Annotated in this window: 47 protein-coding genes (1 of these 47 running past the window's edge); 43 read left to right on the top strand and 4 right to left on the bottom strand. The window is 68.3% G+C overall.

Translation table 11 applies throughout. The features are described from left to right. Positions 1–129: 129 nt before the first annotated feature. The 14 genes from FB562_RS07815 to FB562_RS07750 all read left to right on the top strand — a co-directional run bounded on the left by FB562_RS07815 (position 130) and on the right by FB562_RS07750 (position 23293). Positions 130–1119, top strand: coding sequence for an aldo/keto reductase (locus FB562_RS07815; RefSeq protein WP_141880589.1), 990 nt, complete (start codon positions 130–132; stop codon positions 1117–1119). Between the two features lie 41 nt (positions 1120–1160). Next, on the top strand, positions 1161–1787 hold the full coding sequence (locus tag FB562_RS07810) for an FHA domain-containing protein (protein WP_185740481.1): 627 nt from the start codon (positions 1161–1163) through the stop codon (positions 1785–1787). Beyond that, positions 1784–2707: a PP2C family protein-serine/threonine phosphatase gene (locus FB562_RS07805; RefSeq protein ID WP_141880588.1), complete on the top strand. Its 924-nt coding sequence runs from the start codon at positions 1784–1786 to the stop codon at positions 2705–2707. The genes FB562_RS07810 and FB562_RS07805 overlap by 4 nt, the downstream gene beginning before the upstream one ends. Before the next feature lie 169 nt (positions 2708–2876). Further along, positions 2877–4283: a serine/threonine-protein kinase gene (locus tag FB562_RS07800; RefSeq protein WP_141880587.1), complete on the top strand. Its 1407-nt coding sequence runs from the start codon at positions 2877–2879 to the stop codon at positions 4281–4283. Further along, positions 4262–10237 (top strand): Ig-like domain-containing protein, encoded by a 5976-nt coding sequence (locus FB562_RS07795; RefSeq protein ID WP_141880586.1) that lies wholly within the window; start codon positions 4262–4264, stop codon positions 10235–10237. Before FB562_RS07800 ends, FB562_RS07795 begins: the two co-directional genes overlap by 22 nt. A gap of 34 nt (positions 10238–10271) precedes the next feature. Then, a complete protein-coding gene (locus FB562_RS07790; RefSeq protein WP_141880585.1) occupies positions 10272–11243 on the top strand; it encodes an AAA family ATPase in 972 nt (323 codons plus the stop codon). A 48-nt stretch (positions 11244–11291) separates the two neighbouring features. Further along, the gene (locus FB562_RS07785; protein ID WP_246081388.1) at positions 11292–12734 is read left to right on the top strand and encodes a DUF58 domain-containing protein; all 1443 of its coding nucleotides are present in this window, start codon (positions 11292–11294) and stop codon (positions 12732–12734) included. After that, positions 12731–15061 (top strand): transglutaminase TgpA family protein, encoded by a 2331-nt coding sequence (locus FB562_RS13890; protein WP_141880584.1) that lies wholly within the window; start codon positions 12731–12733, stop codon positions 15059–15061. The genes FB562_RS07785 and FB562_RS13890 overlap by 4 nt, the downstream gene beginning before the upstream one ends. Further along, positions 15058–16218: a zinc-ribbon domain-containing protein gene (locus FB562_RS07775; protein ID WP_141880583.1), complete on the top strand. Its 1161-nt coding sequence runs from the start codon at positions 15058–15060 to the stop codon at positions 16216–16218. Before FB562_RS13890 ends, FB562_RS07775 begins: the two co-directional genes overlap by 4 nt. A 94-nt stretch (positions 16219–16312) precedes the next feature. After that, positions 16313–19318 (top strand): FtsK/SpoIIIE domain-containing protein, encoded by a 3006-nt coding sequence (locus FB562_RS07770; RefSeq protein WP_185740480.1) that lies wholly within the window; start codon positions 16313–16315, stop codon positions 19316–19318. Positions 19319–19341: 23 nt separating this feature from the next. Beyond that, the gene (locus tag FB562_RS07765; protein ID WP_141880581.1) at positions 19342–19818 is read left to right on the top strand and encodes an OsmC family protein; all 477 of its coding nucleotides are present in this window, start codon (positions 19342–19344) and stop codon (positions 19816–19818) included. Beyond that, positions 19815–20795, top strand: a complete 981-nt coding sequence (locus FB562_RS07760; RefSeq protein WP_141880580.1) for an FKBP-type peptidyl-prolyl cis-trans isomerase — start codon at positions 19815–19817, stop codon at positions 20793–20795. The genes FB562_RS07765 and FB562_RS07760 overlap by 4 nt, the downstream gene beginning before the upstream one ends. Positions 20796–20841: 46 nt before the next feature. Further along, the gene (locus FB562_RS07755; RefSeq protein WP_141880579.1) at positions 20842–21924 is read left to right on the top strand and encodes a 1-deoxy-D-xylulose-5-phosphate reductoisomerase; all 1083 of its coding nucleotides are present in this window, start codon (positions 20842–20844) and stop codon (positions 21922–21924) included. 40 nt (positions 21925–21964) lie between these two features. Then, positions 21965–23293 (top strand): M50 family metallopeptidase, encoded by a 1329-nt coding sequence (locus FB562_RS07750; RefSeq protein ID WP_141880578.1) that lies wholly within the window; start codon positions 21965–21967, stop codon positions 23291–23293. A gap of 152 nt (positions 23294–23445) precedes the next feature. Here FB562_RS07750 and FB562_RS07745 read toward each other — a convergent pair whose 3' ends face one another. Next, positions 23446–24636 carry an acetyl-CoA C-acetyltransferase gene (locus FB562_RS07745; RefSeq protein ID WP_141880577.1) on the bottom strand — a complete coding sequence of 397 codons (1191 nt, stop codon included), beginning with the start codon at positions 24634–24636 and terminating at the stop codon, positions 23446–23448. A 137-nt stretch (positions 24637–24773) separates the two neighbouring features. On the opposite strand from FB562_RS07745, the gene FB562_RS07740 reads away from it, so the two are divergent. The 18 genes from FB562_RS07740 to rbfA all read left to right on the top strand — a co-directional run bounded on the left by FB562_RS07740 (position 24774) and on the right by rbfA (position 43962). Next, positions 24774–25979: a substrate-binding domain-containing protein gene (locus tag FB562_RS07740; RefSeq protein ID WP_141880576.1), complete on the top strand. Its 1206-nt coding sequence runs from the start codon at positions 24774–24776 to the stop codon at positions 25977–25979. A gap of 60 nt (positions 25980–26039) precedes the next feature. Continuing rightward, complete coding sequence (locus FB562_RS07735) at positions 26040–26795, top strand: ABC transporter ATP-binding protein (RefSeq protein WP_141880575.1); 756 nt, start codon at positions 26040–26042, stop codon at positions 26793–26795. Further along, positions 26792–27535: an ABC transporter ATP-binding protein gene (locus tag FB562_RS07730; RefSeq protein ID WP_141880574.1), complete on the top strand. Its 744-nt coding sequence runs from the start codon at positions 26792–26794 to the stop codon at positions 27533–27535. Before FB562_RS07735 ends, FB562_RS07730 begins: the two co-directional genes overlap by 4 nt. Continuing rightward, positions 27532–28407: a branched-chain amino acid ABC transporter permease gene (locus tag FB562_RS07725; RefSeq protein WP_141880573.1), complete on the top strand. Its 876-nt coding sequence runs from the start codon at positions 27532–27534 to the stop codon at positions 28405–28407. Before FB562_RS07730 ends, FB562_RS07725 begins: the two co-directional genes overlap by 4 nt. Then, positions 28404–29513 (top strand): branched-chain amino acid ABC transporter permease, encoded by a 1110-nt coding sequence (locus tag FB562_RS07720; RefSeq protein WP_425459819.1) that lies wholly within the window; start codon positions 28404–28406, stop codon positions 29511–29513. Before FB562_RS07725 ends, FB562_RS07720 begins: the two co-directional genes overlap by 4 nt. Then, positions 29510–31084 carry a class I adenylate-forming enzyme family protein gene (locus FB562_RS07715; RefSeq protein WP_141880572.1) on the top strand — a complete coding sequence of 525 codons (1575 nt, stop codon included), beginning with the start codon at positions 29510–29512 and terminating at the stop codon, positions 31082–31084. The genes FB562_RS07720 and FB562_RS07715 overlap by 4 nt, the downstream gene beginning before the upstream one ends. Further along, positions 31081–31773 carry a TetR/AcrR family transcriptional regulator gene (locus tag FB562_RS07710; RefSeq protein WP_141880571.1) on the top strand — a complete coding sequence of 231 codons (693 nt, stop codon included), beginning with the start codon at positions 31081–31083 and terminating at the stop codon, positions 31771–31773. The genes FB562_RS07715 and FB562_RS07710 overlap by 4 nt, the downstream gene beginning before the upstream one ends. After that, on the top strand, positions 31770–32519 hold the full coding sequence (locus tag FB562_RS07705) for a 3-hydroxybutyrate dehydrogenase (protein ID WP_141880570.1): 750 nt from the start codon (positions 31770–31772) through the stop codon (positions 32517–32519). Before FB562_RS07710 ends, FB562_RS07705 begins: the two co-directional genes overlap by 4 nt. Beyond that, positions 32516–33451: an alpha/beta fold hydrolase gene (locus tag FB562_RS07700; protein ID WP_141880569.1), complete on the top strand. Its 936-nt coding sequence runs from the start codon at positions 32516–32518 to the stop codon at positions 33449–33451. The genes FB562_RS07705 and FB562_RS07700 overlap by 4 nt, the downstream gene beginning before the upstream one ends. Next, positions 33448–34233, top strand: coding sequence for a CoA transferase subunit A (locus FB562_RS07695; RefSeq protein WP_141880568.1), 786 nt, complete (start codon positions 33448–33450; stop codon positions 34231–34233). Before FB562_RS07700 ends, FB562_RS07695 begins: the two co-directional genes overlap by 4 nt. A 2-nt stretch (positions 34234–34235) precedes the next feature. Continuing rightward, entirely contained in the window at positions 34236–34877 is a 642-nt protein-coding gene (locus tag FB562_RS07690; protein WP_141880567.1) for a CoA transferase subunit B, read from the top strand. A 42-nt stretch (positions 34878–34919) separates the two neighbouring features. After that, on the top strand, positions 34920–35972 hold the full coding sequence (locus FB562_RS07685) for an alpha/beta fold hydrolase (RefSeq protein WP_141880566.1): 1053 nt from the start codon (positions 34920–34922) through the stop codon (positions 35970–35972). A 66-nt stretch (positions 35973–36038) separates the two neighbouring features. Next, positions 36039–37187, top strand: coding sequence for a flavodoxin-dependent (E)-4-hydroxy-3-methylbut-2-enyl-diphosphate synthase (ispG, locus tag FB562_RS07680; protein WP_141880565.1), 1149 nt, complete (start codon positions 36039–36041; stop codon positions 37185–37187). A gap of 36 nt (positions 37188–37223) precedes the next feature. Beyond that, positions 37224–38993 carry a proline--tRNA ligase gene (locus FB562_RS07675; RefSeq protein WP_141880564.1) on the top strand — a complete coding sequence of 590 codons (1770 nt, stop codon included), beginning with the start codon at positions 37224–37226 and terminating at the stop codon, positions 38991–38993. A gap of 108 nt (positions 38994–39101) precedes the next feature. Beyond that, positions 39102–40103, top strand: a complete 1002-nt coding sequence (nusA, locus tag FB562_RS07670) for a transcription termination factor NusA (protein ID WP_141880563.1) — start codon at positions 39102–39104, stop codon at positions 40101–40103. Between the two features lie 147 nt (positions 40104–40250). Next, on the top strand, positions 40251–40532 hold the full coding sequence (locus FB562_RS07665; RefSeq protein WP_141880562.1) for a YlxR family protein: 282 nt from the start codon (positions 40251–40253) through the stop codon (positions 40530–40532). A 116-nt stretch (positions 40533–40648) separates the two neighbouring features. Continuing rightward, entirely contained in the window at positions 40649–43333 is a 2685-nt protein-coding gene (infB, locus tag FB562_RS07660; protein WP_141880561.1) for a translation initiation factor IF-2, read from the top strand. A 194-nt stretch (positions 43334–43527) separates the two neighbouring features. After that, complete coding sequence (gene rbfA / locus FB562_RS07655) at positions 43528–43962, top strand: 30S ribosome-binding factor RbfA (RefSeq protein WP_141880560.1); 435 nt, start codon at positions 43528–43530, stop codon at positions 43960–43962. A gap of 40 nt (positions 43963–44002) precedes the next feature. Here rbfA and FB562_RS07650 read toward each other — a convergent pair whose 3' ends face one another. After that, entirely contained in the window at positions 44003–44866 is an 864-nt protein-coding gene (locus tag FB562_RS07650; RefSeq protein WP_246081387.1) for an HhH-GPD family protein, read from the bottom strand. Positions 44867–44988: 122 nt separating this feature from the next. Here FB562_RS07650 and FB562_RS07645 point away from each other — a divergent pair, with 122 nt between their 5' ends. After that, positions 44989–45579: a nucleoside/nucleotide kinase family protein gene (locus FB562_RS07645; protein ID WP_141880559.1), complete on the top strand. Its 591-nt coding sequence runs from the start codon at positions 44989–44991 to the stop codon at positions 45577–45579. 72 nt (positions 45580–45651) lie between these two features. Here the strand turns inward: FB562_RS07645 and FB562_RS07640 are convergent, their stop codons facing one another. Beyond that, positions 45652–46662 (bottom strand): ketopantoate reductase family protein, encoded by a 1011-nt coding sequence (locus tag FB562_RS07640; RefSeq protein ID WP_141880558.1) that lies wholly within the window; start codon positions 46660–46662, stop codon positions 45652–45654. 221 nt (positions 46663–46883) lie between these two features. On the opposite strand from FB562_RS07640, the gene truB reads away from it, so the two are divergent. From truB to FB562_RS07615, 5 genes are read left to right on the top strand one after another with little or no spacing between them, the layout of a single operon-like run. Next, positions 46884–47807 (top strand): tRNA pseudouridine(55) synthase TruB, encoded by a 924-nt coding sequence (gene truB, locus FB562_RS07635; RefSeq protein ID WP_246081385.1) that lies wholly within the window; start codon positions 46884–46886, stop codon positions 47805–47807. Between the two features lie 40 nt (positions 47808–47847). Beyond that, positions 47848–48216, top strand: a complete 369-nt coding sequence (locus FB562_RS07630) for a hypothetical protein (RefSeq protein WP_141880556.1) — start codon at positions 47848–47850, stop codon at positions 48214–48216. A 52-nt stretch (positions 48217–48268) separates the two neighbouring features. Beyond that, positions 48269–48709 carry a hypothetical protein gene (locus FB562_RS07625; RefSeq protein WP_141880555.1) on the top strand — a complete coding sequence of 147 codons (441 nt, stop codon included), beginning with the start codon at positions 48269–48271 and terminating at the stop codon, positions 48707–48709. 1 nt (position 48710) lies between these two features. After that, the gene (locus FB562_RS07620) at positions 48711–49655 is read left to right on the top strand and encodes a bifunctional riboflavin kinase/FAD synthetase (RefSeq protein WP_141880554.1); all 945 of its coding nucleotides are present in this window, start codon (positions 48711–48713) and stop codon (positions 49653–49655) included. Next, the gene (locus FB562_RS07615; RefSeq protein ID WP_221625368.1) at positions 49652–50908 is read left to right on the top strand and encodes an MFS transporter; all 1257 of its coding nucleotides are present in this window, start codon (positions 49652–49654) and stop codon (positions 50906–50908) included. The genes FB562_RS07620 and FB562_RS07615 overlap by 4 nt, the downstream gene beginning before the upstream one ends. A 71-nt stretch (positions 50909–50979) precedes the next feature. Here FB562_RS07615 and FB562_RS07610 read toward each other — a convergent pair whose 3' ends face one another. Further along, on the bottom strand, positions 50980–51894 hold the full coding sequence (locus FB562_RS07610; RefSeq protein ID WP_141880553.1) for an ROK family protein: 915 nt from the start codon (positions 51892–51894) through the stop codon (positions 50980–50982). Between the two features lie 140 nt (positions 51895–52034). On the opposite strand from FB562_RS07610, the gene FB562_RS07605 reads away from it, so the two are divergent. From FB562_RS07605 to FB562_RS07585, 5 genes are all read left to right on the top strand, one after another. Next, positions 52035–53114: a sugar-binding transcriptional regulator gene (locus FB562_RS07605; protein WP_246081384.1), complete on the top strand. Its 1080-nt coding sequence runs from the start codon at positions 52035–52037 to the stop codon at positions 53112–53114. Then, on the top strand, positions 53111–54124 hold the full coding sequence (gene deoC, locus FB562_RS07600; RefSeq protein WP_141880552.1) for a deoxyribose-phosphate aldolase: 1014 nt from the start codon (positions 53111–53113) through the stop codon (positions 54122–54124). The genes FB562_RS07605 and deoC overlap by 4 nt, the downstream gene beginning before the upstream one ends. 11 nt (positions 54125–54135) lie before the next feature. Next, positions 54136–55662, top strand: coding sequence for an aldehyde dehydrogenase family protein (locus FB562_RS07595; protein ID WP_141880551.1), 1527 nt, complete (start codon positions 54136–54138; stop codon positions 55660–55662). Further along, entirely contained in the window at positions 55663–56517 is an 855-nt protein-coding gene (locus FB562_RS07590; protein ID WP_141880550.1) for an aldehyde dehydrogenase family protein, read from the top strand. Between the two features lie 171 nt (positions 56518–56688). Continuing rightward, on the top strand, positions 56689–57671 hold the 5' portion of the coding sequence (locus tag FB562_RS07585) for a CAP domain-containing protein (protein ID WP_185740479.1). Its footprint extends 67 nt past the window's final position; only the first 983 of its 1050 coding nucleotides appear in the window; its start codon is at positions 56689–56691; the stop codon falls past the right edge of the window.

Below are 57671 nucleotides of genomic sequence, written 5' to 3'. Positions count from 1 at the left end.
AATAACAGGCGGATCTGGGCGGGCAGCCGCAGAGGGTAACAATCGAGACAGGCAGGAGACGGATGCCGGAGTCGCGCCCCGAGGCTCCGATGTGGCCGTCGCCCAGCGGCACACAGCACAATGGGAGGCATGACATCAGAATTCGCCCCATCCGACGCGCCCGCCATCGAATATCGCAACCTGGGCCCGTCGGGCCTCCGCGTCAGCACCATCGGGCTCGGCTGCAACAACTTCGGCAGGCCGGGCAGCGCGACGGAGGGTCAGGTGGGCACGACCGCTGTCATCCACGCCGCGATCGACGCGGGGGTGACGCTGTTCGACACGGCCGACATGTACGGCTACTCGTACGGGCGCAGCGAGGAGATGATGGGTCACGCCCTGAAGGGCCACAGGGATGAGATCGTGCTCGCGACGAAGTTCGGCAACGCCGACTACGACTCGCCGATCACGCACTGGGGTGCGAAAGGCTCGCGCCGCTACATCAGGCAGGCGGTCGAGGGCTCACTGCGCCGTCTGCAGACCGACCGCATCGATCTCTACCAGCTGCACACGCCCGACCCGCTGACGCCCGTCGAGGAGACCCTCGACGCTCTCGACGAGCTCATCCGCGAGGGCAAGGTGCTGTACATCGGGCATTCGAATCTCGCCGGATGGCAGATCGCCGAGGCCGAGTTCACGGCCCGCCTGCACGGGCATCCGCGGTTCGTCTCCGCGCAGAACGAGTACAACCTGTTGACGCGCGACGTCGAGCGGGAGGTGCTGCCGGCGGTCAACGCCTACGGGCTCGGATTCCTTCCGTTCTTCCCGCTCTACAACGGCCTGTTCACGGGCAAGTTCAGCAGGAGCGGCGGCCCGGCGGACAGCCGCATCATGAGGCAGCGTCCGCATCTGCTGGAGGGCGCCCCCTGGGATGCGATCGAGGAGTATGAGGCGCTGCTCGACGGTTACGGCGTCGGCATGCTGGAGGGCACCTTCGGATGGCTCCTCGCGCAGCCGGGGCTGAGCAGCGTCATCGCGGGCGCGACGACGCCGGAGCAGGTCTGGAGGAACGCGCACGCGGCCTCCGCCTGGCGCCCCTCCGCCGAGCAGGTCGCGGAGATCTCTCGGATCTTCGCGTGAGCCGTCGATCGTACGTGGCGCCCGGCGCTTAGGCTTGACGGGTGGAGCACGACACAGAGGACACCATCATCCGCCCCGCGAGGGGTGAAGAGGGCGTGCGTGCGCTGCTCGACGACGACACCGTCATCCGACCGCGCCAGGCGCCCGGATCGACGCTGCCGCGCACGATCGCGGCGGAGCAGCCGCCTGTGCTGGCGCCGCCCGCGCTGGAACCGCCCCCGGTGGAGCCGCCCGCGCTGGTCGAGGCTCCGCCCGAGCCGCCGCCCATCGTGCCGAACTGGTATCGCTTCACCGTGAACAGCCATGAGCCGATCGGGCTCGACCGCCCGGCGTTGATCGGTCGTCGCCCGAGCCTGCCGCGCGTCCCCCTTGTGGCGCGTCCGCGCCTCGTGCGGGTGCCGTCGCCGTTGCAGGAGGTCTCGGGCACCCACCTGGAGCTGCGCCAGAAGGGCTCCTCGGTCGTGGTCACCGATTACCGTTCCACCAATGGCACCGTCGTGGTGCTGCCGGGGTCGCTCCCGCGTAAGCTGCGGCCGGGCGAGTCGATCGTGGCGACACCCGGATCGGTCATCGACATCGGTGACGGGAACCGGATCGAGATCCTGCCAGTACAGATCACCGGATGGCCGTCGAGCGCGGTCACCATGAATGAGAGGCCGACACTGTGACGGCGATCGGCGAGAACACCACAGGCCACAGCGTGGCCCTGCCCGGCAGGGACGGCGAGGTCATCGAGCTTGCCTGGGCTGCAGAGACGGACACGGGCCACCGACGTCAGCACAACGAGGACAGCTATGTCGTGAGCCCTCCCCTCTTCGCCGTCGCCGACGGCATGGGCGGGCATTCGGCCGGAGACCTGGCGAGCGATGCCGTTGTGACGCGCATCGCCGAGGCGGCGACGGGCGACTTCGCCGAGGAGGATGTCATCGAGCGGGCGCTCAGGAAGGCGACCAAGGACATCACGCGTGTCGCGGATGAGGCCCACCTCGGCGTCGGCACGACCGCGACGGGGGCGAGCCTCAGGGTCATCGACGGCCAGCCGTTCTGGTCGGTGTTCAATGTGGGCGACTCGCGCGTGTACCTCGCGGAGGGCGGAGAGCTGAGTCAGGTCACGGTCGATCATTCGGTCGTGCAGGAGCTGGTCGACGCGGGGATGATCACGGCTGAGGCCGCCGAGCACCACCCGGACAGCAACATCATCACGCGGGCCGTCGGCTTCAACGCGGATGCGGTTCCCGACTACTGGTTGCTGCCCCTGCGCACCGGAATGCGTCTGCTGCTGTGCTCCGACGGTCTCAGCAAGGAGCTCGACTCTGCACGCATCCGTGAGATCCTCTGCGGCGACGGCACCGTCGCGCAGGTCGCAGAGGAGCTCGTGCTGCGAGCACTGGATGCGGGGGGCCGCGACAATGTGACGGTCGTCGTCATCGAGGTTGTCGCGGCGCCGCAGCCTGAGCCGGGGGCGGAGTCGGCGAACGTCGCGGACGACGCTCAGGCTGACAGTGATGAGGAGGCCGACGAGGAGGGGGACACCATTCCCCGTCGCCCGGCGTCTGGCGCCGAGCACCAGGAGGAGCCGAACACCTGACCCCCGAACGGGGGGTGAATGCGTGCGCTGATCGGGAGTTCTGCCCGGAAAGCCCGATAGCTGCTGGCCTACAATGATTATTCGCACCACGAGAGCGAAGCGATCGCCGACAATGACGGAGCGGTCGCTCGCGGGTGAGATGACGATCGAATCGGCTTAGGGGGCAGAAATGGCGCGACGCTTGCCGTCTCAGCCGCCCGTGCTGCCCGGCTTCAGTCACATGCACATCCTCGGTTCCGGCGGCTTCGCCGATGTCTTCCTCTTCGAGCAGAACATGCCGCGCCGCCAGGTGGCGGTGAAGGTTCTGCTCAGCGAGGTCGTCAACGATCATGTGCGTCAGATGTTCCAGGCCGAGGCCAATCTCATGGCGCAGCTCAGCTCGCATCCGTCGATCCTCACGGTCTACCAGGCGAGCGTCTCCTCGGATGGCCGGCCGTATCTGGTCATGGAGATGTGTTCCTCAGCGCTCAGTGAGCGTTACCGGCGCGAGCGCATCCCCGTCGCCGAGGTTCTGCGCATCGCCGTGCGTATCGGCAGCGCCATCGAGACGGCGCACCGTGCCGGCGTTCTGCACCGCGACATCAAGCCGTCGAACATCCTGCTGACCGCCTACGGGCATCCGGTTCTCTCCGATTTCGGTATCGCCTCGACCCTCGGCGGAACGCAATCGCAGGATGCTGTGGGGATGTCGATCCCGTGGTCGGCTCCCGAGGTGCTGCTCGATGAGAGCTCCGGCTCCATCGCCGCCGAGGTGTGGTCGTTCTCCGCAACCGTGTATTCGCTGCTGGCGGGGCGCTCGCCGTTCGAGCTGGCGGGGCAGTCGAACAAGTCGGCCGACCTGATCGGGCGCATCAGCAAGGGCAAGGTGCAGCCGATCGGGCGCTCCGATGTGCCGCGCGGGCTTGAGGAGGCGCTCAGGCGTGGCATGTCGCGCAATCCTGAGCACCGGCCGGGCTCGGTGCTGGAACTCGTGCACGAGTTCCAGGCGATCGAGTCAGAACTCGGCCTGCCGCAGACGCCCATCGAGGTCGCCATGGATGACTGGGCGCTCGCCACTGTCTCCGATCTGGAGGATCGCACGCGGGTGCGAGGGCTTGCCGCCGTTCCTGATTCGCCCGGACGGCGGCGCAGGCGGGGAACAGCCTCAACCGTGACCCCGCGCCTCGACGACGGAGGGCCGCGCAGCAGCACCGGCACCGCGGCGCCCACGCCCCCGAGCGGGCGGATGCAGACGCTCGCCTGGATCCTCGTGGCATCCGCCGTTCTGGTGATCGCGCTCGCCGCGACGGCAACCTATGTGCTCATCAAGACGAACACCTCCTCGATCCCCACCGTCACCGACATCCAGGCCGATGAGCGGCAGGGCCGGATGGAGTTCAACTGGCCCGATCCGGGCCTGCAGGATGGCGACTCCTACCAGATCGAGACGGCAGACGGTGAGCGCAGCATCCAGCGGGCGCCGCGTTTCGCCGTTGACGGCAACCCCGGTGATCTCGTGTGCATTACGGTCTCGGTCAACCGTGCAGGAGTGAACGGCCCGCTCAGCAACCAGAAGTGCGCATCGTTCCTGCCATGACGTTCTCGAAGACCTGGCGCTGGATACTCGGCCACAGATCGCTGGCCATGACGACGGGCAGCATTGTCGTCATCGTGGCGCTCATCGCCGCCGTCGCCGTCGCGTCGGGCGGCTACCGGGCGCAACGGCTCGACCTGGGTGACGCATCCGTCTGGGTGGCGAACGGCGAAAGCCAGGTCATCGGGCGCGCAAACACCGAGATCATGCAGCTCAACACGGTCGTGCAGAGCGCCGGCAGTGATCTCGATGTCGTGCAGCGCGGCGAGACAGTGCTTCTGCTTGACCTGGCGAACACGCGCGTCGACATCGTCGACCCGGCGACGTCTGAGGTGCTCGACAGCGCCGCACTGCCCACCGAGTCTCCGAAGGTGTATCTCGCGGGCGACAGCGCTGTCATCCATGCCGAGGGCACCGGCGAGGTGTGGATGATGCCCGCTCAGGATCTCTCCTCCTTCGACGTCTCAGGGGAGGCGACACTCAGCCTCGGCCGCAATTCGACGCTCGCGGTGGGGGTCGACGGAGTCATCCACGCCTACTCGCCCGATACGGGCCAGCTCTACGCTCTTGGGGTCGGCTCGGGAACCCAGACGCAGCAACTCGCCTTCGGCGACACCGGCGCCGGTGTGCAGCTGACCGCGGTGGGCGATCATGTCATCCTCTTCGACAGCTCCTCCCGGCACGCCTGGATCGACGGCGAGCTCGTGCCGCTCGACGGGCTGATCGATGCAGGCCAGAGCCCCGTGCTGCAGCAGCCCGGACCCGACGCGAGCGCCGTCGTGATCGCCTACACGAGCGGTCTGCTCTCCGTGCCGCTCGACGGCTCCGACCCGGTGAGGCTTCTCGAGGGCCGCAGCAGCGCCGTCGCCCAGCCGGTGGTGCTTGACGGATGCACGTACGCGGCCTGGGGAGACGGGACCGCCTGGCGTGACTGCCCCGGGCAGGCTCCCGTGACTCTCGAACTCGGCGGAACATCCGGAGCTCGTCTCGCCTTCGCCATGAACGGCGACAGGGTTCTGCTCAACGAGCCCGCCACCGGTGCCACCTGGGCGGTGCAGCAGGGTGGCGAGTCGATCGACAACTGGGACGAGCTGATCACGGTCGAGGAGGACCAGCAGCAGGTTCAGCAGAACGACGTCGACAGCGTGCCCGAATACGAGAAGGTGCAGATGCCGCCGGTCGCGGTGGCCGATGACTTCGGCGCCCGGCCCGGCCGCGCGACAGTTCTGCCTGTCCTCCTGAATGACTACGACCCGAACGGCGACGTGCTCGTCATTTCTGAGGTCACCGAGATCGACGAGGAGCTCGGCCGTCTCGAGCTGGTGCGCGACCGGCAGGAGATTCAGCTCACACTCGCTGACACGGCATCCGGCTCGTTCGGTTTCGGCTACACGGTGACCGACGGTCGTGGTGGTTCCGCTTCGACGACGGTGACGGTGACGGTGCGCAGCCCTGCCGAGAACTCCGCGCCCGTACAGCTGCGTCGTAGCCGCACGCTCGTCGCCGAGAGCGGGCGCGTCACCAGCAATGTGCTCGGCGACTGGATCGACCCGGATGGCGACGCCTTCTACCTGACATCGGCGACGACGGCGAGCCCGGATCTGGTCAGCCACAAGCCGGAGGGGGCCGTGGTCTTCCAGGAGGGCGGCGCGGCCGGTTCGCTTCGCTCCGTCGCGCTGCAGGTCTCCGACGGAATGGCGGAGGCATCCGGCAGTCTGTCGATCACGGTCAGCCCTCAGGGCGAGGTGCCGCTCATCGCCGACCCCTTCGTGGTGCGAGCGTACGCGGGCAGTGAGGTTCGTGTGTCGCCGCTCGATCATGTGCGCGGTGGCTCTGGCACGCTCAGGCTCACGGGGGTGCCCGCCAAGACGGGGGCGACGATCGTGCCCAACTACGACAGGGGCACCTTCCGCTTCTCGAGCACCCAGGTTCGCAGCTTCTACGCCGAATATGTCGTCACCGATGGCTCGCAGACGGTGACGGGTCTCGTGCGCATCGACGTCGAGACGCCACCGGATGCGAGCAGCAAGCCGGTCACGATCCCCAAGACGGTCTTCGTCAAGACGCTGAGCAGCGAGACGATCGACGTCACCCTCACCGACAGTGACCCCGCCGGCGGCGTGCTGATGGTCACGGGTCTGACGGGGCTCGACCCTGCGGCGGGAGTGCGCGCCGATGTTCTCGACCAGAAGTCGATCCGAATTACCCTTGTCGCGCCGCTCGACTCCGGGCCGGTGTCGTTCGGCTATCGCGTGACCAACGGCCTGGCCGAGGCGGAGGGTCTCGTCACCGTCATCGAGATCGCGCAGCCGGAGCAACTGCAGGCGCCCGTCGCGACCGACGACAGCATCACGGTTCGCGTCGGCGACACCATCGACATCCCGGTGCTGGCGAACGACCTGCACCCCGACGGCGAGGAACTGAAACTCAACCCGGTGCTCTCGGCGAAGGTGAAGAGCGGGGCCGGCCTGCTGTTCGCATCCGGAAACAAGCTGCGCTATCTCGCGTCGAACCAGACCGGAAACTTCACGGCCGTCTACGAGATATTCGGGCCCGACGGGCAGGCGGCGCAGGCGCAGGTGCGGATCGCCGTGCGTGAGGCCGTCGAGGCCACCAACAATCCGCCCGCGCCGGTGACCACGGTTGCACGGGTCGTTGCGGGTGAACGGGTGAGCATCCGCATCCCACTCAGCGGCATCGACCCCGACGGCGACTCGGTGCAACTGCTCGGGCAGGAGAGCAACCCGGAGAAGGGCGCCGTCACCGAGGTCGGCAGCGACTTCATCGAATACGAGGCGGGCGGCTACTCGGCAGGAACCGACAGCTTCAGCTATACCGTCATCGACGCGCTCGGCGCCCGAGCGACCGGCCGGGTGCGCGTGGGCATCAGCCCGCCCATCGAGGGCGCCCGCAACCCTGTGGCGACCGCCGACGAGGTCGTCACGAGGCCCGGCGGCGCGGTGCGGGTCCAGGTTCTGCTGAACGACTCCGACCCGGACGGCAGCGCACTCAGCGTCGTCTCCGTCGAGCCCAACGACGCCGAGACGAGCGCGGAGATCGTGGGCGAGGTCGTCGAGGTGACCCCGCCGGCTCTCGCGGGCCGCTACGGGCTCGTGTACACGATCGAGAACGAGTTCGGAGGGAGCAGCTCCAACTTCGTGACCGTCGTCGTCGACCCGGATGCGCCGCTCGCGTATCCGATCGCATCCGACACCGTACTCACGCTGTCGGACATCCTCGACCGCGACTCCATCACGATCGACGTGCTCGAGCGGGTGTTCTTCGCCGACGGACCGGTCTCGAGTCTCGGCATCCGCCTGCTCGACGGCTATCGGGCATCCGCCACCGTCGAGCGCGACAAGCGGGTGACGGTGCAGATCGGCGACAGGAGCCAGATCATCCCCTTCGCGATCGTGCACCCCGACGACGCGCAGGTGGTCTCGTACGCCTTCATCCGGGTGCCCGGTCACGACGACGCGCTCCCGCAGCTCGACCGCCGCGCGCCACGGCTGACGGTCGCCAGCGAGTCGCAGCTGAGGATCGACATCAACGACCATGTCGTCGCCGTCGGCGGGCGGAAGGTGCGGCTCACCGACACCACGACCGTGCGGGCCACGCACTCGAACGGTGACAGCCTGGTTCTTGACTCCGACACCCTCGTCTTCACCTCTGCCGACAGGTACTTCGGGCCTGCCTCGATCTCGTTCGAGGTCACGGATGGTGCGAATGCGGATGAGCCGGGGGCGCACACGGCGACGCTCGTGCTGCCCATAACGGTGACGCCCCGCGAGAACCAGCCGCCGGCCTTCACCGGTGGCAGCATCGAGTTCGAGCCGGGCGAGGAGAAGGAGCTCGACCTGCTCAGGCTCACGAGCTACCCGTACCCCGACGACCTCGACGAGCTCGCCTACCGGGTCCTCGAACCATTGCCGACGGGCTTCAGCTACACGCTGCGGGGGAGCACGCTGACCCTGAAGGCCGATGTCGGCACGGTCAAGGGCTCCGAGACGACGATCGCGCTCGGTGTGAGGGATGACCTCAGCGAAGGCCGAGCGGGCACGATCGCGCTGCGCGTCGTCGCCTCCACGAGACCTCTCGCGAGGCCGGCGCCCGACGCTTCGGTCACTCCCAGGGGCTCGTCGACCGTCATCGACGTGCTCAGCAACGACAGCGCGACCAACCCCTTCCCGAATAAGCCGCTCACGGTCGTCGCGATCCGCGGTATCGACGGAGGCGCACTGCCCGACGGCGTCACCATCGTGCCGAGCACCGACAGGAGCAGGCTCTCCGTCGCGGTGGCATCCAATGCCGTTCCTGCAGACACGCAGCTCCAGTACCAGGTCGCGGACGCGACGGGCGACCCGGATCGTTACGTCTGGGGCAGGGTCACGATCTCGGTGCAGGATGTTCCGGATGCGCCCATCGCGCCCGTCAAGACCGAGGGCCACACGAATGGCGCCATCACCCTCAGGATCACGCCGCCGGCCTTCAACAACTCGCCGATCACACGCTACGAGATTGTCAGCAGCGCGGGGGACTACCGCAAGGACTGCGGCACGCAGCAGCTGTGCAGGCTCGACGACCTGACAATCGGGGCCGTGTACGAGTTCAGCGTCATCGCGAGCAACTCGATCGGCTCATCGGCGCCGGGAATGGCGAGCCAGCCGCTTCGAGCGGACTATCTCCCGGCCGCTCCGACCGGCGTCAACGCGGTGCCGTCCACAGGAAGGCCCGGCGAGATCGTCATCTCCTGGACCCCTGTCGCCGATCCGAATCCCGGAACGGAGGTCGCCGGGTACACCGTGCGCATCGTCGGACCGGGTGTCGGCCAGCGGGACATCCCGGTGGGCAGGGGGGCGAGTCGCCTGCAGACGACGGCGGACGGGCTGATCCAGCCTGGCGAGGAATACCAGGTGACTGTCGTTGCCATGAACTCGGCGCAGGTCGACGCCGAGGGGTGGAACAGGTCAGGGGTGGCGATCGTCCGTGCTGTCGGACATCCGACCCCCGTCACGGGCCTCGGCGGCGTGCTTCTCGGATCGGATGGCCGAATCCAGGTCTCCTGGACGGGCGCCTCGACCTGGAACGGCGCAGCAACCGGAAGCTACAGCATCGCGCGCTTCGCCGCGGGCGGCGAAATTCCCGCATCCTGTGAGACGGGGAGCAAGCCCGGTGCGATCGCGGGAGCCACGGCAAGCGGCTGGATCGACACCGACGCCGCCGACGGCGGAAAATACGTCTACGCCGTCTATTCCGACAATGGCTACTTCTGCTCGGTGGCGGTCTCCGGCCAGGTCGAGAGCCGGAAGGCGCCCGGAAAGGCGACCGTCGATCCCGAGTTTCCCACGGTCCAACACCAGTCGTCCGGCAACTGGGACGTGCGCATCGGCGGCCTCGGCGTCGTATCCGGCGTCGCCACACGCTACGAATACCGTCTGGGCTCCGCAGCATGGCAGGCCGTTCCCACCTCCGGATTCGTCACTTCTGCGGCCAACAGCGCGGTCTACGGCACGCCCGTGTCACTGCAGGTGCGCGGCTGCCGGGACACCAGCACCGACTTCTGCGGGCCCTCCGTGACCCTGACGGCGACGCCCGTGGCGACGCGGGCATCCGTTCCCAGCTGCCTGGCCGGGCAGCCCTTCATTGCTGCTCCGCCGAACAACAACGGATCTCCGAAGATCACCGTCGGTTACGCGGTCGACTACGGCCTGCTGGGCGTCTACTCCGGCGTCTTCCATACGTGGCATGAGGGCGAGACAGTCCCGCTCACCGCCTCGGGAGTCCGCATCAAGGCGACAGTCACTGCCGGCACTTCGGTGTATCAGGACCCACAATGGGGTCAGACCCAGTGCCAGCCGGCACCGGAACCGACACCTGAGCCGACCCCGGAACCGACACCGGAACCGACACCGACACCGCCGCCCGGGGCCACCCCGGGGGCGACGCCGGGCGGCTGAGACGAATGAACTACCGATCAGGAGAGACGAACGAATGACGATGACACCCGAGCAGGCTGCCTGGTTCTCCGACATCTTCAACAGGCTTGTCGCCAACGTCGAACAGGTGCTGCTCGGAAAGTCCTTCGTCATCAAGCTCTCCTTCACCGCGCTCCTCAGTGAGGGACACCTGCTGCTGGAGGACTTCCCCGGAACAGGCAAGACCTCGCTCGCCCGCGCCATCGCGGAGAGTGTCGACGGCGTGAGCAACCGAGTGCAGTTCACCCCGGACCTGCTCCCTGGTGACATCACCGGCGTCAGCATCTACGACCAGCGTTCGGCCGAGTTTGAGTTCCACCGCGGGCCCATCTTCGCCAACATCGTGCTAGCCGACGAGATCAACCGTGCCAGCCCCAAGACCCAGGCCGCCCTCCTCGAGGTCATGGAGGAGGGGCGGGTCACCGTCGACGGTGTCACTCATCCGGTCGGCGCTCCCTTCATGGTCATCGCCACCCAGAACCCCATCGAGCAGGCGGGGACCTACCGGCTGCCCGAGGCCCAGCTCGACCGCTTCCTGATGAAGACGTCGATCGGGTACCCCGACCATGCCTCGACGCTGCGCATCCTCGAAGGGGCAGGCATCAAGGCGCACGAGAGCCCCGTTGCCGCGATCGTCTCGGCCGCGACGATCATCGAGATGGGTGCGCTGGCCCGCACCGTGCATGTCGACCCCGCCATCAACGACTACGTCTCCCGACTCGTCGAGGCGACGCGCACCGCCACGGAGGTGCGTCTCGGCGCCAGCGTGCGCGGCGCGCTCGCCCTCATCCGCAGCGCGAAGACCCTCGCCGCCGCAGCCGCGCGTCACTACGTCATCCCCGACGACATCAAGGCGCTTGCGGAGCCCGTGCTCGCCCACCGGCTCGTGCTCGACCCCGAGGCGGAATTCGACGGCGTCACCACGTCGAGCGTCATGGCACAGATCCTGATGGAGACCGCGCCCCCCGGCGACAGGCAGGCCTCGTGACCGGACGGAACGCATGACCGAACGGCCCTTCATGACCGAGAAGGCGCTGTGACGCCCAGGTCGACGCCGCCGACGAGGACGCACGGCGCCGGCACGACGAACTCGCGGCAGCACTCCCGAGTGCACGGTTCGACGACGTCGCTGCGCTCCGACACCCTCTTCGACACCTCGACGGTCGGCCTCAGCAACGCCCGTACCCGCATCGTCGGCAACCGCGACGGGATGCTCGCCGACGTCATCGTGGCCGTCGTGCGCTCCGCCCGCGGCATCAGCGCCGTCATCCGGACCGTCGCGGGCAGGGTGGGCTCCGTCGTCACGACGCTCGGCTGGGTCATGGCCGCGGTCGTCACCCTCAGCCTCGTCTGGGGATACACGGCGGGCTGGTCGGAGCTCGTCGCCGTGGGCTACACGGGCCTCGTGCTGCTGCTCGTCGCCATCGTCTACCTCGTCGGACGCAACGCATTCACGATCACGCTCGAGCTCCCCCACAGCCGCGTCGCGGTGGGGGAGGAGGCATCCGGGGTCGTCTCGATCGCGAACCCGAGCCGCCACCGTATCTTTGGGGCCAAGGCCGAGGTGCCCATCGGGCCGGGCATCGCCGAGTTGGCACTCCCCGGTCTCGCCGCCGGCGCATCCGTCGAACACCAGTTCGCCATTCCCACAGGCCGGCGCGGGATGCTCGTCGTCGGCCCCGTCAGGACGGTGCGGGCCGACCCGATCGGGCTCGTCCGCCGCGAGCTTGCCTGGACCGATCAGCACGAGATGTTCGTGCATCCGCGCACAATCGCCATCCCCAGCACCAGCACAGGGTTCATCCGCGACCTCGAAGGGAACCCGACCCGAGACATCACCAGCAGCGACGTCGCCTTCCACGCCCTGCGCGAGTATGCGCGTGGCGACGAGCGCCGCAACATCCATTGGAAGAGCACGGCCAAGACGGGCACCTACATGGTGCGGCAGTTCGAGGAGACGAGGCGCAGCCACCTCGTCATCGCGCTCAGCCGGGCCAGTTCCGACTACGCCGACGACGCCGAGTTCGAGATGGCCGTCAGCGTCGCGGGATCGCTCGGCATCCGGGCCATCAGGGATGTGCGCAACCTCTCGGTCGTCACGAGCGCGACGACGCCAGAGTTCGCCAAGCGCAAAGTCTTCGCGGTGCGCTCGCTCAGCACCCTCAGCCCCTCACGGCTCCTCGACGACCTCTCCATCGTTGACCACGAGGAGTCTGCGCTCGGGCTCACCGATGTCGCCAGGGTCGCCGCAGAGCAGGTGAGCGGCATCTCCGTGGCGTTCCTCGTCTGCGGCTCGATGCCTACCCCGGGAGAGCTGCGCGCGGCATCGACCAGATTCCCGGCCGGGGTCGAGGTTGTTGCGGTCGTATGCGATCCGGACACCGTCCCCGGGCTTCGCCGGGTGACCGGCCTCAGTGTGCTCACCATCGGGTTCCTCGAGGACCTCCAGAAGAGCCTCGCGAAAGCGGCGACCTCATGAGGCGGCCGAGACGGCAGAGGGCTGCGTTCGTCGTCGTGGCGACGGCGACGTTCTGGGTGGGCCTGGCCATCGCGGTCACCGCATTCTGGCCGATCTATGAGCATCCGCAGTTCATCATCATGGCGGTCGGAACGATCGTGCTGGGCAGCGCGATTGCTCTGCTCGGTGCCGTCTTCCGGTGGCCGAGCCCTGTGGTTCTCCTTCTGACGCTCATCGTCTTCGCCGTGTTCGGCGTTCCCTTCGCCGTTCCAGAGCTCGCGCTCTACGGCGTGCTTCCCACGCTCGACGGCCTGCTCGAGCTGGTCACGGGAGCGGCGCTCGGCTGGAAGCAGCTGCTCACGATAACGCTGCCCGTGGGCACGTACCAGGGACTGCTGGTCCCGGCGTTCCTGCTCATCCTCGTCGCCACAGTCGGCGGACTCTCCACAGCATTGCGAGCGCGATTCGGCGAACTCTCGGCCCTGTTTCCGAGCGCCGTGCTTCTGGTCGGCCTGCTCTTCGGCCCGAAGGAGCTCCCCTTCGCCATGCCGCTCGTGCTGGGCTTTCTCGTCGCCGTGCTCGGCACGCTCGCCTGGTGGCGGTGGCAGCGCAGACGGGATGCCATCAGGGCGCTCGCTGCGACGACGCCCGGAACCGGCGCCGCCCCCCTCGAGACCGCGGAGCGCTCCGGCGGGATTCGTGCCGTCGCATCCGCCGTCGTCATTCTCGCCATCGCCGTCGGCACCGGCTCGGCCGCCGTCAGCCTGGCCCCGCCGAGCAGGGAGCGCGTCGTGCTGCGCGACACCGTCGAGCGGCCGTTCGACCCGCAGGAATATGCGAGCCCCCTCAGTGCGTTCAGACGGTACCTGCAGCCCGGCACGGCCGATGCCGCCATGCTCACCGCAAGCGGCCTTCCTGAGGGAGGGCGGCTGCGCATCGCGACGCTCGACACCTACAACGGTGTCGTGTTCTCGGTCGGGAGCGAGCAGACGAGCAGCGAGTCTGGCTCGTTCACTCGGGTTCCGACGAGCATCGACCAGTCTGCGATCGACGGGGAGCACGTCACACTCGACATCGTCATCACCGGCTACAAGGGCATCTGGGTGCCCACGGCAGGAAAGCTGCAGACGATCGACTTCGTCGGGGCGGATGCCTCGGGGCTGAAGAACTCGTTCTTCTACAACGACGTGAGCGGCACCGCCGTTGCGCTCGACGGGCTCGGCGAAGGCAGCGGCTATGAGCTCGACGCTGTCGTCACTCCGATGGTCGCCGACTCGCAGCTCGCCTCTCTCGCGCCGGGAACCGCGACAGTGCCCGTGGCGAGCGCCGTGCCCGACGATCTCGCGGTGACCCTCGACGGCTGGGTGCGGGATGCGACGACACCGGGCGAGCGGCTGCGCGCGATGCTCGCAGGCATCGCCACGGAGGGCTACATCAGTCACGGTGGAGCGGACGAGCCGCCGAGTCGATCCGGCCACGGGGCGGATCGGATCGCGCAACTGCTGACCGATCCGATCATGATCGGCGACCAGGAGCAGTACGCCGTGACGGCGGCGCTCATGGCCAGGGCCATCGGATTTCCCTCGCGGGTCGTCGTCGGCTTCGTTCCCGACTCTGTCTCGTCGGCAGGCGATGCGACCGTCGTGCGAGGCTCGGATGCTTCCGCCTGGATCGAGGTCAACACGCTGCGGCAGGGCTGGGTTGCGGTCGACCCGACGCCGCCAGTCCGCGAGATCCCGTTGGCCGAACCGGAGGAGCCCGCCCAGGTGGCCCGCCCGCAGACCCCCGTGCCGCCCCGGGCGACGGAGCCCGACGGCAACACCGACCAGATCCCGCTCGACAGCTCGCAGGAGGAGGACCCCGTCGAAGACCCCTTCCTCGCCATCCTGCTGGCGGCCCTCGTCGGGCTGGGGGTGACGCTGCTTGTGATCGCGGTGCTGCTCTCGCCGTTCATCGCGATCGTCGCCGCGAAGCTGAGGCGACGTCACCTGCGGCAGAGGGCGTCGAGTCCGGCCCAGCGGATCAGCGGGGGCTGGCGGGAATTCGAGGATGCCATCATCGACTACGGCTACACGCCGCCGGCGTCGCCGACCCGCAGTGAGGTGGCGGAGACGGTGGGCGGCATCCAGCCACTCGTGCTCGCATCCGTCGCCGATCGTGCCACCTTCGCTCCCGAGCAGGTCAGGGAGGAAGAGGCCATCCAGGTGTGGACGGCGGTGCGGGAACTGGGCGCCGGCCTCGGGGAGGGGCGCACCCGCTGGCAGCGGCTCAAGGCACTCGTCTCGCTCCGATCTCTCGGTGGATATAGTGTCAAGGAGTTGTTCGCACGAGAGAGACGGCTCCCATGAATTGCAGTCATTGCGGTACGAGACTGCCGCGCGGGGCGCTCTTCTGTGGGGAATGCGGCCGTCGCATCGAGGCTGGCCCTGCTGGCGGGCATCCGGCCGATGAGGAGACGGGCCCCGCCTCCCGCAGCATCCGCCCTGATGACTCGCAGCCGTTCATCGCCCCTCCTCCTGCTGAGCGTGCGCATCCGGCCCCTGTCGTGCCGGGCTCACCCGCCGGCTCGAGCTCCTGGGTACTGAGCGACTTCGACGACGAACTGGATCTCACGGGCGAGCCGGAGCCGGCAGTGTCGGATGCCTCGCCCGAAAGCTCCGACGACGCCCCCGCCGGCACGGCCGTCTGGCCGCTGCGCTGCGAGCAGTGCGGCAACCTGCTGGGCCCCGGCGACATCTTCTGCGGCGAATGCGGCTTCGTGTCGCGCGCTGTGACGCAGGCGTTCACGATGCCCATCGAGCGGATCCCTTCGGCTCCCTCGATCTCGGAGCCCCCGGTGCGCGGCGCGGCCGATGAGATGGACGATGAGATGGCGGATGCGCCTGCCGAGGTCGATCCTGGGGCTGATGATTCCGATGGTGAGTCGATAGCGCCCCTGCCGCCGTCGCCCTCCGTTCCGTTCCTCCCGCCTGTCGGGCTGATCGCGCCGGAGCCCCCGGCGGCCGCCGCTGTTCCGCTCCTGCCGGCGCCCGGCCTGCCCGTTCCGATGCTGCCGGAGGCGCTCATCCCGCCGCCGCAGACGAAGCCTGCCCGAGCATCCGTGCCTCTCAGTACGCCAGAGGTTACTGACGATCTCGCCGCTGACCTCGAGGAGACGCGCATCGTGCGCCGGAGGGGTGCCGAACGTTTCGTGTTGCAGTTCAGTACGGGCGAGAGTGTGACGGTGTACGGCACGGGCCTCATTGGTCGCAACCCGCGGCCCGAGCCGGGTGAGGTTTTCGACCAGCTCGTGCGCGTGCTCGACACGGGCCGCTCCGTGTCGAAGACGCACCTCGAGTTCGGCCAGCAGGGCGGTGTTTTCTGGGTGAAGGATCGTTTCTCGGGCAACGGCACGATCGTCCGCGCGCCCGAGTCGGAGCCGCAGCGCTGCGAGGCCGAGCGACGCTACAGCGTGGTGCGGGGCAGCAGGGTCGAGATCGGCGAGCAGTTCTTCATCGTCAGCTGATCGTCCCCTCCGCGCGGGGCAGTCACTGAGCAAAGTGTCCACAGTTCGCCTGCCGCTGCTGTGTCGTGAGCTCCCGATGCTGTGGGCTTGTCTCGTGACGATCTCCTCTCAGTTGGCCAGACCCCTTTCCGAACGATCGCCTGCGATGGTGGGCGCCGGTGCCGTGGGCCTCGACTCGGGCGGTGGCATCTCGATCCCGCTCCCGCGCGGCATCGAGACGACACCGCCGTTCCGTTTTCCGATCGTTGCGACGCTCGCCCCCGTTGTCGTCTCGCTCGCGATGTGGGCGATCACCCACTCGCCGTTCGCCCTCATGTTCGCTGTGCTGGGGCCCGTGATCGCCATCGGCAGTCTCGTCGATTCGCGCCTCCAGGCCCGACGTACGAGCCGACGCGAGCTCGCGCGTTTCCTTCTCGACGCGGAGGGCACCCGCGAGCAGATCGCCGGGGCAAAGGAAGCGGTCGTCGTCGGGCTCTCGGCTGCGGTGCGGTCGCCGCGGGGGCTTCTCGCGGCGCATGTGCACGACCCTGAGCGATGGCGCCACGATTCGGGCCCGCTGCCGGTGCTCGTGGGCCGCGGCACGCTGCCCAGCGGAATCACCCTGAGCGGCGGACAGGATGGCAGTGGGCAGCTTCCGGCTGCGGCGACTGAGGTTGTTGAGGCGCTTCGGAGGGATGCGTCGACGATCGATGACGCCCCTGTGCTGCTCGATGCCCGGCTCGGGCTCGGCGTGTGCGGGCGGGGCGTCGCGGCATCGTCGTATGCGCGCGGCCTGATCATGCAGCTGGCGGCGGCGCTGTCTCCGGATGTCGTGGAGTTGCGGGTCGGGGAGGGTTTCGGCGAGTGGGCGCACGCGCTGCCGCACAATCGCGGTTCCGTGGCTGAGCCTGGGCGTATGGAGTTCCTGTCCTCGCAGCGGGAGAGAGCGGATCGCCTGGATCGGGCGGGGCTGCGCATCGTCGTGGCGCTGGCTGAGAGTGTCGAGCTGCTTCCCCGCGACTGCCGTGTGGGCTTGGCCGTTGCGGGCGGCGAGATCGCGCTGCTCAGGCATCCGTCGATGGAATCTGCTGAGCGGGGCTCGGCTGGCTTCCCTCGCGTCCTCCGCGGCGAGTTGGTCTCGGCGGGCGATGCGGCCCGTTTCGCGAGCGTGCTCCGCGAAGCGGCGCAGATTGAGGGGCTCGGGGCGGCGGCACCGCAGCCTCCCGCCTCGGTGGCGTTCGCCTCCCTTGAGCATCCGTCTCCGCCCGGTGGCGTGCCCGTGACGGGCCTGCCTGCGGTGTTCGCGGCGTCCGCGGATGGCGCGGTGCAGCTCGACCTGGTGACAGAGGGGCCGCATGCGATCGTCGGGGGCACGACGGGCAGCGGAAAGAGTGAGCTGCTCATCAGCTGGGTGCTGGGCATGGCTGCGGCGCATCCGCCTGAGCGCGTGACCTTCCTGCTCGTCGACTTCAAGGGCGGCTCCTCCTTCGGTGCGGTCGAGGCCCTGCCGCACAGTGTCGGCCTCATCACAGACCTCGACCCGTTCTCGGCGCGGCGAGCCCTCGAGAGCCTGCGCGCCGAGCTGCGCCATCGCGAGCAGGTGTTCGCGCGTCGCGGGGCCCGGTCGATCGACGAGCTCATGGCGGCCGCGGAGGCGTCCGGCAGCAGGCCTGCGTTGCCGAGGCTCGTGGTCGTCGTCGATGAGTTCGCGGCCATGGTCGCGGACTTCCCCGAACTGCACGCGCTCTTCGCTGACGTGGCCGCCCGGGGGCGTTCGCTCGGCGTCCATCTCATCCTCTGCACGCAGAGGCCGGCGGGGGCGCTGCGCGACAACGTCATGGCCAACTGCACCCTGCGGCTCTCCCTGCGCGTCAACAACGGTGCCGACAGCACCGCCGTCATCGGTGTTCCGGATGCGGCGGCGCTTCCTCCGCACCCGATCGGGCGCGCCTATCTGAGCTCCGCGGGCGGCCCGCCTCGTCTCGCTCAACTGGCCATTGCGACAGCAGCCGACGCCGCGGCAGTCTCCGCGCGCTGGGCAGACTCCGCGCCGGCTCGCAGGCCGTGGCTGGCCCCCCTTCCCGCCGTGCTGCCTGCTTCTCATCCGGCATTCCGCGCTGCCGGTGCCGAGGTTCCCGAGGGCGCCCTCGCGTTCGGTCTGCGCGACCTTCCGCAGGAGCAGTCCCAGCCGGTGGCCGCCTGGCATCCTGCGACGGAGGGCAACCTCCTCGCAGTCGGCGGGCAGTCCTCGGGCAAGAGCTCGCTCCTGGCGGCGCTGCACGGTGTTGCCGGGGAGAGAGCGATGCTGCTCCCGGGTGACGTCGAGGGGGCGTGGGATGCCCTGGCTGGCCTCACCGGCGCGGCTCCTGAATCCGCCGCGCCCGATGTGCTGCTGGTCGACGACGTCGATGCGCTCATCGGGCGCTTCGGCGACGCGCAGCGGCCGCTCGTCATGGAGATGCTCACGGCGTTGCTGCGTGACGGCGGGGGCCGGGGCATCCGCGTCGCGATGACGGCACGACGCCTCACCTCCGCGGTGCACTCGCTCTCCGGCCTGTGCGATTCGCGCATCCTTCTGCGGATGCCCAGTAGGCAGGACCACGTCATGGCCGGAGGCGAGGGCGCCGATCACGACCCGCAGCTGCCTCCCGGTGGTGGCCAATGGCGCGGCAGGCGCCTGCAGATCGCCTGGATCCCCGAAGCAGAGCGGATGCTGCCTGTCGCCTCCGCCACGCGGTGCCCGTTCGGCGCGCTCGCGCAGGGGCCGCTCGTCGTCATCAGCACCAGGGCACAGGCCATACGCGTCCTCCTGGAGCACGTCGCGCCCGGCCGCGTCACAGGCCCGGATGCGGTACCCGCCGCCATGCCGAATTCCCCGGATGCTGAGCAGGCTGCCCGCATCGTCGTCGCCGATCCACAGGAGTGGCAGCTCCACTGGGCGGCGCTGGCGACCCTGCGGCGCAGGTCCCCCCTGCTCTTCGACCGCTGCACGGCATCCGAATTCCGTTCTCTCTCCGGGTCGGGTCTGGTGCCGCCGCCCCTCGGCCGGGAGCCGGGCGGGGCATGGCTGCTGGGCGATCAGGGGCTCGTCAAGCGCATCCAGCTGCCGCGGGGGTTCTAGCGTCGAAGCCGTAGGCTTGGGGGGTGAACCTCGAACACAACTATGCGGTCAGCCTGCAGTGGACCGGCAACCGGGGCACCGGCACCAGCGACTACCGCGCCTACGGGCGCGACCACACCCTGTCGACCGACGGCAAGCATCCCATCGAGGGGTCTGCTGATCGCACCTTCCACGGTGATGCGGATCGGTGGAACCCCGAAGAGCTTCTCCTTGCGGCGCTCAGCCAGTGCCACATGCTGAGCTACCTGCATGTCGCCGCCAGTCGCGGCATCATCGTCACCGATTATGCGGATGCCGCAGTCGGCACCATGAGGCAGACCGCCGACGGCGGCGGGCATTTCACCTCCGTCACCCTGCGGCCCGTCGTCACCGTCGCAGACGAAGGCATGGTCGAGGCCGCCACGGATGCGCACCGCGAGGCGAGCGGCAAATGCTTCATCGCATCCTCCGTTAACTTTCCTGTCCTGCACGTTCCGCGCGTCGTCGTGGAAGAAGGATGAGCGCCGGCACGAAGACGCCCGTGCGCAGGGCGCTCGCCGTCGCTGCTGCGGTGCTCATGCTGGCGCCTGTGCTCGCGGCCTGCCAGACCCCGCCGGCGCCGGACCTCGACAGTGCTCCGGTCTGCGCGGCAGAGGGCGCGGCGTCGAAGCAGGTCACGGCGGAGTCCGAACTGTTCCAGCAGCCTCAGGTGGATTTTCCTGCTGGCCTGTCCGTCGGCACGACGGAGCGTTCGGTGCTCGTCGAGGGGGAGGGGCCGGAGGCGGAGGCCGGATCGCTCGTCACCGTCGACTATGTGGCCTACGACGCCCGCACTTCGGAGCAGCTCGAGGCGACCGCCTACGGGGCGGAGGGGATCGGCAACACGGTGTTCCGTCTCGCGGCAGGCGACGCCGTCCTCGGTCTGAGGCGGGCGCTCGTGTGCAGCACCGCAGGGTCTCGCGTCGCGGCTGTCGTTCCCGCCGCTGAGGCCTCGGCGCTGGTGGTCGACTCGCGGGGCATGGCCGATGACGACGCCATCGTCTTCGTGTTCGATGTCGTCGCCGTGGCATCCGACTACGCCGATGGCGCGGCCCAGCCCGTGCCAGAGGGTCTCCCGGCGGTCGATGACACCGACGGGCGGCCGGTGGTCACGATTCCCAGCTCCGAAGCACCGTCGACGCTCCAGATCGCGGCCGTGCGGCAGGGCGACGGGCTCACGGTGCGTGAGGGCGCTGATGTCGCCGTCAAGTTCGTGGGTCTGCTCTGGCGCAACGGCCTCCTCTTCGAGGAGAACTGGAGCAATCGCGCCCCTGAGATGCAGTCGAGTCTCGACTTCCTGCCCGGGTTCACTGCGGCGATCGTCGGCCAGGAGGTCGGCTCACGCATGCTCGTCGTGGTGCCCCCGGAGGACGGTTACGGGCCGGATGGCGACAGCAGCGGCTCGATCACGGGAACCGACACCCTCGTCTACGTGATCGACATCCTCGCCACGACATAGGCGCACCGCCGCCAACCCCACAGCAACGCCAAGCAGGAGGTTCACAGTGCGCCGCATCATCATCCTCGGATCGACCGGTTCCATCGGCACCCAGGCTCTCGACGTCGTCGCCGCCAATCCGGGGCGCTTCGAGGTGGTCGGCCTGTCGGCGGGCAGCAACCGCGAGCTCGTCGCGGAGCAGGCGGCGCGCTTCGGCGTCGCCGACACGGCTTTCGGCGCGGCCGACTCCGAGCGGCTCGTTCGCACCGTCGAGGCGGATGTCGTGCTGAACGGCATAACGGGTTCCGTCGGTCTCGGCCCGACACTCGCTGCGCTCGAGAGCGGCGCGACCCTCGCCCTCGCCAACAAGGAGAGCCTCATCGTCGGAGGCGAGCTCGTGACGGGTGCGGCGGCCCCCGGCCAGATCGTCCCCGTCGACTCGGAGCACTCGGCGATCGCGCAGGCGCTGCGCTCCGGCACAGCGGCGGAGGTGCGACGCCTCGTGCTGACAGCATCCGGAGGCCCGTTCCGTGGGCGCAGTCGTGACTCGCTCGCGGATGTCACACCGCAGGAGGCTCTCGCGCATCCGACCTGGGACATGGGCCTCGTCGTCACGACGAACTCATCGACGCTCGTCAACAAGGGGCTCGAGGTCATCGAGGCGCACCTGCTCTTCGGGGTGCCCTATGAGCGCATCGACGTGGCCGTGCATCCGCAGTCGATCGTGCACTCCATGGTCGAGTTCGTCGACGGCTCCACGATCGCGCAGGCCAGCCCGCCCGACATGCGCCTGCCCATCTCACTCGGGTTGGACTGGCCGAACAGGGTTCCGGGCGTCGGGGCGCCGCTCGACTGGACGACGGCGCAGCAGTGGACCTTCGAACCGCTCGACGGGGAGGCGTTCCCGGCGGTGGGCCTGGCCAAGCGGGTCGGCCTGGCCGGGTTGACGTATCCGGCCGCCTTCAACGCGGCCAATGAGCAGGCCGTCCTCGCCTTCCACGCGGGCGCCATCGGCTATCTCGACATCCTCGACGTGGTCACCCGTGTCGTCGACGAGCATGTGCCCGGCGAGCTTTCACTGGGGGGCGTGCTCGAGGCCGAGCGGGAGGCGAGGGCGACCGCGGATGCCCTCATCGCCTCGGCGGGATAGGCGCAGCCTGCTCCGAGCTTCGCGCCGGTAGTCTGTGGCAGTGGAATCCGTGCTGCTGTACATCCTGGGCATCCTGATCGTCGTCATCGGGCTTGCTGTGTCGATCGCACTGCACGAACTCGGCCACCTGCTGCCGGCGAAGCTGTTCGGTGTGCGTGTGGGCCAGTACATGATCGGTTTCGGCCCGACGCTGTGGTCGCGTAAGCGCGGCGAGACGGAGTACGGCGTCAAGGCGATCCCGCTGGGCGGCTACATCTCCATGTCGGGCATGTACCCGCCGGCGAAGGAGGGCGGCAAAGCCAGAGAGGCGAGCACCGGTTTCTTCCAGACGCTCGTGCAGGATGCCCGTGAGGTGAATGCGGGCACCGTCAAGACGGGCGAGGAGGAGCGAACCTTCTACCGGTTGCCGATCTGGAAGCGCATCATCGTCATGGCGGGCGGCCCCTTCATGAACCTGGTCATCGCGGTCGTGCTGTTCGCGGTCGTGCTGTGCGGTTTCGGCGTGCAGCAGGTGAGTACGACGATCGGCGCGGTGAGCGAATGCGTGCTGCCGGCGACGAGTGAACGTCAGGAGTGCGCTCCGACGGATGCGGAGGCGCCGGGCGCGCAGGCCGGAATCCTGCCGGGTGACCGGATCGTCAGCATCAACGGCACGCCGATCGACACCTGGGAGCAGGCGACAGGGTTCATCCGCGAGTCGCCGGGAACGGCGCTGGACTTCGTCGTCGAGCGCGACGGCGCACAGCTCGACCTGGTCGCGACGCCCCATCTGACCGAACGCTACGCCTACGGCGAGGACGGAACGGCGCTGACCGGCGCCGACGGCAAGCCTGTCACGGAGGAGGTCGGGATGCTGGGCATCACGGCCGCCTACGAGATGAAGCAGCAACCGGTGACGAGTGTGCTGCCGCACGTCGGAGAGAACATCGGCGCGGTCGTCGGCATCATCGTGAACCTGCCGCAGAGGCTTGTGGATGTCGCCACGGCGGCGTTCGGCCCGGGCGAGCGCGACCCGAACGGTCCGATCAGTGTCGTCGGCGTCGGCCGCATCGCGGGTGAGATCACGAGCATCGACACGATCCCCGCGCTCGAGCGTGCCAGCTATCTGGTGGGCCTCGTCGCATCCGTGAACGTGGCGCTTCTCGTGTTCAACCTGGTGCCGCTGATGCCACTCGATGGCGGGCACATCGCCGGCGCCCTGTGGGAGGGCCTGCGCCGTCGCCTCGCCAAGCTGTTCAAGCGGCCCGATCCGGGGCCTGTCGACACGGCGAAGCTGATCCCGTTGACGCTCACTGTCGTGGTGCTGCTCGGCGGCATGAGCGCGCTGCTCATCTACGCCGACATCGTCAAGCCGATCTCGATCCTGTAGGCCCGTCCCTGCTGGTCGAGGGGCACGGAGTGCCGTCTCGAGACCGGGTTGCTCGCGGGTGAGGTTTCGAGACGCTCGTTCCTCGCTCCTCAACCAGCAAGTTTCCCGCTGGTCGAGGGGCACGGAGTGCCGTCTCGAGACCGGCGCCCCCGCTACAGGCTCAGCAGCAGCGCGTCTCCCTGTCCGCCGCCGCCGCACAGTGCGACGGCTGCCCGGCCGCCGCCGCGCCGCGCGAGTTCGTGCGCGGCGTGTACGACGAGGCGTGCGCCGGATGCGCCGATGGGGTGGCCGAGGGCGATGGCGCCTCCGTGCACGTTGACCACGTCTGCTGAGACTCCGAGGTCGCGCGTCGACTGTACGGCGACGGCGGCGAAGGCTTCGTTGATCTCGATGAGGTCGAGGTCGGATGCGTTCCAGCCGACGCTGCCGAGCGCCGCGGCGATCGCTTTCGAGGGTTGGGAGTGCAGCGAGTTGTCGGGCCCTGCGGTCTGGCCTGATGCGCCGACGACGGCGAGCACGGTGAGCCCGTGCGCGTCGGCGTAGTCGCGGCTCGTGAGCACGACTGCTGCGGCCCCGTCGCTGAGTGGTGAGGAGTTGCCTGCCGTTATGGTGCCGTCGGTGACGAAGGCGGGGCGCAGCCGGCCGAGGGTTTCGACGGTGCTGTCGGGCCGTACGCCTTCGTCGCTGTCGATGGTGCTTGTCTCTCCTTTGCGTCCGGTCAGTTCGATGGGGGCGATCTCGTCGGCGAATCTGCCGTCGGCTGCGGCCTGGGCGGCGCGCTGGTGGGATGCGGCGGCCACGTCGTCCTGCTCTGCGCGGGTGATGCCGAATCTGTTGTTGTGGCGTTCGGTGGATTCGCCCATGGAGATCTTGTCGAAGCTGTCGACGAGGCCGTCGTTGGCGGCGACGTCGATGGCTTCGAAGCTGCCGTATTTCCAGCCGCGGCGTGAGCCGGGCAGGATGTGCGGCGCGTTGGTCATCGATTCCTGACCGCCGGCGACGACGACGGATGCTTCGCCGAGTCTGATGAGGCGGGCCGCGTCGATGATGGCGGCGAGCCCGGAGAGGCACACCTTGTTGATGGTGACGGCGGGAACGTCCCAGCCGATGCCGGCGGCGATGGAGGTCTGGCGGGCGGGGTTCTGGCCTGCTCCGGCCTGAAGCACTTGGCCGATGATGACGGCGTTGACGTCGTCGGGGGTGACTCCGGAGCGTTCGAGGGCGGCTTTCACTGCGGCGGTGCCGAGTTCGACGGCGCTGAGTGTGGCGAGTTGGCCGAGGATGCGTCCCTGCGGTGTGCGCGCTGCTGCGACGATGACGACTTCGGGCGTTGTTCCGGCCATGGCGGGGCTCCTTTGCCTGCTGCGTTCGGGGATGTGTTTGACAGTACCAAGGTGTCGTGTCTACTGTGTACTGAAACCTGAATCAACTGTCAGGTTACAACAGCGAATCCTCCTATGGCAGCAGGAAAGGCACGACCATGCACAAGAAGGTCCTCATCATCCCGGCGCTCCTCGCGACCGTCGGCCTCGCGCTCGCCGGCTGCGCGCCGAGCGATCCCGGAACGGGCGGCAATGGCAATGGCGGCGGCGACGCTGCGGCTCCCGTCGACATCGCCCTCGTCTACTCACAGACGGGCGCACTCGCCGCATACGGCGAGGCCTACATCAACGGCTTCGAGGCCGGCCTCGACTACGCCACGGACGGAACCGGCGCGGTCGACGGCCGCGAGCTGAACATCCAGCGCGCCGACGACGCCGGTGACGCCGACAAGGCCGTCACGGCGGTCAAGGATTTCATCGGCCAGGGCTTCAAGATCGTCGCGGGCACGGCATCCTCGGGCATTGCGCTCGCGGTCGCCGAGCAGGCGGCGCAGAACAAGATCCTCTACATCTCGGGCCCCGCAGCGGCTGACGCGATCACGGGCATCAACGACTACACGTTCCGCTCCGGCCGCCAGACCTACCAGGACATCGCGACCGCGGGCACCTTCCTCGACGATCCGAAGGGTCAGACGGTCGTCGTGTACGCGCAGGACAACGCCTTCGGCCAGGGCAACGCCGCCGGCGTCGCCGCAGTGCTCGGCGCCAAGGGGGCGAATGTCGTCAACATCCTGGTTCCTGAGGATGCGACCGAGTTCACCCCCTTCGCCCAGCAGATCGTGCAGGCGAGCCCCGATCTGGTCTTCGTGGCCTGGGCCGGAGCATCCTCGGCCGCCATGTGGCAGGCGATGGAGCAGCAGTCGGTCTTCGACGCGGCCCCCATCGTGACGGGTCTCGGCGATGTCGCGACCTACGGTGCCTATGGCGCGCAGAGCGGGCAGATCAAGTTCCTCAACCACTACTTCGCGGGTGCGACCGACAATGCCGAGAACAAGGCGATGATCTCGTATCTCGAGGCCAACGGACATGAGGCCGACCTCTTCTCGCCTGATGGCTTCAACGCCGCGCTCATGATCGTTCAGGCGGTCCGTGAGGGTGGCGGCGACAACGTCGACGACATGGTCGCCTCGCTCGAGGGCTGGTCGTTCAACGGCCCCAAGGGTGAGATGACGATCCGTGCGGAGGACCACGCGGTCATCCAGCCGATGTTCCAGGTGGCGCTCGTCGCCGATGGTGACAGCTGGAAGCCCGAGCTCATCGCCGTCGCCGACGCCGAGCTCGTCGCCCCGCCGATTGCCGAGTGATCTCGATTGCCGAGTGATCTCGACGGCTGAATTCGAACCGACGACAGGAATGTAGCGACAATGGCAGACCAGCCCGTGCTCACCGTCGAGCACCTCGGCCTCAGCATCGGGGGCGCGCGCATCATCGATGACGTGACGCTCTCGATCGCCCCCGGCGAGTTGCTCGGCGTGATCGGCCCCAATGGGGCGGGCAAGACGACCCTGTTCAATCTCGTCTCCGGCGTGCTCACCCCCACGGAGGGCACCGTCGTTCTCGAGGGCAGGGATGTGACCGCGATGCCGATCCATCGGCGTGCGCGGGCTGGTCTGGGCCGCACGTTCCAGACGTCGAGTCTCTTTCCGGCGCTGTCGGCGTTCGAGAATGTGCGGCTGGCGGCGCAGGTGGCGCTCGGTCATGAGGTGTCGTTGTTCCGCTTCCCGCGGGGCACGGATGATGCCAGCCGGGTCGCCAGGGATCGCCTCGACGAGGTGGGGCTCGCCCATCACCTCGACACTGAGGCCGGCCTGCTCTCGCACGGCGACAAGCGCAAGCTGGAGATCGCGATGCTGTTGGCGGGGGAGCCTCGCGTGATCCTGCTCGATGAGCCCATGGCGGGTGTCGGCTCGGCCGATGTTCCGGGCCTCATGGAGGTCATCCGTTCTGTGCACCGCTCCGGTCGCACCGTGCTGATGGTGGAGCATCACATGGATGTCGTGCTCGGCCTTGTCGACCGGGTCGCGGTCATGCATCACGGTCAGCTGCTCGCCTGCGACACGCCCGCCGCTGTCATGGCGAATCCGCTCGTGCAGAGCGCCTACCTGGGGGAGACGGTATGAACGCGATCCTGACCGTGCGCGGTCTTTCTGCGCGGATCGACGGCCAGCAGGTCGTGGAGGATGTCGGCTTCGATGTTCCTGCGACGGGTGTCACCGCTCTGCTGGGCCGCAACGGTGTCGGCAAGACGTCGACGATCCGCGGCATCCTGGGTCTCATCGAGCGCCAGGGGAAGGTGATCTTCGACGGCGTGCGGATCGATTCGGAGCGAACGCATCGCATCGTGCGTGGCGGGGTCGGTTATGTGCCGGAGGATCGGGAGGTCTTCTCGAAGCTCACTGTCGCCGAGAACCTGCGGCTTGCGGAGCGCCAGCCGAATCCGAACCGCGAGCTGGTGGAGCAGCTGTTCCCCGACCTCGTGCAGCGGGCGGGCCAGCAGGCTGGCACGCTCTCGGGTGGCCAGCAGCAGATGGTGTCGCTCGCGAGGGCGCTCCTCAACGACAACCGGCTGCTTCTTGTGGACGAGCCGACGAAGGGCCTCGCCCCCAAGATCGTGGGTGAGGTGGCGGAGGCGCTCGCGCTCGCCGCGAAGACGGTTCCGATCCTGTTGGTCGAGCAGAATCTGCAGGTCGTGCGCCGGCTGGCCGACACGGCCGTCGTGGTCGAGGGCGGCCGCACGGTGTGGGAGGGCGGCGCGGCCGAACTGCTCGACGATGACGAGCTGACGACGAGGCTCCTGGGGGTGCATGGGGCGGATGCTCCGCAGCAGCCGAGCGAGTCGACGAAGGGCGAGACGCTGTGAGTACGGTCATCCTGCTGCTGATCACGGGCCTCGGCCTGGGGGCGCTCTACTTTCTCGTCGCATCCGGCCTGTCGCTCATCTACGGGCTCATGGGCGTCCTGAACTTCGCGCACGGCTCCTTCCTCACGATCGGCGCGTTCGCCGGTTATGAGCTGAGTCGGATGCTCGGAGGCGACAGTTGGGTCACGCTCGTCGCCTCCCTCATACTGGGCGCCGCGGTCGGTGGGGTCGTTGCGGCCGCGACGGAGCTGCTGCTGATCAGGCCGCTCTACAACCGTCACATCGAGCAGGTGCTCGTGACGGTCGGGTTGTCGTTGGCCTCCGTCGCGCTGTTCGAGGGTGTCTGGGGTACCGACCCGCTCTACACGGCGGCGCCGGCCTGGCTCGACCAGACGACGGTCATCCTGGGCGCGAGCATCCCCAACGACCGTTTCATGCTCATCATCGCGGCGGCGCTCGTGCTTCTGGGCCTTGTGCTGTTCCTGCGCTTCACGCGCTACGGGCTCATCATCCGGGCCGGTGTGGAGAATCGTTCCATGGTGACGGCGCTCGGAATCGACGTCCGCAAGGCCTTCACGCTCGTCTTCGCGATCGGCGGCGCCGCGGCGGGGCTCGGCGGCGTGCTCGCCTCGCACTACTTCGGCTACGCGTCGCCGCATCTCGGTGGCACGCTGCTGATCTTCGCGTTCATCGTGACCGTCATCGGCGGTCTGGGGTCCCTCGCGGGCGCCGCCATCGCATCCGTCGTCGTGGCGGTTCTGCAGCAGTTCGCGAACTTCTATCTGGGCGGCACGGGCGACCTCGTCGTCGTGGTGCTGCTCGCGGTCGTGCTTCTGGTGAAGCCGTCGGGACTGTTGGGGGCACGCGCATGACGAACACGCAGGAGAAGGGCAGGGGCATGCGGGCGATCATGGGCAGCCGCTTCACACCGTGGATCGTGGGGGTGGTGCTCGTGGCGGTGTTCGCGGTGCTGCCGCTTCTGAACATCAGCATTCCGGGCCTGTTCCCCGGCCCGACGTACATGCCGGGCACGCTGCAGCTGCTCGCGCTGTGCCTGCTCTACGCGGCGCTCGCGCTCAGCTACCACCTCATCTTCGGGGTGGCGGGCCTGCTCTCCTTCGGGCATGCGCTCTGGTTCGCGGTCGGCGCCTATGGGCTCGGAATCGTGCTGCGCGACACCGATCTGCCGCTCGCCGTGGCGGTCGTGCTGACCCTCGCGGGCGGCATCGTGGCGGCCGCGGTGCTCGGCGCGATCAGCCTCAGGGTGACGGGAATCTCCTTCGCGATGGTGACGCTCGCGTTCGCCCAGGCCGGTTCGGTGCTCATCCGCCGCAACCCGCAGCTGACGGGCGGCGAGGAGGGGCTGTCGCTCGCGACGGAGAACGTTCCGGAGATGCTCGTCGGTGTGCTCAACACCCGCAACCTCTACTGGGTGGCGCTCGCGCTGCTCGTGCTCGTGTTCCTCGTCGTCGCCTGGTTCGAGCGTTCGCGGGCGGGCCATGTCGCCGCCGCCGTGCGCGAGAACGAGCTGCGGGTGCGGGTGCTCGGCACGAGGCCGTTCGTCGTCAAGCACCTCGCGCTCGTCGTCGGTTCGGCGCTCGCCGTTCTGGTCGGGATGCTCTACCTGCTGTTGCAGAGCGGCGCCACGCCGCGTGCCACCTCCGCCGATTTCACGCTCACGATCCTCGTGATCGTCGTGCTCGGCGGCGTCGGTTCGCGCTGGGGCGCCGTGGTCGGGGGCGTCGTGTACACGCTCCTCGACCAGCGACTCACCGCGTTGGCGAGCTCTGACGCCATCCAGGGGCTACCCGAGGTGCTGCGGATCCCGCTCTCGGAGCCGCTGTTCATTCTCGGCACCCTGTTTATCCTTGTCGTACTGTTCCTCCCGGGCGGCCTCGCCGGGCTCGCCCGAAGGGCAACGGCCCCGCGACGCCAGTCGCGGACCGCCGAGCGGGACGTCCTCGAGGAGACGGTATGACGAACACGATGGATGGGCTGCACACTCTGGGCCGCTGGACGAGCGATAGGGCCATCGCGACGCCCGCGAGGGTCGCCGTCGACGATCGCGGCGTCGTCGTCACCTATCGTGAACTCGATGAGCGCGCGGAGGCGCTCGCGGCACGGCTGCGGGCCGCCGGCTACGGCGTCGGCGATCGCATCGCGACGCTCACCGGCAACAGTGCCGACCAGGTCGTGCTGTTCTTCGCGTGCGCCAAGGCCGGGCTCGTGCTCGTGCCGCTGTCGTGGCGGCTGTCGCCGCGCGAACTCGCCGAGCAGCTGCAGCAGGCCGACCCTGCCGTTCTGCTCGTCGAGGAGGAGTTCCTCTCTCTCGGCGGCGAGGCATCCGCTCTTCTGGTCGAGCCGATCCCGTGGGGTGCGCTCGGAACCCGGGGCATCGAGTCGCGGGTTCCTGACCCCAAGCGCGCCCTCGACGAGCCGGCCGAGCACCGCGCCGTGCGTGACGACGACCCGATCCTCATAATCTTCACCTCCGGCACGGTCGGCCAGGCCAAGGGCGCCGTTCTCACGCACGCGAACTGTTTCTGGACCAACCTGGCGCTGTCTCGCACGGCCGAGATCCGTGCTGGCGACATCGTTCTCGCGGTCATGCCGCAGTACCACGTCGGTGGGTGGAACGTTCAGCCCCTCCTCGCGTGGTGGACGGGCGCGACCGTGGTTCTCGAGCGCACCTTCGACCCGGGGCGCGTTCTCAAGCTCGTCCAGGAGCGCCGCATCACGACGACGATGGGCGTGCCGGCGAACTATCTCTTCCTGGCCGAGCATCCCGCCTTCGAGCGCAGCGATCTGTCGAGCCTGCAGCACGCGATCGTCGGGGGAGCGCCCATGCCGGAGCCCCTCCTGCGAACGTGGCACGCCCGCGGCGTCGCCCTCACGCAGGGTTACGGGCTGACGGAGGCCTCGCCCAACGTCCTGTGTCTCCCCGACGAGGATGCGCGAACGCGCGTCGGCATGGCAGGCAAGCCGTATCCGCACGTCGAGGTCGCCCTCGCCGACCATGTCACGGGGGAGCGACTCGAGGGTGCGGCGACGGGTGAACTGCTCGTGCGCGGCCCGAGCGTCTTTCCCGGCTACTTCCGCGACCCGGCGTCTACCAGTGAGACACTCATCGACGGCTGGCTGCACACGGGTGACCTGGTGAGCCGCGACGCCGACGGCTACTACCGTGTCGTCGACCGCATCAAGGACATCTTCATCTCGGGCGGAGAGAGCGTCTCACCGGTCGAGATCGAGGGCGTGCTCTTCGGCCACCCTGCCGTTGCGGATGCCGCGGTCGCCGGGGTGCCCGACGAACGCTGGGGCGAGCGGGGGGTTGCGTGGGTCGTGACCCGTGCCGGCGTCTCGACAGACGAGCAGGACCTGATCGAGTGGTGTCGGGGACGGCTGGCGGGTTTCAAGGTGCCCCGGGCCATCCGTTTCGTCTCGGAGATTCCGCGCTCGTCGACAGCAAAGGTCATGCGCAGGGCTCTCGCGAAGCGCTGGACGAGCGAGTCGATGGCGACGCCCGCGGCACAGGAGGAGGCACGATGACCGGCACTGCGAACGAGACGAAGGGCGTCGACCGCACCCCGCGCACGGCGAGGGGCACCCGCACCCGCGAGAAGATCCTGCGGGCGGCCGAGAGCGTCTTCGCCCAGCTGGGCTACACCGAGGCCTCCATCGTGCGCATCACGGAGGAGGCGGGTGTCGGGCAGGGCACCTTCTACCTGTACTTCGAGAGCAAACTGCAGGTCTTCGAGGAGACCGTCGAAGACCTCAACCGTCGGGTGCGCCACGCGATGAGCACGGCAGCAGCGAAGGGCCGCAACCGTATCGAGGCCGAGCGCCTCGGCTTCGAAGGCTTCTTTGCGTTCACGGCCGAACATCCGGCGCTCTACCGCATCATCCGCGAGGCCGAATTCGTGTCTCCGCGGGCCCTCAAGCTGCACTACTCGCGCATCGTCGACGGCTACGTCGACGGCCTCACGAAGGCGAGGGATGCAGGGGAGATCGACACCGACCCCACCGTCGCCGCGTGGGCGCTCATGGGCATCGGCGAGATGCTCGGCATGCGCTGGGTGCTGTGGGGCGACCGCGCCGACTCGGGTGACGTCGGCCCCCTCGCGGGCGAGACCTCGCAGATGCCCACAGAGGTCCTCGACGAGATGATGCGCTTCATTCAACGCGGGCTCGGCTCGCGCGGTGCTGCGGCACCGGACGACAGGGAGGACCAGCCATGACGCAGGAGCTGCAGGGTCGCAGGGCGCTCGTCACGGGCGGAGCGAGCGGCATCGGCGAGGCGACCGCGAGGGCGCTCGCCGCCGCCGGCGCGCATGTCATCGTCGCCGATCTGAACGGTGACGCCGCAGAGGCGGTCGCATCGTCGATCGGCGGGGAGGCGTGGAGGGTCGATCTGAGCGACACCGTCGCCCTCGAGGACGTGTCGCTCGACGTCGACATCCTCGTCAACAATGCCGGCATCCAGCATGTGAGTCCGATCGAGGATTTTGATGTCGAGAGGTTCCGCTTCATTCAGAGGCTCATGCTCGAGGCGCCTTTTCTGCTGGTCAGGGCTGCCCTCCCGCACATGTACGCGGGCGGGTTCGGGCGCGTGATCAATCTCAGCAGCGTTCATGGCCTGCGGGCGAGCCCGTTCAAGGTGGCCTACGTCACGGCGAAGCACGGTCTGGAGGGGCTGTCGAAGGTGACGGCGCTCGAGGGCGGCCCGCACGGCGTCACGAGCAACTGCATCAATCCCGGCTATGTGCGCACCGCCCTCGTCGAGAAGCAGATCGCCGACCAGGCGCGCGTGCACGGTATCCCCGAGTCGGAGGTCGTCGAGAAGATCATGCTCACCGAGAGTGCGGTCAAGCGCATGGTCGAGCCCGAGGAGGTCGCCTCGCTCGTGCTCTGGCTTGCCGGCGACAGGGCCGGCATGGTCACGGGCGCCTCCTACACGATGGATGGCGGGTGGTCTGCGCGATGACAAGTGACTACCGCGTCGAACGCGTCCCCGTGCGCGGCGGCGAGATGACGGTCGGCGTCTGGGGGCCAGAGGACGGCCCCGCGATCCTCGCCGTCCATGGCATCACGGCGTCCCATGTGTCGTGGGCCCTCGTCGCCGAGGCTCTGCCCGATGTGCGCATCATCGCGCCCGATCTGAGGGGTCGCGGGCGCAGCAATTCCCTTCCGGGTCCCTGGGGCATGCCCTCCCATGCCGAGGACATGGCCGCGGTGCTCGATCATTTCGGGCTCGGCCGAGTGCCCGCCGTCGGCCACTCCATGGGCGGCTTCGTCGTCGCATCCCTCGCCCGCTTCTTCCCGGAACGCGTCTCGTCGCTCGTTCTCGTCGATGGGGGCCTGCCCATCCCGCTGCCGGAGGGCTTGGCGAGCGAGGACATCCCCGCCTTCCTCATCGGGCCCGCCGCCGAGCGGCTCTCGATGACCTTCGCGGCCGTCGACGACTATCGCGCGTTCTGGCACGAGCATCCGGCCTTCGCGGATGACTGGAACGACGCCATCCAGAACTATGTCGACTACGACCTCGACGGTGTCGCGCCGAAGCTGACCCCGTCGGGCGTCTACGAGGCGGTCGCGCAGGACTCCCTGCAGCTCAACGGCGACACGGGGTATGAGGACGCCCTCCTCGCGCTTCGCATTCCCATCAGCTTCGTCCACGCCGAGCGTGGCCTGCTGAACCAGGTGCCGCCGCTCTACCCGGGCTCCACTGTCATTGAATGGAACGAGCGCATACCGGGCCTCGATGTCATCGAGGCTGAGGGGGTCAACCACTATACGATCGTCCTGTCGAGGCGGGGCGCAGAGTTGGTCGCGGCACCGGTGCGTGCGGCGTTCGAAGGTGTGACCCCTGGCCCAGTCACGACGGGGTCACTGACGACAGAGGCGGAGAAGGCATGATCGACAAGGTTGTCGGATCGGCGGCGGATGCTGTCGCAGACATCGCGAGCGGCTCGTCGCTTGCTGTGGGCGGTTTTGGGCTGTCGGGTAACCCGATGGCGCTGATCGAGGCGCTTCACGAACTGGGTTCGGATGATCTGAAGGTTGTGAGCAACAACTGTGGCGTCGATGACTGGGGGCTGGGGCTGCTGTTGCAGTCGCGGCGCATCAGCCGGATGACGGCGTCGTATGTCGGCGAGAACAAGGAGTTCGAGCGGCAGTTCCTGTCGGGTGAGCTCGAGGTGCAGTTGACGCCTCAGGGCACGCTGGCCGAGAAGCTTCGGGCCGGCGGCGCGGGTGTCGCCGCGTTCTTCACCCCCACGGGGGTCGGCACCCAGATGGCCGATGGCGGCCTGCCGGTTCGCTATGACGGTTCTGGCGGCGTCGCGAAGGCATCCGAGCCCAAAGAGGTTCGCGAGTTCGAGTTCCGGGGTCGCGTCCGTGACTTCGTGCTCGAGGAGTCGATCACAACGGACTTCGCCCTCGTTCATGCGCTGCGCGGCGATCGGCACGGCAACCTCGTGTTCAACAAGGCGGCTCGTAACTTCAACCCGCTGGCGGCGATGGCAGCGAAGGTCACGATCGTGCAGGTCGAGGAGCTTGTCGAGCCGGGCCAGATCGACCCCGACGCGGTTCATCTGCCCGGCGTCTACGTCCATCGCATCTTCGAGGTCGGCACGGGCATCGAGAAGCGCATCGAGAAGCGAACCGTCAGTTCGACAGGCACAGGGGAGGCGAGGTAGCGATGGCCCTCACACGCAACGAGATGGCGGCCAGGGCGGCGCTCGAACTCGTCGACGGCTCATATGTCAATCTTGGAATAGGGCTCCCCACGCTGGTGCCGAACCATGTTCCGGATGATGTCACGGTCGTTCTGCAGTCGGAGAACGGCATCCTCGGCGTCGGCCCGTATCCGACGGAGCACGCGGTCGACCCCGATCTGATCAACGCGGGCAAGGAGACGGTGACGGTTCTGCCGGGGTCCTCCTATTTCGACTCTGCGCTGAGTTTCGGCATGATCCGCGGCGGCAAGATCGATGCCGCCATCCTGGGCGCCATGCAGGTGTCGGTCACGGGCGACCTCGCCAACTGGATGATCCCCGGCAAGATGGTGAAGGGGCCGGGCGGTGCCATGGACCTCGTGCACGGCGCGGGTCGCGTGATCATCCTCATGGAGCATGTGGCGAAGGATGGCAGCGCCAAGATCGTGAACGAGTGCTCGCTGCCGCTGACGGGCAAGAGGGTCGTGCACCGCATCATCACCGATCTGGCCGTCATCGATGTCACCGATGACGGGCTCGTGCTTCGCGAGCTCGCCCCCGGCATCACGGTCGATGAGGTGGTGGCGGCCACGGAGCCGCCCCTCACCATCGCCCTCGCAACGTAGGGCCGACCCGCTCGACCCACCGCAGACGCAAAGGAGCATCACGTGGTTGACACTCTGTTCGACGGCATCACGGCGCGCACCGTCCGCACCTCGCGCTTGGCGGCCAATGTGCTCGAGCGGGCTTCGGAGCATCCGCGGCGCACGGTCGTGTTCGTGCACGGCAATGTGTCGTCGTCGCTGTTCTGGCAGCCGACGATGCTCGCGCTGCCCGCAGACGTGCGCGCCGTCGCCGTGGATCTGCGCGGCTTCGGCGGCAGCGAGGCGCTTGCGGTCGACGCCCTGCGCGGGGTGCGTGACTTCTCTGATGATGTGGCGTCGGTCGTCGACGAGCTCGGCATCGGCGCTGCCGACTTCGTGGGCTGGAGCATGGGCGGTGGCGTCGTCATGCAGCTCATGCTCGACCGCGGCGAGCTGGTGCGTTCGGCGACTTTCGTCTCTCCTGTGTCGCCGTACGGCTACGGCGGCACGGTGGGCGCAGACGGGCGGATGCTCACGGCAGATGGCGCCGGAACGGGCGGCGGTGGCGCCAACCCCGAGGTGGTGGCAAGGATCGCGGCCGGCGACACCTCAGACGAGTCGCCGTTCTCGCCTCGCAACGTCTTCAGGAGCTCCTACGTCAAGAATGCCGTCGGCCTGCCGTATGAGGACGTGTGGGTGGAGTCGATGCTGAGCACCGTCACACGGGAGGGCAACTATCCGGGCGACTCTTCGGCGTCTGAATCGTGGCCCGGTTTCGCGCCGGGTGCCCGGGGCGTGCTGAACACGATGGCGCCCACCAACTTCAATGTCTCTGCGATCGTCGGGCTTGAGGCGAAGCCGCCCGTGCTGTGGATTCGCGGCGCCGACGATGTCATCGTGGGCGAGCCGTCGGGGCTCGACATCAATCACCTCGGCAGCCTCGGCTACATCCCCGGCTGGCCCGGCGAGCAGGTGGCCCCGGCGCAGCCGATGCTCAGTCAGACCCGCGCCGTCCTCGACCGCTATGCGGCGAACGGCGGCACCTATCGCGAGGTCGTGTTCGAGGAGTGCGGTCATTCGGCCCACCTCGAGCATCCCGAACGCTTCCTGGCTGAGCTCACCACCCAGCTCGGCTGAGGCTGGACGGTGCGGATGTCGCGCCGTTCTGACCGTGCGCCCAGCACCGCCGCGTAGAATCAACGCGTGGCTGCAATCAATCTCGGAATCCCCTCAACGCCCCCCATTCTGGCGCCCCGTCGTAAGACCCGGCAGATCAAGGTCGGCAAGGTCGGCGTCGGCAGTGACTCCCAGGTCAGCGTGCAGTCGATGACGACGACGCAGACAACCAATATCAATGCGACGCTTCAGCAGATCGCCGAGCTGACGGCATCCGGATGCGACATCGTGCGCGTCGCGGTTCCGCATCAGGACGACGCCGATGTGCTGCACATCATCGCGGCGAAGAGCCAGATTCCGGTCATCGCCGACATCCATTTTCAGCCGCGCTACGTGTTCTCGGCGATCGACGCCGGCGTCGGCGCTGTGCGTGTGAACCCGGGCAACATCAGAAAGTTCGACGACCAGGTCGGCAAGATCGCGGCTGCCGCCAAGGCTGCGGGTACGAGCATCCGCATCGGTGTGAATGCGGGCTCGCTCGAGCCGTCTCTTCTGCAGAAGTATGGCAAGGCCACCGCGGAGGCTCTCGTGGAGAGCGCGGTCTGGGAGGCGAGCCTCTTCGAGGAGCACGACTTCCACGATTTCAAGATCTCGGTCAAGCACAACGACCCCATCGTCATGGTGAAGGCGTACCGGCTGTTGGCGGAGCGCGGCGACTGGCCGCTGCATCTCGGCGTCACCGAGGCTGGCCCGGCGTTCCAGGGCACCATCAAGTCGGCGACGGCCTTCGGCATCCTCCTGTCGGAGGGCATCGGCGACACCATCCGCGTCTCCCTCTCGGCGCCGCCGGTCGAGGAGATCAAGGTGGGTCTGCAGATCCTGCAGTCGCTGAATCTGCGCGAACGCAAGCTCGAGATCGTCTCCTGCCCCAGCTGCGGACGCGCCCAGGTGGATGTCTACAAGCTGGCCGATGAGGTCACTGCGGGTCTCGAGGGCATGAGCGTTCCGCTGCGGGTTGCCGTCATGGGCTGCGTCGTCAACGGACCTGGCGAGGCCCGCGAGGCCGACCTGGGTGTCGCATCCGGCAATGGCAAGGGCCAGATCTTCGTCAAGGGCGAGGTCATCAAGACCGTGCCTGAGGCGGACATCGTCAAGACGCTCATCGAGGAGGCGAACCGTCTGGCCGCCGAGATGCCTGCGGGCGAGACGGGCACGCCGCAGGTCGTCACCGCCTGACGCTGACCGCCCACCGGCAGCGGTAAGTTGGTACCCGTGTCTACACGCCTCTCTCAGCTCTTTGTCCGCACGCTCCGCGATGACCCTTCCGATGCGGAGGTCACCAGCCACCGCCTTCTTGTGCGGGCCGGTTACATCCGACGTCAGGCCCCGGGTGTCTTCGCGTGGCTTCCGCTCGGGTTGAAGGTTCGCCGCAGGGTTGAGGCGGTCGTGCGTGACGAGATGGAGCGCGCTGGCGCCCAGGAGGTGCTGTTCCCCGCACTTCTGCCCCGCGAGCCCTACGAGACGACGGGCCGCTGGGAGGAGTACGGCGACAACCTGTTCAGGCTGCAGGATCGCAAGGGCAGCGACATGCTGCTCGCCCCCACGCATGAGGAGGTTTTCACGCTTCTCGTGAAGGACCTGTACTCGAGCTACAAGGATCTGCCGCTCACAATTTTTCAGATCCAGGACAAGTACCGTGATGAGGCGCGGCCGCGTGCCGGCCTTCTGCGCGGCCGCGAGTTCTCGATGAAGGATGCCTACTCCTTCGACCACACCGACGCGGGTCTGGATGCGAGCTATCAGGCGCAGCGTGACGCCTACGAGCGCATCTTCACGCGTCTTGGTCTCGAGTATGTGATCGTGAAGGCCGATGCCGGCGCCATGGGCGGCTCCCGCAGCGAGGAGTTCCTGCACCCGACGCCGGTCGGCGAGGACACGTTCGTGCGGTCGGCGGGTGGCTACGCCGCCAATGTGGAGGCGTTCACGGCGACGGCACCGGATGCCATTCCTTTCGACGGGCTTCCCGAGCCGGTTGTCTTCGACTCACCCGAGACCCCGACGATCGACACTCTCGTCGCTCTCGCCAACGACCGTCACGCCCGCGCCGACAGGCCGTGGGCTGCGGCCGACACGCTCAAGAACGTCGTGCTCGCCCTGAAGCATCTCGATGGAACGCGCGACATCGTGGTGGTCGGGCTGCCCGGCGACCGTGAGGTCGACATGAAGCGCGCCGAGGTCGCCTTCGCACCGGCGGAGGTCGAGCCCGCGACGGATGCCGATTTCGCCAAGAACCCGGGCCTCGTGAAGGGCTACATCGGGCCGTGGTCTGCGCAGGGCCCCGTGCTCGGCGAGGAGTCGGCCACGAGTATCCGCTATCTTCTCGACCCCCGCGTCGTCGACGGCAGTTCCTGGGTCACGGGCGCCAACGCCGACGAGAAGCATGTGCTCGGCCTTGTCGCCGGTCGCGACTTCTTCTCGGATGGCACCGCGGATATCGCCGAGGTTCGTGCCGGTGATCCTGCGCCCGACGGCTCAGGCCCGGTCGAGCTGGCAAGGGGCATGGAGCTGGGGCATGTGTTCCAGCTGGGCCGCAAGTATGCGGAGGCGCTCGGGCTCAAGGTTCTCGACGAGAACGGCAAGCTCGTCACCGTCACGATGGGGTCGTACGGCATCGGTGTGACCCGCGTCATGGCGGCGATCGCCGAGCTCGGCAACGACGAGCGCGGACTCATCTGGCCGCGCAGCGTTGCCCCGTTCGACGTCCACGTCGTGGCCGCCACGAAGGATGAGACCGTCTACGCTGTCGCCGATCGGCTGGTCGCAGATCTCGAGTCGACGGGCGCCGATGTGCTGTACGACGACCGCCTGAAGGTCTCGCCCGGTGTGAAGTTCGGTGACGCAGAGCTCATCGGTGTGCCGATCATCGTCATCGTCGGCAAGGGCGCGGCGGATGGCACGGTCGAGCTGTGGGATCGGCGCACGGGCGTGAAGACCCCTGTTGCGATCGACGGGCTCGTCGACGCCTACCGGGCGCTCGTCTGACCCGAACGTCGTGCTGTGCGCACGCATCACCCTCGCGACTCGGGTACCGTAGAGAGACCGTCGGTGCGAAGCGTGCACCGACCATAACCTGAATAGTGGAGGCCCTCGATGGACATTGATCTGGGAGTGCTGCGTCTCATGGAGCGCGAGCGCGAGATTCCGTTCGAGGAGCTTGTGCAGATCATCGAGCAGGCCATCCTCACGGCCTACATCAAGCACACGTCTCCCGGCGAGCAGCGTGCTGCGGATGCCGAGCCTGTCGAGGCGCGCGTGGAGTTGGATCGCAAGACCGGTCATGTCACCGTCTTCGTCCCCGAGCTCGACGAGGAGGGCAATGTCGTCGGCGAGGCTGTCGACAGCCCCAGCGACTTCGGGCGCATCGCAGCGTTTGCGGCGAAGCAGGTCATCAATCAGCGTCTGCGCGACATCGCCGACGATGCCGTGCTGGGCGAGTTCAAGGGGCGCGAGGGCGACATCGTCGCCGGCGTCATCCAGCAGGGCCCCAATCCGCGCATGATCCACGTCGACCTGGGCTCGATCGAGGCGATCCTGCCTCCTGAGGAGCAGGTTCCTGGTGAGGACTACGCGCATGGTTCGCGCATCCGCGTCTATGTGACGAGTGTCTCGAAGGGGCTGAAGGGGCCGCAGATCACGGTGTCTCGTACGCACCCGTCGCTCGTGCGCAAGCTCTTCGCCCTCGAGGTCCCCGAGATCGCGAGCGGCCTCGTCGAGATCGTCTCGCTGGCCCGTGAGGCCGGCCACCGCACGAAGATCGCCGTGCGCGCCAATGAGCCGGGCATCAACGCGAAGGGTGCCTGCATCGGTGAGCTGGGGCAGCGCGTGCGCGCGGTCACCTCTGAGCTGAACAACGAGAAGATCGACATCGTCGACTTCTCCTCTGACCTGTCGACGTTCGTGGCGAACGCGCTGTCGCCGGCGAAGGTGAGTTCCGCGTTCGTCATCGATGAGGCGACGAAGTCGGTGCGCGCGCTTGTGCCCGACTACCAGCTCTCGCTCGCGATCGGCAAGGAGGGGCAGAACGCCCGCCTCGCCGCGAAGCTGACGGGCGCACGCATCGACATCCAGCCGGACAGCATCCTCGAAGAGTGACCGGATGTCGATGCGTGCGCAGCACGGACGGACGCGCCAGCGTTCGGCCGGCTGGACGTGGCAGGCAGCATCCAGCCGGACAGCATCCTCGAAGAGTGACCGGATGCTCCTATTTTCTGGGCGGTCGCCCGACAGGGGGCGTGTAAGATGGATCCAGTAAGAACGTGCCTCGGCTGTCGAAGGCGTGCCCCCGCATCCTCCCTTGTGAGGTTTGTCGGGCGCGACGGCAGAGTGGTTCCGGATGCTTCCGGTGCCATGACAGGGCGAGGCGCCTGGGTGCATCCCACAGTCGAATGCGTCGAGAGTTCTCTCAGGCGTCGGGCCTTCGGCCGGGCGCTCAGGGAGAACGGCGTGCTCGATACCTCTGGGCTGCAGCAGTATGTTCTCTCACTCAACCAGTCGGTGTCTCCAGATGAGGCGCCCCGATGAAATGGCTGAACGAAACAGTGACAAAAAATGCGTGACAACTAATGAGCGGCTCGAAATGAGACCCGTCCGTAAGTAATGGCCTGCTCCTGTGAGGGTGGGCCCCAGACAGGAGAATTGTGGCTAAACCACGCGTGCACGAGATCGCAGCAGAGCTCGGCATTGAAAGCAAGCAGGCCCTCGAGAAGCTCAAGGAATTGGGCGAATTCGTCAAGGGCCCGTCTTCCAGCATCGAACCGCCGGTGGCGCGTAAGCTTCGCGCTGCCTTCGAGGCGGAGGGCATCAAGCCCGCACCCAAGGAGGAGCCGAAGGCGGCGGCGAAGCCTGCCGCCGAGAAGCCTGCGGCGCCCAAGCCTGCGGCCGAGACCCCCGCTCCTGCGCCTGCGGCCGCTGAGGCGCCCGCTGCGCCTGCGGTGGAGAAGCCGGCTGAGCCCGCCGCACCGGCAGCCCCGGCTGCCCCTGCAGCGGAGGGTGACGCCCCGCGTCCCGGAGCGGCTCGCCCCGGCAACAACCCCTATGCGAGCACCCAGGGAATGCAGCGTCCCGGCGCCCCGCGCCCGGGAACCCCGCGTCCCGGCAACAACCCCTACGCCAGTGGCCAGGGGATGGGCACGCGCCCCACACCCAGCAACATCCCGCGTCCTGCGGCACCGCGTCCCGGTGCCCCGCGCCCGGGTGCTCCGCGTCCCGGCGGCCCCGGTCGTCCGGCAGGCGCTGGCGGGTTCCGTCCCGGCGGAGCCGGCGGGCCGGGTCGTCCGGCAGGTGCTGGCGGGTTCCGTCCCGGTGGCGCCCCCGCGGGTGCCCCGGGTTCCAACTTCGGGCCCAACAGGCCTGCGGGTGGCGGCGGTCGCGGTCGTGGCCCCGGCGGAGGAACTGCAGGAGCGTTCGGTCGCGGTGGCGGCAAGAGCAAGGCGCGCAAGTCGAAGCGCACGAAGCGGGCAGAGTTCGAACTGCGCGAAGCCCCCTCGCTGGGCGGCGTCAGCGTACCCCGCGGAGACGGTTCCACCGTCGTCCGTCTGCGTCGCGGAGCATCCATCACCGACTTCGCCGACAAGATCGATGCGAGCCCCGGCAACCTGGTGACCGTGCTGTTCCACCTCGGTGAGATGGCAACGGCGACCGAGTCGCTCGACGAAGCCACCTTCGAGGTGCTCGGCGACGAACTCGGCTACAAGATCCAGATCGTGTCGCCCGAAGATGAAGACCGCGAGCTGCTCGAGGGCTTCGACATCGACCTCGATCAGGAGCTCGAAGACGAAGACGACTCCGACCTGGCTGCACGCCCGCCCGTCGTCACCGTCATGGGTCACGTCGACCACGGTAAGACCAAGCTGCTCGACGCCATCCGCAACACGAGCGTCGGCGCGGGCGAAGCCGGCGGCATCACCCAGCACATCGGTGCCTACCAGGTCATGGCGGAGCACGAGGGCAAAGAGCGTCGCATCACCTTCATCGACACCCCGGGCCATGAGGCGTTCACCGCCATGCGTGCCCGCGGTGCGCAGGTCACCGACATCGCGATCCTCGTTGTCGCGGCCGACGACGGCATCATGCCGCAGACGGTCGAGGCGCTCAACCACGCCCAGTCGGCGAACGTGCCGATCGTGGTCGCGGTCAACAAGGTCGACAAGGAGGGCGCCAACCCGGCGAAGGTGCGCCAGCAGCTCACCGAGTTCGGCCTCGTCGCAGAGGAGTACGGCGGCGACACCATGTTCGTCGACGTCTCGGCCCTGCAACGCATGGGCATCGACCAGCTGCTCGACGCGGTCCTGCTCACGGCAGACGCCGGCCTCGACCTGCGGGCGAACCCGAACAAGGATGCCCGTGGTGTCGCCATCGAGGCGAAGCTCGACAAGGGCCGTGGTGCGGTTGCGACCGTGCTCATCCAGTCGGGAACGCTGAAGGTCGGAGACCCGATCGTCGCAGGCACCGCCTACGGCCGTGTGCGCGCCATGTTCGACGAGAACGGCGACACCGTCGAGGCGGCCACACCGGCACGCCCCGTCGCAGTGCTCGGACTCACCTCCGTGCCCCGCGCCGGCGACACGTTCCTCGTCACCGACGATGACCGCACCGCCCGCCAGATCGCCGAGAAGCGCGAAGCCGTCGAGCGTAACGCGACGCTGGCTCGCAGCCGCAAGCGCATCAGCCTCGAGGACTTCACGAAGGCCCTCGAAGACGGCAAGGTCGAATCGCTCAACCTCATCATCAAGGGTGACGTGTCGGGTGCCGTCGAGGCGCTCGAGGAATCGCTCATGGACATCGAGGTCGACGACTCCGTGCAGCTGCGGATCATCCACCGCGGCGTCGGTGCCGTCACCGAGAGCGACGTCAACCTGGCGACGATCGACAACGCGATCATCATCGGGTTCAACGTTCGCCCCGACCCGAAGGCCCGCGAGCGTGCGGCGCGCGAAGGCGTCGACGTGCGGTTCTACTCGGTCATCTACAACGCCCTCGAAGACGTCGAGAGCTCGCTCAAGGGCATGCTCAAGCCGGAATACGAAGAGGTCCAGTCGGGTGTCGCCGAGATCCGCGAGATCTTCCGCTCCTCGAAGTTCGGCAACATCGCCGGTGTCATCGTGCGGTCGGGAACGATCACGCGCAACGCCAAGGCGCGCGTCATCCGCGAAGGCGTCGTCGTCGGCGACAACCTCGCCATCGAATCGCTGCGTCGCTTCAAGGATGACGTCACCGAGGTCAAGACGGACTTCGAAGCCGGAATCGGCCTCGGCAAGTTCAACGACATCCAGCTCGGCGACGAGATCGAGACGATCGAAATGAAGGAGAAGCCCCGGGGTTGATCGGGGTTCGGCGGATGATGTCCTCCGGCACGGCACAAGGGGCCCCTACCCCGACTTGCCTTAGCCGGAGGACATCATCCGCCTCAAGGTTTCATCCCGGCGGCGGGGTGAGCCGAGTTAAGCGGGTCGGGTGGCGAGCGCCAGCAAGCGTATCGAGACCAGACCCAGGACTGGCATAGGCAGGGAGACGCACCATGGTTGATCCGACACGGGCGGCACGCATGGCCGACCACATCAAGCAGATCATTGCGCGCAGGCTCGAGCGCGGCCTCAAGGACCCGCGCCTCGGCTTCGTCACCATCACCGATGTGCGGGTGACCGGCGACCTCCAGCACGCGTCCATCTACTACACCGTGTACGGCAGCGACGAAGAGCGCACCGACTCGGCCGCCGCCCTCAAATCGGCAACAGGGATGCTGCGCAGCGAGGTGGGCAAGAACCTCACCTCCCGGCTCACCCCGACCATCGAGTTCATTGCGGATGCGGTGCCCGAGAATGCGAAGCACATCGAGGATCTCCTCGCGGAGGCTCGCACGCGCGACTCGCAGACCGAGGAGCAGAAGAGCACGGCACAGTACGCCGGCGACGAAGACCCCTACGTCAAGCCCCGCACCGACGACGAGGGCTGAGCTTCCCAGCGGCGTTTCGATACGCTCCATCGATGGCGCGCTACGGCAGCGTGTAGCCGCCGTCGACCTGCACGGCCAGACCGTCGCGCAGCAGGCCGTCCACTGCCCGCGCGCGCTGCGCAGCATCCGGCCACACCGTCTCGATCTCTGCGGCCGTGACGGGAACATCCGCCGCCCGCAGTTCGGCCATGATGAGGCCGCGCACCTGCCTGTCGCTGCCTTCGAACTTCTTCTGCACGGCCGCCTTCGGCCCGTCGTAGGCCGGATACCCTGCCGCTCGCCACGCGCACAGCTCGGCGAGCGGGCACACGTCACAGCGCGGCGCCCGGGCGGTGCACACGATTGCGCCCAGCTCCATGACGGCGGCGTTCGTCACGCGCGCCTCAGCTGGGTCGGCGGGCAGCAGCGCTTCCATCGCGGCCAGGTCGCGCCGGGTTGACGGCGGGCCGGCCTCGCCCCGGCCGAGCAGGGCGCGGGCGATGACGCGGCGCACATTCGTGTCGACGACCGGATGCCGGTGGCCGTACGCGAAGACGGCGACGGCACGCGCCGTGTAGTCGCCGATGCCGGGCAGCGCCAGCAGGGCGTCGACATCCTCCGGCACGACATTGCCGTGCCGTTCGGCGATCTGCGTTGCGGCGGCGTGCAGTGCGAGGGCGCGGCGCGGGTAGCCGAGGCGATCCCAGGCCCGCACGGCCTCGCCGGGCGGCTCCGAGGCGAGCGCCGCCGGGGTGGGCCAGCGTTCCAGCCAGGCCTCCAGGCGCGGCACGACGCGGGCGACGGGCGTCTGCTGCAGCATGATCTCGCTGACGAGGGTGCCCCACGCGGTGAAGCCGGGCCGTCGCCACGGGAGGTCGCGCCCTTCGAGCGCAAACCACGCGTTCACGAGCCGTGCGATCCTCACGGCACCAGCCTATGGGCGCAGTCTGCCGATGAGTTGCCCCGAAGTGCTCCTCGGCGGGCTGTTGGAGAGCACTTCGGGGCAACTCACCGGGCAGCGCCGCCGATCGGTCGTATGGTGGAGGCATGGAACGCTGGGCACCGCAGAAGAAGGACACCATGGAGGCTCTCGCAAATGAGATCCTGCACAACTACGCGCACGGTCGCGTCATCGTCGGTGTCGACGGGCGCAGCGGCTCGGGTGCCGCCGGCTTCGCCGATGACCTCGCCGTGGCGCTGAAGGAGACCGGGCATCAGGCGTTCCGTGCCTCCCTTGACGGTTTCCGGCATCCGCGTGAGCGCCGTGCCCGGGGCCTGTTCAGTGACGGTTTCGACTATTCGCTGTTCCGCAGGGTGCTCGTAGACCCGTTCCGAACGGCTGGCAGCACAGGCTTCGTGCTCGCCGGGTTCGACGCCGAGCGCGATGAGCCCGTGTTCCAGCCGAAATGGCAGAGCGCTGGGCACGACGCGATCCTCATCGTCGACGGCGTGTTCCTGCACCGGCCGGAGCTGCGCGGCATCTGGAACTACTCGGCCTGGGTGGAGACGCCCGCCGCGACGGGTGACGAGGCCGACGCGGCCTACATCGCGGCGGAGACGCCGAGCGTCCTCGCGACGGCCATCTACGACAACACCGACCCGGAGCATCCGCGTCGCATCTTCGCCGACTCCTGCTGATGCCTGTGTCCTGGTCTCGAGACTGTCGCTTCGCGATACCTCGACCAGCGGAGCCAGTCCCGCGCTGAGGGATCAGCCCGCGGCGTGGCTGCGCATCCGCGCGAGCACCTCGTCGGGCGTGAGGTGTCGCCCGGTGCGCTCGACCTCGTGCACGAGGGCGGTCAGCTGGGCGTTGACGGGCGTCGGCACCGCTGATGTCTTGCCGGCTTCGACAACGGCCCCGTTGAGGTAGTCGATCTCGCTGGCCTGCCCACGCCGGATGCTCTGCAGCGTCGACCCCGGATTGGGCACGTCTCCGAGGTAGGCGGCCAGTCGCAGCGGCAGCAGTTGCCCGAGGAGCACGGGCGCACGGGCGACGAGGCGCAGCACGCGATCGGTGACGCCGTTGACGGTTTCGAAGCGCACGCCCTGGGCGAGAGCGACCCGCACAGCCTCGCGGATGCTGCGGGTCATGAGCCGGCGCAGGCCACCGTGGGCGATGACATCCTGCACGCTGAGCCCTGTCACGGCGGGCAGCGCGTTGACCTGGTTGATGACGAGTTTGGTCCAGCGGGCTCCGGAGAAGTTGTCGACGACGCTCACGGGCAGCGCGGCGCCGAGGATCTCTGCGGCTGCGCGCGCGGGTGCGGGGTCGGCGCCGTCGCGCAGCATGCCGAGATAGGTGGGTGCGGCGGCGGTGACCGTGAACTCTCCGGGCGCCACATAGGAGGCGGCGTAGAGGGCGAGCGCGCCGATGACAGGGGAGTCGGGCAGGGCGTCGGCGACGGCCTCGAGCCCACCGAGTCCGTTCTGCAGCACGATGACGGGCACACCGCGCAGCAGCTGCGCGTTCTCGGTGGCGACGGCCGCAGCATCCATCGCCTTCGTCGCGATGATGGCGAGTTCGGGGGTGGCCTCGAGCTCGCCGTTCACCCGCACGGCCGCAGTGTGTTCTCCCCATGCACCGCTGAGTCGGATGCCGTGGGCCCGGATTGCGGCGAGGCCGGCCCGGCGGGCGGTCACCTCGACGTCGTGTCCGGCCACCGCGAGCAGTGCGGCGATGGTGCCGCCCATCGCGCCCGCCCCGATCACCGCTATCCGCATGGCGCTGTTTCCCGCCTGCGTCGCGCCTCGATCGTCATGGGGCCAGCCTAGGCGGGCCGTGGTGCGTCGCACTGCGTGTGGTCGACAGGAGATTCTGCCCGGCGCGCCGGGTACCGGATGCCGTGGTCGGCGTGTCGGCGAGGATCTCCTGTCTAGCCATGTGCTCGCGCGTTCCGTCAGACGGGCCGGCCTGCCCGCATCCGCACGGTAGCGTTGGTGGGGTGACGGCAGACATCGGCGAGCGCAGCGGCATTCTGTTGATCGACAAGCCTCAGGGGTTGACGAGTCATGACGTGGTCTCCCGCACGCGGCGCCTCGCGCAGACACGCAAGGTGGGGCATGCGGGAACGCTTGACCCGATGGCGACGGGCCTGCTGTTGCTGGGTGTGAACAGTTCGACGCGGCTGCTGACCTATCTGGTGGGTCTCGACAAGGAGTATCTGGCGACGATCCGTCTCGGCCGTTCGACGACGACGGATGACGCTGAGGGCGAGGCGGTCGAGACGGTCGACGCCTCCGCAGTGGATCGTGCTGCGGTCGAGCGGGAGATCGCGAGCCTCACGGGCGAGATCGAGCAGGTTCCGAGCACTGTGAGCGCGATCAAGGTCGGCGGGCGGCGCGCCTACGCGCTGGTGCGGGCGGGGGAGCAGGTCGAGTTGAAGTCTCGCCGCGTGACCGTCTCGGAGTTCGAGATCGTGGGCCCGCCGCGTCGTGATGGCGGCTTCTTCGATGTGGATGTGCGGGTGGTCTGCTCGTCTGGCACGTACATTCGTGCCCTCGCGCGCGATGTGGGGGCCGCGCTGGGTGTGGGCGGGCATCTGACGGCGTTGCGGCGCACGCGCATCGGGCCCTTCTCGGTCGAGGATGCGGTGCCGCTGCCCGCAGATCGCGATCAGCCTGCAGGCTTCGAGGTGGAGGAGCGGATGCTGCACCCGGCCTCGGTCGCCGGCCGCCTGTTCGCGACGGCACAGCTGGATGCCGCCGCTGTCGTGGATCTCGAGAACGGCAAGCGCATCCCGCTCGACGGGGTGGCGGCATCCGAGGCCCCTGTTGCGGCGCTCGCGCCGGATGGCCGCCTGGTGGGGCTCGTGCAGTACGACGGCGTGCGCGCGAAGGTGCTCGTGAATTTCCCGACGGGGGCCTGAGCGCGCGGCGGAGACGTCTGATGCTGGCAGGATTGTCTGCATGGTCGAGTGGTACATGATGATCCAGGTGGGCGTCGCCGTCGTGGCGGGGCTGTTCTGTGTCGTCGCCGGCCTGCTCGGGCGCCTGCCGAGCGATTTCACGCTCGGCGCGACCGCTGCCGTGTTCGCGCTGCTGCTCGGCCAGGTGGTTGTGGCGCTCATCGCACCTCTCGTCGGCAATTTTTCTTCGGGCAGCCTGCTCGAGTTCTGGACATATCTGGTCACCGCGGTGCTCCTGCCTCCGCTCGCCGGATTCTGGGCGCTGGTGGAGCGCAACCGCTGGAGCAATGTCATCCTCGGCGTCGTCTGCCTTGCTGTCGCGGTCATGCTGTACCGGATGTCGGTGATCTGGTTCTTCCAGATCGGCTGACGGCGTGGCCTCGGGGGCGGGATGGGGCATCCGATCGCCTAATCTTGAGGGGATGGCTTCCAACTCCTCTTCTCGTGCCGTCGGCGTCGGCCGCGTGCTCATCGCCGTGTACGGCATCCTTGCGATCGCCGCGACGGCGCGTTCGGTCGTGACGATCGTGGAGCGCTTCGATGAGGCGCCGGTGGCCTACGTCTTGTCGGCCGTCTCCGCTGTCGTGTACATCGTCGCCACGGTGGCCCTGCTCGGCCGGGGGCGCGTCTGGTATGGGGTGGCCTGGGCGGCGATCGTGTTCGAGTTCGTGGGCGTGCTCGCGGTGGGCATCCTGAGCCTGGCGGTTCCGCAGCTTTTCGCGCACCCCTCCGTGTGGTCGTGGTTCGGTCTCGGCTACGCCTTCATCCCGCTTGTTCTTCCCATCCTGGGCATGCTGTGGCTGTACCGGCTCCGTTCGGGTGCACTTGTTGCCGCATCCGCGAGCGAGGGGCAGGTTTCCTGAGATGGAGTTCTTCACCGAGCTGGGGCAGATTCCCGCCGATTTCGGGCCGAGCGTGGTCACGATCGGCAAGTTCGACGGGGTGCACTGCGGCCACCGCGCCGTGATCGCGAAGCTGCTGGAGATGGCGGATGCTCACGGCCTGGTGCCGACGGTCGTGACCTTTGACAGGCATCCGCTCGCCCTGTTCAACCCTGCGGCCGCACCCGAATCGCTGGTGAGCAACGAGCAGAAGGTGGAGAAGCTGCGCGACGCGGATGTCGCCGCGACCCTCATGATCACCTTCGACGACGATTTTCGGTCGCAGGCTCCAGACGCGTTCGTGCGCTCCGTGCTGGTGAACGCGCTGCATGCCAGGGCGGTTCTGGTCGGCAGTGACTTCAGGTACGGCATCCGCGGTGAGGGCACGGTCGCGACTCTCACGGAGGCCGGCCGTGAGTACGGCTTCGATGTCGTGCTCGTCGACGATGTGCGTGCAGAAGAAGGCCGTCGCGCCTCATCGACCTGGATTCGTGAGGCACTTGCGGCGGGCGACATCGCGGTTGCGCGCGAGCTTCTCGGGGCGGCGCCCGTCGTGCGCTCCGTCGTTGTGCCGGGGGAGCGGCGGGGCAGGGAGCTCGGCTTTCCGACGGCCAATCTGCGGCCGAAGCCGGAGGGTCTGATTCCTGCCGACGGCGTGTACGCGGGCTGGCTGACGGTCGACGGCACGACGTATCCTGCGGCGATCTCGATCGGCAACAATCCGACGTTCGAGGGGGTGCCCGCCCGCCAGGTGGAGGCCTATGTGCTCGATGAGGACATCGACCTGTACGGTCGCACCGTCGAGGTGGCGTTCGTGGAGCGGCTGCGCGGAATGGTCCGCTTCGACTCCGTCGACGAGCTCATCGTGCAGCTGGCGGCGGACGTCGACGACACCCGCCGCGTGCTCTCATCGGCGCAGCGCCCGTGACGACCGGCTCCGAACGCCCCACACCGCTTCCTCTGTGGGCCGGGCGTTCGATGGCCTTCCTGGGCATCATGCTCGTGGCCTTCAACGTGCGCACGGCAGTGTCGGCGATCTCGCCCATCGTCGACCCGTTGACGGCAGAGCTGCCGTTGAGCGCCCTCGAACTGGGCGTCATCGGCACGATCCCGGCCCTTGCCTTCGCCTTCTCTGCCCTGTTCGGGGCGGCGATCGCGCGCCACATCGGCATCGAGCGTCTTCTTGCCCTTGCGATCCTGGCGATGATCGTCGGCCATGTGCTGCGCGCCACCAGCACCTCCTATGCGACGCTTCTGCTGGGCACCGTGATCGCGTTGGCGGGCGCGGGCGTGGGCAATGTGCTGTTGCCGCCTCTCGTGAAGCGGTACTTCCCTGATCGCATCGGCCTCGTGACGGCGCTCTATGTGAGCCTCGTCTCGGTGAGCGCCGCCGTGCCCTCGGCGATCGCCGCGCCCGTGACGGATGCTGCGGGCTGGCGCTTCTCGCTGGGCCTGTGGGCCGTCGTGGCCGTCATCTGCCTGCTGCCGTGGCTGGTCATCCTGCTGCGACACCGTCGTGAGGCGGCGAGGATGCGTGCCGACGGCGAGGCCGCGCCGATCGAGGAGGCCGATCAGGGTCTCATCTGGCGGGTGTGGCGGTCGCGTGTGGCCTGGGCGGTGGCGCTGACGTTCTCGCTGTCATCCTCGGTCGCATACTCGTCCTTCGCCTGGCTGCCGCTCCTGGTCTCCGACATCGCCGGCGTGGGGCAGGTCGAGGCCGGGATCATGCTGGGTGTCTTCGCGCTCATGGGGGTGCCATCCGCTCTCATCATCCCCATCCTGGCCGCGAGGATGCGCAATGTCGGCCTGCTCGTCTACACGGGTATCGGGTTCCTCCTGGTCGGCTACGCGGGCCTCCTGCTCGCGCCTGTGCCGCTCGTGTGGTTGTGGGTTCTGCTGATCGGCTGCGGGCCGCTCCTGTTCCCGTTGGCGCTCGTTCTCATCAACCTGCGTTCGCGCACGCACCAGGGCGCTGTCGCGCTGAGCGGCTTCGTGCAGGGCGTCGGGTACCTTCTGGCTGCGGCCGGCCCTTTCGTCTTCGGGTTGCTGCACGAGCTGACCGGCGGCTGGATGTGGCCGATGCTGTTCATGATCGTGCTGGCGCTCGGCACGGCGGTCGCGGGCCTCGCGCTGCGGCACCCGTCGTTCGTGGAGGACGAGCTGGCCGCACCCCGCCGCTGAAGAACCTGCTGGTTGAGGAGCGAGGTACGAGCGTCTCGAAACCTCACCCACGAGCAACCCGGCGGCGCCGCTCAGCCGAGGTGGATGAGTGCTGCCGCGCCCGCGAGCGGGCCGTCGCCCGAGAGCGCTGACGGTACGACGCGAACCTTGGCGACGAAGTCCCAGCCGGCGCGGGCCGCCATGGTCTCGCGGATGATGGTGAACAGTTCTGGTGTCGCCTTCGAGAATCCTCCTCCGATGGCGATGAGTTCGAGGTCGGCGAGTGCGGTGGCGGATGCGAGTGCCTGGCCGAGCGCGCGGCCGCAGCGTTCGATGGCGGCGCGTGCGATCTGGTCGCCCGCCTCGTAGGCGGCCGCGAGTTCTTCTCCTGTGCTGCCCTGCCAGCCCTGTCGGCGGGCCCATTCGACGGTCTTGGGCCCGGATGCGACGGCTTCGAGGCATCCGGTGCCGCCGCAGAGGCAGGGTTCGTCGTATCCGCCGACCTCGATGTGGCCGATGTGGCCGGCGTTGCCGGTGGGGCCGGGTTGGGGGCGCCCGCCGAGGATGAGCCCGCCGCCGACTCCTGTGGAGACGACCATCCCCATGAGGTTGTCGATTCCGCGGCCGGCGCCGATCCAGTGTTCGGCGATGGTGATGCAGAGGCCGTCCATCTGCAGTCGCACGGGCAGGCCGGGTACGAGGGTTTCGAGTTGTGTGCGCAGTGGGTGGCCGCGCCAGGCGGGCACGTTGAGTGGGCTGACGAGCCCGGGCCCGACTTCGATGGGGCCTGCGCTGCCGATTCCGACGCCGGCGAGTTCGGCGCCTGCGGGGAGGGTGGCGAGTGCCCGGGTGGCGACGCCGTCGACGGCGTCGGCGAGGGTCTGCGAGTCGGATGCGGCACCCGTGGGCGCGCGGAAGCGGCTTTCGGGCAGTACTGCGCCGTTCTCGTCGACGAGTGCGGCCTCGACCTTGGTGCCGCCGAAGTCGACGGCGAGTGCGAGTGGCATGGGCCAAGCGTAGCGGCGCGGGGGTGTGGCCCGGCGGCGGATGTGAAGCGCTCGGCCGGCATCCGGATGCTCAGATTCTGCTCATATGAGCAGAACAGTGACTATGGATTGCACAAGCGTGCAGTTGCATCTAGCCTTGGGTGAGCGGCACACCAGCCGCTCGCGGATGCGTCGACGACAGTGAACTTGGTGGTGGTATGTCCCAGGAGTTGATGATGGTGCGCGCCGCCGAGCTCTACTACGAGGACGGCCGAACCCAGGATGAGATCGGCGCGCTTCTGCGCACGACCCGCTGGAAGGTGGGCAGGCTTCTGGCCCGTGCTCGCGAGCAGGGCATCGTTCGCATCGAGATCGTGCACCCGGCCGCTCGAAGGCTGGGCCTCGAGCGGGCGCTGAGGGAGCGCTACGGGCTCACCGATGCCGTCGTGGTGCCCGCCGCAGATGACGCGCAGGCGGCAGTCGCCCGCGCAGCAGCCGACTATCTTGCGGCGCTGCGCCCGGTGCCGCGCATCCTCGGCATCAGCTGGGGCCGCACGCTCTCCGATGTCGCCGCGCGGCTCGACGACGGCTGGGCCGATGGCGTGCGCGTCGTGCAGGTCAACGGCGGCGTCTCACTCACCAGGTCTCCCGATGGCGCGGCGGCAACCGCTGTCGCGATCGCGGCGAAGGCGGGCGGCCAGGCGACGCTGCTTCCGAGCCCTGCCATTCTGGAGCGTGCCGAGACGAAGGCCGCCATCGAATCGGATCGCACCGTCGCGGCTGTTCTCGAGCTCGCGGCATCCGCATCCGCCTATCTCTTCAGCGCCGGCGCGGCCGACGCCGACAGCGTGCTCGTCGACAGCGGCTATCTGAGCGCTGATGAGGTCGCCGCGCTCGTGCGCCGTGGCGCCGTGGGCGATGTCCTCGGCCGCTACATCGGGGCTGACGGAGAGCCTGTTGACCCCGCGCTGGATGCGCGTACCGTGGGAATCGGGCTCGATCGGCTCAGGAGCGCGGAGACCTCAGTGCTCGTGATCGCCGGCCAGGCCAAACACGCTGTGGCCAGGGCGGTCGTCACGAGCGGGCTCTGCTCCGTGATCGTCACCGACGAGGCGACGGCGCAGGCGCTCACGGCAGATGCAATGACGGATGGCGCGGCAGATGCCACGGCGGGTGCGCCCCACGAACCGACAGCACAGAATTCGACAGCAGCAGCCTCGACAGAAGGAACAGCATCATGACGATAGAACGACCCGTCGCCCTGGCGCCCGCCGAGCGGGCCATCCAGCTGATCGGGGCTGATCTCACCGAGACGAGCCTCAAACGCCATCTGGACGGCATCCCCGGTGTCGACGCCGTCGGCCTGGAGGCGCGCGCTGCCGGTCTGGCGTCGCGCTCCATCAAGACGACGTCGAAGGTGTGGGCGATCGACAAGATCATCTCGCTCATCGACCTGACGACCCTCGAGGGCGCCGACACCCCCGGCAAGGTGCATTCGCTCGTGTCGAAGGCGGTCACGCCCGACCCGTCCGATCCGTCGACCCCGCGTGTCGCGGCCGTCTGCGTGTACGGCGACATGGTTGCGGATGCCGTGACCGCGCTGGGCGCCAACCATGGCGATCCCGACGAGGGCGGCGTCAATGTGGCTGCTGTCGCGACGGCATTCCCGAGCGGTCGTGCGTCGCTCGCGGTGAAGCTGGCCGACACGGCGGATGCTGTTGCCGCCGGCGCGGACGAGATCGACATGGTCATCGACCGCGGCGCATTCCTCTCGGGTCGCTACGGGCTGGTCTTCGACCAGATCGTCGCCGTGAAGGAGGCGTGCCGAAAGGCGGATGGCAGCTACGCGCACCTGAAGGTCATTCTGGAGACGGGCGAGCTGAACACCTACGACAATGTGCGTCGCGCATCCTGGCTGTCGATTCTCGCCGGCGGTGACTTCATCAAGACCAGCACGGGCAAGGTGCAGCCGGCGGCGACGCTGCCGGTGACGGTGCTCATGCTGGAGGTCGTGCGTGACTGGTACAGGCTCACGGGCGAGCGCGTCGGTGTGAAACCTGCCGGCGGCATCAGCACGACGAAGGATGCCATCAAGTATCTGGTCGCGGTGGCGGAGGTCGTGGGGGAGGAGTGGCTGCAGCCGCACCTGTTCCGTTTCGGCGCGTCGAGCCTGCTCAACGATGTGCTGCTGCAGCGCCAGAAACTGTCGACCGGCCGCTACTCGGGCCCCGACTACGTCACCGTCGCTTAAGGAGCGCCACCATGTCATTTCTCGAATACGCCCCGGCTCCCGAGTCGAAGGCGATCCTGAACCTCCGCCCCTCCTATGGCCTCTTCATCGACGGCGAGTTCGTCGACGGCCGCGGTGAGGGCTTCTCGACGATCTCTCCGGCGACGGAGGAGCACATCGCCGAGATCTCGAACGCGAACGCCGCCGACGTCGATCTGGCGGTTGCGGCCGCGCGCCGCGCCTACCATCGCACCTGGTCGCGCATGAGCGGCAGCGACCGCGGCAAGTACCTGTTCCGCATCGCCCGTCTGGTGCAGGAGCGGGCGCGCGAGCTGGCCGTCGCGGAGAGCCTCGACAACGGCAAGCCGATCAAGGAGAGCCGCGACGTCGATGTTCCTCTTGTCGCAGCCTGGTTCTTCTACTACGCGGGCTGGGCCGACAAGCTCGATCATGCCGGGCTGGGCGCGAACCCTCGCGCTCTGGGTGTGGCCGCGCAGGTCATCCCGTGGAACTTCCCTCTGCTGATGCTCGCCTGGAAGATCGCCCCGGCGCTCGCCGCGGGCAACACGGTCGTGATCAAGCCGGCCGAGACGACGCCGCTGTCGGCGCTCATCTTCGCCGAGATCCTGCAGCAGGCGGAGCTTCCGCCGGGCGTGGTCAACATCATCACGGGTGCCGGTGACACGGGCGCTGCGCTCGTGAATCACACGGATGTCAACAAGGTCGCCTTCACAGGGTCGACCGCGGTGGGTCGCGCCATCGCGAAGTCGACGGCGGGCACGGGCAAGAAGCTCACCCTCGAGCTGGGCGGCAAGGCGGCGAACATCGTCTTCGACGACGCCCCCATCGATCAGGCGATCGAGGGCATCGTCAACGGCATCTTCTTCAATCAGGGGCATGTCTGCTGCGCTGGCAGCCGCCTGCTCGTGCAGGAGAACATCCACGACGACGTCGTCTCCCGGCTCAAGTCGCGCCTCGAGACGCTGCGCGTGGGCGATCCGCTCGACAAGAACACCGACATCGGTGCGATCAATTCGCGGGAGCAGCTCGACCGCATCCGCGAACTGAGCGCGATCGGTGAGCAGGAGGGTGCTGAGCGCTGGTCGCCGGCGTGCGATCTGCCGGAGAAGGGTTTCTGGTTCGCGCCGACGATCTTCACGAATGTGTCGCAGAGCCACCGCATCGCGCGTGACGAGATCTTCGGCCCCGTGCTGTCGGTGCTGACATTCCGCACCCCGGCGGAGGCGATCGCGAAGGCGAACAACACGCCGTACGGGCTGTCTGCGGGCATCTGGAGCGACAAGGGCAGCCGCATCCTCGCCGTTGCCGATCAGCTGCGCGCCGGTGTGGTGTGGGCGAACACGTTCAACCGTTTCGACCCGGCCAGCCCCTTCGGTGGCTACAAGGAGTCGGGTTACGGTCGCGAGGGCGGCCGCCACGGCCTCGCCGCGTACCTCCAGTCGAGCGGGTTGAGCAGTACCCCGCGGGTTGAGGAGGCCGTCCGCGGCCGTCTCGAAACCAAGACTCCCCGCAAGTCCATCAAGAAGGGTGCCAAGTAGATGTCACACCTCACCATTCCCAAGACCTACAAGCTGTTCATCGGCGGTAAGTTCCCGCGCAGCGAGTCGGGTCGTACCTACGAGGTGGCGACCGCGAAGGGCGCGTTCCTGGCGAATGCGGCGAAGGCGTCGCGCAAGGATGCCCGTGACGCGGTCGTCGCCGCCCGCAAGGCATTCCCTGGCTGGTCGGGGGCGACGGGCTACAACCGCGGGCAGGTTCTGTACCGCATCGCAGAGCTGTTGGAGGGTCGTCGGGCGCAGTTCGTCGACGAGATCCGCAGCCAGGAGGGTGTGACGGATGCTGTGGCTCAGCGCCAGGTGGACGCCGCCATCGATGTGTGGGTCTGGTACGCGGGCTGGGCTGACAAGTACATTCAGGTGGCCGGAAACGGCAACGGCGTGAGTGGCCCGTTCTTCAACATCTCGACCCCGGAGCCGACGGGTGTTGTGGCCGTCGTCGCGCCGCAGGGTTCCTCGCTTCTGGGGCTGGCGAGCGTCGTCGCGCCGGTGCTGGTGAGCGGCAACACGGTGGTCGTGTTGGCGAGCGAGTCTGCGCCGCTGAGCGCGATCAGCCTCGCCGAGGTGCTGGCGACGAGCGATGTTCCCGGCGGGGTGGTCAATGTGCTCACCGGTTCCGCTGCGGAGGTCGCACCGTGGCTCGCGGGCCATGCCGATGTGAACGCGATCGATCTGGCCGGGGCCGAGGGCCTCGACTGGGTGGAGCTGCAGATCGCGGCCGCCGACACGCTGAAGCGCGTTCTGCCGCCGGAGTCGGGCATCCCGACCGCATCGCTCGACCGCGTGACCTTCTTCACGGAGACGAAGACGGTCTGGCATCCGAAGAGTCTTATCTGAGGTGTTTCGGTGGCCTCGCCCGCCGTCTGGGGGAGGCCGCGCAGGGGTCACAATCGCGCGCTACGGTATATCGCGCGATTGTGACCTTTTCTCTTCTCATTGCCCTCCCGGGACGCTAATGTGATCACCATGTGGGGACTTCGGGGGGAGTCCAGACGCTACGTGCGTCTGGTGACAGCGCGTGCGTATGCCGCGGAGACAACGATCGAGCGTGCGGCTGGGGTGCGTCGGGCGCGGGGGCGTTCTGCGCCGCAGCGGCTGCTCGCGGCCGCCGGTGCGCTCCTGTTGGGGCTTGCTCTCGTGCCGCTCGGTGCAGGCCCGGCCTCGGCCTTCGACGAGGGCACCATCCAGGCGCTCGTCAACCAGTCGCGTGCCGCGGCGGGCAAGGGCGCGCTCACGATGAACGGCTCGCTGAACGCCGTTGCGCTCGCCTGGGCGAACCAGATGGCGGCCAACAACGTGCTCTCGCACAACCCGTCCTATTCGGCGCAGATCCCCGGCGGATGGACCGGTGCCGGCGAGAACGTCGGCAACGGCTACGCGACGGGTGCCGATGTGCACGCCGCCTGGATGGCGTCCCCTGGGCACCAGAAGAATGTGCTCGGCGACTTCACCGACATCGGAATCGCGCACATCAGCGCGGGCGGCACGACCTGGTCGGTCGAGGTGTTCGCCAAATACGGAGCGCCCGCTCCGGCGCCAGCCCCGGCTCCGGCGCCTGCGCCGGCCCCAGCTCCGGCGCCTGCGCCGGCCCCAGCTCCGGCGCCTGCGCCCGCTCCGGCCCCGGCTCCCGCGCCGGTCGCGGCGGCACCCGTTCCTGTTGCGGCTGCGGCACCGGCGAGGGGCGGCGCAGGCCCGGCCTCGGCGCCCGTGTCGTCGGCGAGGGGTGGCTCTACGGCGAAGGCCGCTGCGGCTGCGGCCCCGTCACACGACGGTGCCCCGGCGGCTGAGGAGCCGTCACCGACACCGACTCCGACGAAGAGCCCGGTGTTTGCGGGCTTCGCGGCCCAGCTGCCGACGGCCGATGACGCCGCGACTGCTGGCAGGGGTGCGGATGCCCACGCCACCGGTCAGGTCCGAGGCCTTGCGTCCGCGGGCGGGGAGCAGGCCATCATGGCTGTTCCTCTGCAGCCGGCCGTGCTGGCCTCGCTGGC

The organism is Homoserinimonas aerilata, from assembly GCF_006716125.1.
GTDB classification, from domain to species: Bacteria; Actinomycetota; Actinomycetes; order Actinomycetales; family Microbacteriaceae; genus Homoserinimonas; species Homoserinimonas aerilata.
Note: the sequence above shows the minus strand (reverse complement) of the source record. Positions and strands in the feature narration are given on the sequence as shown.

Coding starts and splice junctions, on each gene's coding strand:
- FB562_RS07590 (WP_141880550.1), top strand. CDS start 55,663: ATGTCACACCTCACCATTCCCAAGACCTACAAGCTGTTCATCGGCGGT.
- FB562_RS07720 (WP_425459819.1), top strand. CDS start 28,404: ATGACGAACACGCAGGAGAAGGGCAGGGGCATGCGGGCGATCATGGGC.
- FB562_RS07665 (WP_141880562.1), top strand. CDS start 40,251: ATGGATCCAGTAAGAACGTGCCTCGGCTGTCGAAGGCGTGCCCCCGCA.
- FB562_RS07800 (WP_141880587.1), top strand. CDS start 2,877: ATGGCGCGACGCTTGCCGTCTCAGCCGCCCGTGCTGCCCGGCTTCAGT.
- FB562_RS07705 (WP_141880570.1), top strand. CDS start 31,770: ATGACGCAGGAGCTGCAGGGTCGCAGGGCGCTCGTCACGGGCGGAGCG.
- FB562_RS07760 (WP_141880580.1), top strand. CDS start 19,815: ATGAGCGCCGGCACGAAGACGCCCGTGCGCAGGGCGCTCGCCGTCGCT.
- FB562_RS07645 (WP_141880559.1), top strand. CDS start 44,989: ATGGAACGCTGGGCACCGCAGAAGAAGGACACCATGGAGGCTCTCGCA.
- FB562_RS07815 (WP_141880589.1), top strand. CDS start 130: ATGACATCAGAATTCGCCCCATCCGACGCGCCCGCCATCGAATATCGC.
- FB562_RS07710 (WP_141880571.1), top strand. CDS start 31,081: ATGACCGGCACTGCGAACGAGACGAAGGGCGTCGACCGCACCCCGCGC.
- deoC (WP_141880552.1), top strand. CDS start 53,111: ATGACGATAGAACGACCCGTCGCCCTGGCGCCCGCCGAGCGGGCCATC.
- FB562_RS07690 (WP_141880567.1), top strand. CDS start 34,236: ATGGCCCTCACACGCAACGAGATGGCGGCCAGGGCGGCGCTCGAACTC.
- FB562_RS07620 (WP_141880554.1), top strand. CDS start 48,711: ATGGAGTTCTTCACCGAGCTGGGGCAGATTCCCGCCGATTTCGGGCCG.
- FB562_RS07790 (WP_141880585.1), top strand. CDS start 10,272: ATGACGATGACACCCGAGCAGGCTGCCTGGTTCTCCGACATCTTCAAC.
- FB562_RS07715 (WP_141880572.1), top strand. CDS start 29,510: ATGACGAACACGATGGATGGGCTGCACACTCTGGGCCGCTGGACGAGC.
- nusA (WP_141880563.1), top strand. CDS start 39,102: ATGGACATTGATCTGGGAGTGCTGCGTCTCATGGAGCGCGAGCGCGAG.
- FB562_RS07595 (WP_141880551.1), top strand. CDS start 54,136: ATGTCATTTCTCGAATACGCCCCGGCTCCCGAGTCGAAGGCGATCCTG.
- FB562_RS07700 (WP_141880569.1), top strand. CDS start 32,516: ATGACAAGTGACTACCGCGTCGAACGCGTCCCCGTGCGCGGCGGCGAG.
- FB562_RS07745 (WP_141880577.1), bottom strand. CDS start 24,636: ATGGCCGGAACAACGCCCGAAGTCGTCATCGTCGCAGCAGCGCGCACA.
- FB562_RS07735 (WP_141880575.1), top strand. CDS start 26,040: ATGGCAGACCAGCCCGTGCTCACCGTCGAGCACCTCGGCCTCAGCATC.
- FB562_RS07625 (WP_141880555.1), top strand. CDS start 48,269: ATGGCTTCCAACTCCTCTTCTCGTGCCGTCGGCGTCGGCCGCGTGCTC.
- FB562_RS13890 (WP_141880584.1), top strand. CDS start 12,731: ATGAGGCGGCCGAGACGGCAGAGGGCTGCGTTCGTCGTCGTGGCGACG.
- FB562_RS07740 (WP_141880576.1), top strand. CDS start 24,774: ATGCACAAGAAGGTCCTCATCATCCCGGCGCTCCTCGCGACCGTCGGC.
- FB562_RS07695 (WP_141880568.1), top strand. CDS start 33,448: ATGATCGACAAGGTTGTCGGATCGGCGGCGGATGCTGTCGCAGACATC.
- FB562_RS07610 (WP_141880553.1), bottom strand. CDS start 51,894: ATGCCACTCGCACTCGCCGTCGACTTCGGCGGCACCAAGGTCGAGGCC.
- FB562_RS07640 (WP_141880558.1), bottom strand. CDS start 46,662: ATGCGGATAGCGGTGATCGGGGCGGGCGCGATGGGCGGCACCATCGCC.
- rbfA (WP_141880560.1), top strand. CDS start 43,528: ATGGTTGATCCGACACGGGCGGCACGCATGGCCGACCACATCAAGCAG.
- FB562_RS07730 (WP_141880574.1), top strand. CDS start 26,792: ATGAACGCGATCCTGACCGTGCGCGGTCTTTCTGCGCGGATCGACGGC.
- FB562_RS07775 (WP_141880583.1), top strand. CDS start 15,058: ATGAATTGCAGTCATTGCGGTACGAGACTGCCGCGCGGGGCGCTCTTC.
- FB562_RS07630 (WP_141880556.1), top strand. CDS start 47,848: ATGGTCGAGTGGTACATGATGATCCAGGTGGGCGTCGCCGTCGTGGCG.